Consider the following 57,236-nt stretch of genomic DNA (forward strand, 5'->3'; position numbering starts at 1 on the left):
GTTCGGGGCGAGGATTGCGGCGTGTAGGAGCCGTCGACGGACCAAGACGTCCGCCCAGGCACTGGCCTCGGCAGCGGTCGGAGGAGACGAGCGTGCTACGCGACGGTCGATGGTTGTGCCTCCTGGATGGGGACGGTGGCCCGGCGCTGGGTCGGGCCACCGACTGTTCAATGGGGCCCTGAGTTGCGGTTTTGTGAGCGTCAGCCGCACTCGGGGCAGTGCCCGACGTGTCGGCTGAGGGCCTTGGCCATCTGCTGCTTGGCCGATAGAGCGCGCTTCGCGCTGGTCTTCGCTGCCGGTCTGCCGGCGTGCCGCTCCGAGTGGGCGCTCAGAAAACCGATCTCCCGCTCGAAATCCCGGCGGATGCGGGCGAAGCGGCGACAGGTCTTCATCGGGCGGTGCTCCTTGTCGTCGTAGTGGTCGCCTCGCTCCGCAGCTGCTGCAGGACGAGGCTCAATCTGTCGTTCCGACCGCCCGTGAGGCCCTCGCGTCGGAGGATTTCCCGCAGCTGAACGCGAGTTATGGCCTCGTTGCCGTCCCGCTCCAGAAGGGCGGGGACGTGGGGAAGGACCTGTCGTACGAGGTTGTCCACGACCGCCTGCTGTTCCTGCGAGGGCCGCTGCGCCTGCTGGCCGTGTGACCTGCTGCCGAGCCTTCCCTTGCCCTTGGACTTCGTTGTCGGCTTCCGCCGGAGGGGGACCTTGTGTCCCCGGTCCCCGGTGGGGTCGGTCCCCGTGTCGGGGGTGGTCGGTCCCCGGTCCCCGGTGGGGTCGGTCCCCGTGTCGGGGGTGGTCGGTCCCCGGTCCCCGGTGGGGTCGGTCCCCGTGTCGGGGGTGGTCGGTCCCCGGTCCCCGGTGGGGTCGGTCCCCGTGTCGGGGGTGGTCGGTCCCCGGTCCCCGGTGGGGTCGGTCCCCGTGTCGGGGGTGGTCGGTCCCCGGTCCCCGGTGGGGTCGGTCCCCGTGTCGGGGGTGGTCGGTCCCCGGTCCCCGGTGGGGTCGGTCCCCGTGTCGGGGGTGGTCGGTCCCCGGTCCCCGGTGGGGTCGGTCCCCGTGTCGGGGGTGGTCGGTCCCCGGTCCCCGGTGGGGTCGGTCCCCGTGTCGGGGGTGGTCGGTCCCCGGTCCCCGGTGGGGTCGGTCCCCGACTCGGCGTCACTCGGTCCCCGGTGCGGTTTAGGGGCCTGAGCAGGCGCTTCGACCGCAGCGAGGTCGGTCCCCACGCGGAAGGCGGGCTCCTGCTTGGACTCCGGCCTGACCGCCTCGGTCCCCGCGTCACGGTCCCCGGTCCCCGCGTCACGGTCCCGGATTCCGGGGACCGGTCCCCTCTCCGCGTACGGTCCCCGGTCCCCGGTGGATTCGGAGGTGGTGCGGGGACCGTCGATGGGGACCGTGGTGCTCCAGGCTGTTGATGCGGGGACCGTGCCAGTCGTCGTGTTGTCGTGGTGCGGGGACCAGGGAGAGGGCAGGGGGACCGTGGCGAGCGCGAGTGCGTGCCGACGGGCGGCGAGCTGGTCGAGCAGCTCGGCGCGCTGGGCAGGGTCCGTTGCGACTGAGGCCCGGCCGATCGCCTTGGACAGCCGTCGCGTGAGTCGCCGGCCGCGCCAGCTCTGCTGCTGCTTGGGGGTGCGTTCGGCGAGGCGGGCGGCGAGCGCGACCGCGCGGGCGGTGGCGCGATCGCGGGTGATCTGCGCGGCGTCGCGGTCCCGTGCGGCGATGCCGAGGCGGGACAGCAGCCGCTCGCGTGTCTCACGCCCGAGGGTGGCGATCAGGCCGTGGGAGGCGGCGCCGGGGGTGCGCAGGCGCAGTTCGATGCCCATGGCGAGGTGCCACAGCATCGCCGCCATGACCGGTCCGACGAAGGCGCGGACGGTGCCGCCGACGGGGCCGCTCTCGGCGTAGGCGGGGATCACCTGCACTCCGGTGATGACCCATACCAGGGTGCCCGGCAGTCCGGGCGCTCCCTGGGTGGCCAGGTTCTGCCGGGCCATCAGTGCGGTGGCGAAGAGGGCGAGTTCGGCGGCGGCGAACATGCCGACGCGTTCGGCGGTGCCGGCCATGTCGAGGTAGTCGGCGGCGAACCGCCAGCTCGTGTCCGCGCTGTAGGCGGTGCAGCCGAGCGCGGCGAGCGCGGCTACTTTGACCGCTGGGTTGCCGAGACGTTTCTGTGGACGGGCGCCCCGGTGCCGGATCGCCCAGGCGGTCAGGGCCAGCGCCAGGGTGGTGACGGGGACGCCGATGGCGAGGAGGAGGGGCAGGTCCGGGACGGCACCGAGGGACAGAACGGTGGGGTGGGTCATGCGGCCTTTCCGTGAGAGGCGTGCGCCGAGGTGGGTTTCGCCGGCTGGCATACCGGCGGCTTCGTGCCGGGTTCGGCGGACGCGGGTCGGCTGGTCGTCGGGGCGGTCTGCGTCCCCTTCTTCTTGTTCTTGCGCCTCGGTACGCCGAGGGTCCGGTCGCGGTCGAAGACCTTGTTGGCGGCCTGCCGCAGCAGGTCACGGGCGTGCTTGTGGCTGATCTGCAGGGCGGCGGCGAGCCGGTCGGGGCGCCAGCCCCGGACGTAGGCGTGGTCGATGACGACCTGGCGCTCGGGCCCGGTCAGGTGCACATCGCGTCCGTTGAAGAAGGCGATCACGCGGCCGTAGTCGAGGCGCTGGGGCAGTCCGTCGTGCCAGGGGCGCCGCTCCGCCTCGGTCAGCCCGCCCCAGATGCCTTCCTTGAGGGCGTTCTCCAGGGCGTAGTTGAGGCAGTCGCGGCGGACCGGGCACAGGCCGCACAGTTCCTTCGCCTCGGCGATGGCCTCGTAGTCCCGGGGCAGCGGGAAGAAGGTGGCGTCGGCGTCCTCGGGGTCCATGCCGTGGCACACGCCGCGGGCGTGCCAACTGGTGTCGCCGATGCCGCGCAGGCCGGTGGCCGGCGCGTCGTGAGTGGTGATGTGGCGCAAGGTGGTCTCCGATGTGCTGCCGCGTCGGCCGGTCGGAGCCGGCGGTGGGCGGACGCGGCGTCGGGTGCCGGCTGCGGCGTGGGGCGGTGCCGCAGCCGGGGCGGGACGGTGGTGTTGCGCGGGTGCACCGGGCGGGGTGCACCACTAGGTGGGCCGGTCAGGCCATCACGGGCTGCTGGGTCTGCTGTGCGGCGAGGTCGATGCGGCAGTGGTGCGGGGTGGCACGTGCGGCGTTGCCGCGTGCGACGCCGTGGGGGTCGATGCGCCGGCGGCGGCAGGGCTCGCCGACCTGGGCCTGGCACCATTCGCAGTGGACCGAGAGCGCGTCGGGCTGGCCCTGGGCGATGGCCGCCTCGCGTGCCGCTCGGGCGGGTCGGTAGGGCGCGAGGGCGGCTCGGGCCTCCGGCGGGATGCAGGAGCCGACTTCCTTCAGCCGCGCCTCCAGCTGCGGGTCGATCCGGCGGCTGGTGATCTGCCGATACTGCGCGGGCTGCGCGCTGCCGGTGGCGACGGCGCGGCGGGTGCCGACCAGCTCGGCGGTCCAGGCCGCCTGGTCGTCGGGGTCGGCGGACGGGGTGGGGTCGGTGTGCCGCTGGAGGCGGTCGCGCCGGTAGCTCTCCCACGGCCGGGCGATGTCCGCGGGCAGGATCTGGTACGGCGAGAGGCGGATGTGCCGGCGGGCGGCGATGCAGGCGTCCCAGCCGTGTGGCGTGGTCATCGGCACGTCGGCGAGCAGCTCGTGCCACTGGGCGAGCTGGTCGCGGGCCTCGCCCTGGTCGGTGCGGATGGTGCGGGGGTCGAGTCGGCCGATGTAGGCCAGCAGGGCGGCGATTTCGCGGCGGTCCACGGCTACTCCGTTCCGGTCAGTTCGTCGAGGGCGGCGGCAAGGGCGGCGGTGTGGGCCTCCGCGCGGGTCATGCCGCCTGCCGGGGTGGGGCCGCTGCCGGGCAGGGCGTAGAGGCTCGGGCGGCCGGGGGCGTGCTCCCGGGCGATCCAGGAGCGCCAGTCGGCGGCCCAGGCGCTCGCCGAGCGGGGCTTCCAGTCGGCCCGGTGGGCACGCCACTTCGCGTCGGCGGCGCGCAGGCCGTCCTCGCCGAGGCGGGCGAGGTGCCCCTGCTGGTGGGCCCAGGCTTGGGTCGCTGGGTCGACCTGCCACTCGCCGGCCGAGGTGAGGGCAGCACCACTCCTGCTGCCTTTACGGTTCACCTTCGGTTCTCTACGGTTCTGGGGGTTGGATTCCGCACCTTGCGGGGTGCGGATTCCGGCACGTCGGGGGGTTGGATTCCGTCGCGAGGGGCCGGATTCCGCACCGGTCGGATTCCGGCGGGAGGGGTCGGATTCCGCGCCCTCCTTGGGCCAGATTCCGTGCCGCCGGAGCCGCTTCTCGTCCAGTTCGGGCACCGGGTCGGACTCGGTTGGCGGCTCGACGTACGCGTCCGGTTCCTCCCGCGTGGCTGCCGCGACCTTGGCCAGCCACGCGGCGGCGCGCGGCAGGCGGTAGACCGTGGCGCGCTGCGGGCCCTGCAGATGGTCCAGCACCTTCAGCTCGCCGCTCTGGGCGAGCGACGTGAGCGCGTCGCGTACCGCGGTCCGGCTCGCGTTCGTGCGCTCGATCAGGCTGGAGAGTGAGGCCCAGGCGGCGCACTGCTCGTCCGGTACGCGGTCGGCGATCGACAGCAGGACCAGGCGTGCGGTCCCGCGGCTGGAGCTGTGTTCCCACACCCATTCGCGGGCCTCGACGCTCATCGGCCGCTCCCGACCGTCGGGTGGAAGTGTCGCGCCGGCCCGGCGGCCGGGCCGTGTTCACGCCGTCGGCGGGTGGAGGCGGGGAAGTGGGCGGCTGCCGCGCAGGCCAGGCCGTTGGGCCTTTTGCGCAGGGCGGAGCGCATGCAAGAATCTCCTTCGGTGTTGCCACGCTGAGACGCCCGGTGGAAGGGATCAGCGTGGTGATGGTGGCGATCTCCGCCCTTGCCGGGGCGGTTAGTGCCGTTGAAGCGTTCGGCGTCCGGGAGTTGCCGCTCTCGGGCGCCGCCGCTGTTTGCGGGCCTACGTGGCCCGGAGTGTGCGCATGCCACTGCTCCTCACGTTCGTCGCGCCGGGCGGTCTGCTCGGGGACGACGAACATACGCACGGCCCTGCGTCAAGATCCAGACTTGGTTCTCAAACTCTGTAGAAGTCGTGGAAGGTGAGGCGCTCGAGCGGGGTGGGCCAAGGAGGGCATGCGGCGACTTTCGGTGTGGGGCGCAGAGACATTTCGCCTCGATGCGCGCAGTGGCTTGAACGGAGGTAAGCTGACAGCCCACCTCGATCGACGTAACGAAACTATCCTCGTTTGACTTATTGATCAAGTGGGTGGAGTGCCGCCGCACACCCCATCGGACCAGGAAGGACATGTTGGATGCCGGTCCGCCGGTTCGACGCCCAGCGCCTGCTACTTGCGCGCAGGGAAGAAAATCTCAAGCAGAGCGCTGTCGCGCAGGCTGTCGGTGTCAGTGCTGCCCGTGTCAGCGCTTGGGAAACGGGGCGGTCCGTGCCTGACCCGGAGAAGCTGCCACGGCTGGCCGGGGCGGTGAAGCGGGACTTGGACGCGTTGTTCCCGCGGGAGGGGCGCCCCGATCTTGCGGATCTGCGAGCCGATGCCGGCTACTCCCAAAGCGCAACCCGAGAGTTGACCAGGACCAGGACGCCGGGGCCGGTGGCTGCCGCGGAGAACGGGCAGCGGCGGTTGGCGAAGGAGTATGAGGAGCTCCTCGCGGGCGCTTATGGGGTGAGCGTGGCGGCGCTGCGGCGGGCACAGGAGCGTTCCTTCGGGCATGACGTGCCCGAGCCGGACGAGTTGGAGCCCGGGGAGGATGTTCCAGGTGGTGGCACGATGTTGCCGGCCACACTCGAAGGAAAGATTGCGTACCTACTGGAGCAGTTGCCCGAGCCGCTTTCGGATGCCGAGGTCGCGGATCGGGGGAACAGCAGTGCCGGGGCGCAGGTCCTGACGGAGGAACTGGTGCGAGGGCTGAGGATGGGCACGGTGGCGAAGGCATCCGATGAGGTCCTCGGCGCACTCGCGGAGGCCCTCGACACCACGCCTCTCTTCTTCAGATCCGGCGATGCCGGCGTTCAGCGGGTCATAGCGGAGACCCTGGTACTTAGGAACCAGGTTGCCGCGATCGCTGCCCGCGGCGGTGCGGAAGAAGGACTGTCGGGAGAGCTGTTGGCGTTCATCAACAAGGAAGTCGCCAAGGCTCGCGCGGAAGCCGTCGCGCACCGCGACCACCCCACCTCCGGATAGACCTGCCGACGCTTCAGCAATCGGTGCCGTGCGGCCGGCCGCCCCTTGGCGGCGTGGCTGGGCCAACTGCTGGTCATAGGCGCACGGGGACGTAAGCGGTCCGGTTCTCGGCGTGTGCGAGGAGCACCTGCTGCCACACCTCGGCCAGGTGCGGCGGGATCAGACCGTCCTCCATGCCGTGGGGTTGGCAGAACCGGTACTCGCTCAACTCGCTCTCCTGCAGTGTGATCGCCGCCTGGTCGTCAGAGGTAAGGATGCCGCCGTCGAAGATATACAGCGCTTGGGCTCCCTTGTCTGCGATCGTGATCCAGGCATGGACCAGCAGGCGGCCGATGGGAGGGGTGATGCCCAGCTCTTCGCGGACCTCGCGGACGGCCGCGTCGTGCGGGGTCTCGCCCTGGTCGATGTCGATGCCTCCACCGGGCAGGTTCCAGTAGTCCTTGTACGTCGGATTGACGATGAGGACCTCGCCGTCGTGGTTGAAGAACACGGCGGCAGCTGATGCGGTCAGAGCGTTCATAGTCATCCTTTTGCGGTGTGGGTTGCGGGGGAGGGAGTCAGGTCCTCCAGGATCGCTACGGTGTGGGGGCTGGCCTTGCGGTACGCGCGGGCGACCCGCAGAAGCCAGGACACCTCCGAGGCGAAGTCGTCACCGACGGTGTGGAAGGCGACCGGTGCTCCGGCAGGGGCGTCTACGGTGGTGAGTGCGGCCTTGAGCCAGTACGCCTCAGCGGCGGCATCAGCATCCTGGCCGGTATGACCCTCGGCGTCGGCGAGCCGGCGGGCGCGCTGGAAGAGATCGGACGGAGCACGGCGGCGCAGCTCGTGGGTGACGTCACGGATCTCGGTGACATAGCGGCCGAGGCGGATCTGCGGAGTGGCGTCGTGGGAGAAGATGTCCCGCATCGCGTTGATGAACGCGGCGGCGCGGTGGCCGCCCAACAGCAAGCTCGGCTGGTGCAGTGCGATGCCGTCGATGGCCAGGACCAAATCACGCCACAGCTGATGCAGGCCGATGATGGCCTTGATGGCGCGAATCCGGGTGGCGAGCGCATGAGCGGCGGGCGTGACGGAACCGAGCAGCCACAGTGCGAACCCTACGTACAGCACGATGTCGGTGACATGCTCCTGGACGGTGCCGGCCACGGCGGTCGCCGGGTGCAAGGTGATCGCTGCGAGGTAGACGGAGCGCAGCACGGCGTAGACGACGAACAGGGCCATGCCCACGGCCATCATCGTCAGCCCGGTCCGCAGGCTCCGGCGTCGGGCGAGGCGCGCGGCGCGACCCCACTGATAGGCGCACACGGCGGCGGCTGCGGCGGTGTAGGTGTTGAACAGACCCAGGTACAGGGCCAGGCCCGGTTCGCCGATGTGTCGGCCCATGAAGTGTGGGCTGTCGGCGCCGGTCTTCGAGCGGTCCAGGACCAGGAAGAACACGGCAGTCAGGCACAGGACGGTCGCCAGCGAGGCGCGGGCAGCAGCGCGGTGCACCACGGAGGTGATCTTGATGTGACGGGCGGTGGCGTCCTCGTCCTGGTAGACGTCGGTGACGTAGGTCAGCAGGACGCAGATCCCGGCGATGGCCAACACGTGCTTGAGCAGGGTAGGCAAGTCGTTGACGCCGAGCGGATCGATCACGGCGCGGCCGGTGTCGGTGCGTAACCACCAAGCGACGGCGAACGCGGCGAAAGCACCCCACAGGGAGCGCTCGCGTCGCCGACCGCGCAACGCTGCGGGCAGACGGACGGCGGCCTGCAGCAGCAGGAGCCCGATGATCAGGGAGACGAACGCATCAGCGATGGACACGGTTCTTCCGGGAAGTGTGGGGGCGGGTGCGGGGGAGGAAGGTCAGGCGGGACAGGTCCTCATCGAGGTGCCGGAGCGTGGCGTCCTCGATGTAGTCGGTGTCGTACGCCTCGTGGTGGAGCAGATCGGCCAGCATCTCGGCGCGTATCTCGGCGTGGGAGTCGTAGCGGTGCCGGGCCATGATCCGGCCTCGCTTGGTGAGGCGCTGCAGGGCGTGGGGCGGAAAGTCCGGCAGGAGCCGGATGAGTTGCTCAAAGCTGGCTTCAGTCGGGTCGTCGCACCACAGGTGGGCGAGCTCGTGGAGGATGATCCTTTGGCGGTGGAAGGCGGTGGTGCCTTCCACATACAGGATCAAGTCGACCGGAACGTCGTCCAGTTGGAGCCACAGACCGCACACGTCAGTGTTCGTCAGCAGGTGGTCGGGGATGGCCGCCAGTTTGATCCGCCGACCGCGCTCGGACTCGATGCCAGCGATTAAACCGTCCAGGGTGAAGGGTTGCGGCACTGGCATCTGAGCCAGCAGCTCCTGGCATTCCCGACGGATCGCACGCCGGTTGACCACCTGGCGGCCCGAACACGTCGACTCCCCGACGAACGGAGTCCTGCCCTGGCCGTCGCGCAGCTTCGACCACATCGCGCGTCACAGTCTCCTTGCCTTATCCCGCTGCCCAACTGCTATGGCGTGGGCCGGTACACCCACGATGACCAGTGCCCCCGTGTCGGTGAGGCTCGGCGTCACGATGTTGACCGTGGTGCCCCGTGAGTCGATCTCCTTGGCCAGCGACTTGCCGAAGCCGCTCGCACCGGCCTTCGAGGCCCCGTAGCTCGCCCGCCTGGCCTCGTCCGTGAGCGCGACTGCGGACGAAATGGGCACGACCCGACCGCGCTTGGCCCACAGCATGCTCTGCATCGCCCGCTTGACCACCCGGAAAGTGCCGGACTGGTTGGCTCCCAAGACCGCCGCCACCAGTGATCAGTACGAAGCGAGACATGACGAACCTTCACGCGAGTCAACTAGCCGAACTCGCCAGCACGGAAATGCGCTGGCGCGGTGATGTCGGTGACCTTAAACGGAAAAGCGGGGGACAGGGGAACACAAAGCCCGTGGTTATCCTGCCGGTGAGAACTGACAGTTCCCATTCTTCCGGCTAAGGATGCTCAATACCCGGAGGTCGCACGCATGTCAGCAACTACCTGGAAAAATGGGGCAGTTGATCCGCGCTGCGGGGGGTCCGGGCGGGGCGCGTGAACCGGGAATGTGACCTGCATCCCACTCTCGGCAGTTATCTGAATGTTATGAAAAGTAGGTGCGGAGGAAATCCCGATCGTCACCTATATTCTGCGGCAAGCCCGCCAACGCTGTAATGCATCAGACATTCCCGGCTTTACGGCTGTGTTCGAGGGCGGGTCCATTTCAGGGATCGCGCAGGAGGAGACGGCGCAGCTGGCCGACGTTAGCCGCCGGAGACACCGGCCTGGGCGAGGTTCTTCCGGGCGTCGTCGACGAGGTCCTGGTCGACGTCTACGGTCCACACGTGGCCGCCGGGGGCCACAAGCTGGCCCAGCAGGCTGCCGTTGTAGCCGGTGGCGGCCTCGGCCTCCAGGACCTTATGGCCGGGCTCGGCGCCCAGCTGCTCCAGCTGGGTGACGATGATCGAGGGCGCGGAGATGCAGGAGATCATCTCGCCCGTCTCGTCGTACTTGGTGGGCACCGCGTCCTCGGCGCACGCGGCCTGAAGGTCGACACCGGGGAGGAACCGGTGGCGCTCGGTTTTCAGTCCTGCCAGCGGTGCGCTCGTGTTTCCTGATCTTGCTTCCGTTTTCCCCGTCTGTGCAGGTCAGAGGCCGAGTGCCGTGCCGGGCCTTGTTGATCGTTCACTGCCTTTCTCCGTCCTTCCGTTCCCAGAGGACCCATCCCGCGGTGCCGGCGGCAGGGGGCCGGGCAGTTCCCGCAGGTCAGCCGAGCGTCGGATGAGGGGGGCGTCGGAGTGCCTTCCCAACGCAAAGAGGCCCTACCCCGCTTGGGGTAGGGCCTCTTGGTCGTCTGCGCGCGCCCTGTCCGGGCCGGTGAGAACAGGCTAGCGGCTCTGACGCGTGATCGCCTGGCAATGCGGGCACACGACCTGGGCGTTGGGACCGTAGCTCGCCGTGAGGCCCTGGCAGCGTGCCCCAGCACTATCGACCGGCCACCCCGCCGTCAACGCGACAACGCCTCACAGTGCCTTCACTCAGAAGCCGTATCTCTATCGATCATGAGGGCGGTTCTGATCGAACACGGTCCTTGGTCGGGTGATCTCGGCCGGGTGGATGCATGAGTACAGGGCCTCTTGGTAGCTCGGGTTTGCGACCACTCGAGTGCCAGGAGGCCCTGTTGTTCCAGTCTTGCGTGACGGTCCCCGTCTCGTCCAACTCCCGCGTGTCGTCGTGCGACTGCCTCGCGCACAGGTTCGGGAACGCGGCCGATCGCCCGGAGAGGGTGCCGGTGTATCCGTCGGACATGACGGACGCGGAGTGGGCAGTGGTGCGGGACGCGATGCCGGTGCCGGCCTGGCTGGAGGGCCGCGGCGGGCAGCCGGAGGGCTACTGCCACCGTGTGATGCTGGATGCGATCTTCTACGTCACCGACAACGGCATCAAGTGGCGCTCTATGCCGGCCGACTTCCCTGCCTGGGACCGGGTGTATGCCTTCTTCCGCAGGTGGCGGGAGCACAGCCTGGTCAAGGAGTTCCACGACCGGCTGCGCGGCCGGGTCCGCGAGGCCGAGGGCCGGGATCAGGAGCCGACCGCGGCGGTCATCGATTCGCAGTCGGTCAAGGGCGCCGCCTCGGTGCCCGCCGCCACGCGCGGCTATGACGGCGGCAAGAAGATCAACGGAAGGCGCCGGCACGTCATTACGGACTGCCTGGGCCTGCTGCTGATGGTGCTGGTGTGTGCCGCCGACGTCACCGACCGCCAGGCCGCCCGCGTCATGCTGCCCCGTCTGCGGGCACGGTTCCACAAGATCACGCTGGTGTGGGCCGACGGCGGCTACACCGGCCGCCTGGTCACCTGGGCGAAGGAGAAACTCCAGCTCACGCTGCAGGTCGTCAAACGCAGCGATGACATGAAGGGGTTCGTGGTACTCCCGAGAAGGTGGGTAGTAGAGCGCACGCTGGGGTGGCTGATGCGCTCGCGCCGCCTGGTGCGGGACTTCGAGACACTGCCCGCCAGCAGCGAGGCGTTCATCTACTTCTCGCAGGCCATGCTCATGAGCCGTCGCCTCGCCCGCACGGCTTCCCGGCGGCGGCAGGAATCGTCACGGTGGGCTGCCGCGGCGTGAACCGTCCGGACGGCGACACGGCCAGCCAGCCCCGTTCGGCCAGGCGCCTCGCCTTGGACCGCACCCCCTCGATCTTCGCCGGCACCAACTCCAGCCCCAGCCCGGACGCGATCTCCTTCGCCGGCATCCCCTCACCGCCCTCCGGACCGGACTCGACCAGCTCCACGATCCGCCGGTAATCCGGCGCGAGCGCCTGAACCGTCATCCCCTCCCCGAAGTGCGGCACGATCGACCCCGCGACCGGGACCCTCACCGCTTTGGCCGCCGGCACCGGCTCCGGCGCCTCCTGCACGGCCGCATCCGCCGCATCACCGGGGGCGGCCAGGGCCTCGGCCAGCTCCACCCGAGCGATCGCCCGGCGTTCCAACACCGCCTCAGCCGCGGCGAGTTCGGACAGAATCCGGTCCGCCTCCGCCTGAAGCTCCTCCACCCGCACCCGGGCAGCGGCCTCCCGCTCCTCCAGCAAACCCATCACCGACGCCACCGGCCACCTCCGCATCGTCGAGGACGAACTGATCGCCCGAACGCTCCCACGATGACGCCGGAACCATGCCTGAACAGCGAAAACTCAGTGACCACATCCGGTAAGACAACGGCTTCTCAGGCCACACATGTCGCGCATGATGTCCCTCAGCAGCAAAACCGCTCAGGGGGGATCATGCACACCCGCACCATCGCCGCGGCCGCCGCGCCCATGCTCACCGCCTGCGAGGGCACTGACACTGCTAGCAGCAAGCCCAGTAGCGTGCAGAGCGCCAACGACCAGCCGCCGGCCGCCGGCAACGCGCCCGCCACGGACGACAAGAAGACGGCCACCCTGCCGGACATGATCGGCAAGGGCCTGCAGTCCGGGCAGGACCAGGCTCAAGCCGCCGGCTTCTACAGCCTGACCTCGCACGACGCCCTCGGGCGCGGCCGCATGCAGGCCTTCGACCACAACTGGAAGGTCTGCTCGCAGACCCCGACGCCCGGCGAACACCCGACCGACACCAAGGTCGACTTCGCCACGGTCAAGCTCGAGGAAGCCTGCCCTGCCACGGACGAAGGCGCCGCGCCACAGACCGTCGGATCGACCATGCCCGACTTCACCAGCAAGTCCGTGAAGGTCGCCCGCCAGGCCCTGGACAGCTCGACGAGCATCACCGTCGCGCCGTGAGCGGTCTGCCGACGGAAAGTGATGACGAGTTGACGACAGAGGTGGTGTCGCTCGAGGAGGCCGTTCGATCGGCCGTCGAGCAGGGACACGAGGAACTGACGCGCCTGGATGACATCACGGACGACCTGGTCGGCGCATTTGCGCAAGGGCAGCGCGTCGCGTCGTCCTCGTCCGGCTTGATCATCCGACTGGATGACTTCACTCGTGGGTTTCCGGGGGAACTGCGACGTCACCTCGATCGTGAGCGCGAGTCGCTCGGGTCGTTCAACATCGCGTTCTTCGGACGCACCGGCGTCGGAAAGAGCACCCTGCTGTCGGCGTTCGGCCAGCTCGACGGGGAGTATGTCTCACCGGGTGTCAGTGATTGGACCACCGAGGTGCGTCCAATCGAGTGGCGGGATTGCCGGCTGTTCGACACACCCGGGATTAACGGCTGGGGACGGACCGAGAGCCGCGAGGATCTCGAGGCCAAGGCCCGCGAGGCCGTCGAGATCGCCGACATCGTGCTTCTGTGCTTCGACAGCCAGTCTCAGCAGGAGATGGAGTTCGAGAAGATCGCGGCCTGGATCCGCGACTACGGAAAGCCGGTGGTGGCTGTCCTCAACGTCCGCAACTCGCGCTGGCGCCACCCCGCGAAAGTTCCTGAGGCTCGCCGCAGGAATCTGTCCGAATCGGTTCGCCAGCACACCGACAACATTCGGACCCAGCTCGTACAGATTGGGTTGCCCAACACGCCGGTCGTCGCGATCCACAGCCGACGGGCCTTGTTCGCGCGTGCCACGCCCCCCTTCCACGGCCCAGCCCCGGAGAACTTCCACCACGAACGGGAGGAGTTCGGGACGGACTACCTCGATCGCTGGTCGAACTTCGGGACGCTAGAACGCCTGATAGCCACCTCAATCGCGGAAGGCGGCGCCGAGCTCCGGTTGACCGCGCTGCGCGAGGACATCCGATCACGGTGCCGCCGAGGGATCGGCGAACTCGAGGACCTGGCGGTCGAGATCCAGCAGGAAGCGGAATCCCTCGAACGCGAGGTCGAGTCACTGTTCGCCGTGTTGGGCTATCCGGAAGACGTCGAACGTGCCGTGTGGCTGCACGATGTCGCTCTCAGCGCGGATCTGCTCCAAGTGTCCGAGCAGGCACGGGGCCGCCCGTACACGTTGCCGGTCAAAGGGGCATTGGACCGCTTCGTCCGGCACCTCGCTGCTTCGCACCTTGCGGGATGCCGCCGACAGGCGAAGGCCAACGCGGATGATCTGATCCGGAGGGCATTCGACGAGCACACAGCGATCGACGAGTCGGAGTTCACGAAGGTTGTTTTCGATCAAGGTGCCATTTCCGCTGCGGCGGAAGCGGTTTGGGCGGATCGCCGGGCGTTCCTGCAGCGTGAGCTTGAAGCCGCGGTGGACCATAAGTCCCTCGACAACGGGGCGGCGATATCGCACGCCGCGATGATCCTCGGCGACGAGGGCGGCGGTGTGAAGGGTGATGTCGCCAGGGGGGCGGGTATCGCGGTCGCCCTTGCGGGACCTGCGCTGGCTCTCTTCTGGAACCCCGCGGGTTGGGTATTGGGCGTGGCTGCCGCGGGCGTCGGGATCGCAGGACAGCTCCAGCAGCATTTCGGCAAGAAGATGAGCCAGCAGGAGTCGGAACGAGCACGAGAAGCGAAGGCCCAGGCAATTGCAGACTGCCATCGCGCTGTGGATCAGACGTTCGTCGATTACGAGGATGCCCTCGTCCGCGAGAGCCGGGAAGCGGCGTGGTCGTTGTTGGCTCCTGCGGTCGGTGATTCGCTCCGCGCTGCGATCGAGCTTCGCATGGCGCGCAGCCGGATCGTGCGGTTGATCGACAGCCTGCAGACCTACGCCGGTTCGATCAAGACCGCACCCGCTGTGACCGACGTCCTGCTGCGGGCGCAGCGTCGGATGGGGGAATCCCCGGCCGAAGTGACCCGGGTCTTGTTGGGCGAGGACTGGCTCGAGTCTGGCGTGGACCACCAGTCGGCGCAGATCGACCATGCCGTCCACGAGGCGTACTCGAGTCGCCGGGAGGAGGACCGCAGCCGGCTGACGCGCGCAATAGCTGCGGCGTGGAGCGCACCGTCGACGGCAAACATCCACTCGTGGCGAGACGACCTCGAGGACGCGGCCCGACGCGACCCGGCACTGTTCGATATCGCACGAACCTTCTGGCGCGTCGCCGGGGCAAGACCAGCTCTTGCCGTTCTCGGTGACTACAACTCGGGAAAGTCGTCGTTGATCCGTCGGATCATGGCGGACAGCGGCCGGCAACCGCACGCAGCGTTCGACATCCGGGCGGTGCCCGCGACCGCAGCCGCGAACCGCTACCAGTTCACCCGGTTCGATCTCGTGGACACACCAGGCTTGCAGAGTGGACACGACGAGCACGACACCGCCGCATTCGAGGCGATCGCCGAGGCTGCTCTCGTGTTCGTCGTCGTCCACATCAATCTGCTGGTCGGCAACACCTCGATACTGGAAGAGCTCTCGCGCGGCTCGGAGATGATTGCCGCAAAAGGCGGGCGGATGGTGTTCCTCGTCAATCGGTGCGACGAACTGGGCGTGGATCCGCTGACTGCACCCGAGGCATTTCTCAACCTGCAGAACCGCAAACGCGAGGAACTGCGTGCAGCCTTCGCCGTTCGTTCCATCGAAGTCGAGATCGACAGGATCCACTGCTTGTCCGGCGATCCGTTCGGCCTGGTGGGAGGCGATGCAACGGCAGAACCCGGTGATTTCGACGAGAATCGGCTGTGGGACGGCGTGACCGCATTGACGGGCGCCATATCAGGTCTCTCCGACGAGCAGCTGTCCGCTGCGGCGTCGTCGGCCGCCTTCGATGCGGCGGTCACCGACCTCAAGCGTCACCAGCACACGCTTCACCAGGTGCAGGTCGACGGCACGAAAGAGCTGTGCCGCTCGGAACCGGTGATCGCTACCCTCCGGGCTGCAGTGAACGACGCCGTGGTCCTCGAAGGTTCGTTGCGAGAGGACGCCCGCCGTATGGTGGACCGCCACTTGGTAGCGGCGAAATCCGCAGTCGCGAAACTCGGTCGGAAGGACGGCCAGAAGCTGGAGAACCTCGTCGACTCCTGGTGGAAGGCTCCGCAGTTCGAAGCTGATCTCGAACGGTACCTTGCCGACGCGGCACGCCAACTGGATGAGTGGTACAGCGACCACATATCAGCAATCGGACGCGAGATGCGCGCTGCCGAGTTCCAGGTGACACCCGAGTTGGCGGCAGAATTCAAGGCTCAGGGAAACGCCTGGTACGAGGATCTGACCGAGGGTGCCGGCAACGTCGCAGGAGCCGCAGCGCCGCTTGCGAAAGCCCTTGGAACTCGGGACGCGGTCTACGCGATCGGCAAGCGGTTTGGCCACAAATTCAAGCCGTGGGGTGCGGTGAAGGGCGGCGCCAAGGTTGCCAAGGTCGGGTTCGTCCTCGGGGTCGTCGCTGCCGCCGTGGATGCCGCAGCGATGGCCAATGACATCCAAAAGGCTGGGAAACACAAGGACCAGCAGGAGTCGGCGTTGCAGGTGATTGACGAAGCGGCTGCGGGGATCGTCGAAAAGATCATGCACGGTGAGCAGGGGGAAGGGCCCGTCGGATACCTCGAACAGCGGACCAAGGAACTCGAAACATTGCTCGACGAGCACCTCGATTTCGAATCGTCGACCAGGGAACGGATGGACTCGGTGAAAGCGCAGACCGAGGTGGTCGGGGCCTTGATCGCGGCTGCGGACGAATTGATCGGCACCCCAGAGAGGAACGAGTAACAGTGGTCGACATCAATGCAGTACGGGACTGGCTGGGGCGACTTCCAGGCGGATCGCTGGTCGGGCAGTACGTCGACGACTGGGACGCGTTCGAGAAGCTGGACAGACCGGTCGTAACCCTCTTCGGGTCCTACGACACCGGCAAGAGTTCCCTGCTCCGCCGGTTGCTCGTCGATTCGGGCGGCAATGTTCCCGGCTGGCTCACGATCAGCGCACGCCACGAAACCTTCGAGGTCAACGACGCCGAGGTCGGTGGGTGCATCATCCGCGATACTCCCGGATTCGCGGTCGGTGCGTCCGACATTCGTGCACAGAACAATTCGCGCCGAGCGATGGCGGCGGTCGGACTCACGGACGTCGGCATCGCGGTACTGACTCCGCAGTTGGCGACCGCCGAACGCGACATGCTTCAGAAGCTGTTCACGCAGGGATGGCCGGTAGGGTCGATGTGGTTCGTCATCTCGCGGTTCGACGAGGCGGGTGTGGACCCAGAGTACGATCTCGCGGAGTACCGGGAACTGAGTGATCGCAAGGTTCACGAGTTGCGGGAATTGTTCGAATTGGACGACAGAATACCGGTATTCGTTGTCTCGCAGGACCCGTTCCAGACGGCAGGGCCGGACACAGATCTCAGTCGAGAGACCTGGGATGACTTCCGTGACTGGGACGGCATGAGAGATCTCGCGGGTGCTTTCGAGGCGGTGTCCCTTTCGGCGCTGCCCAGATGGCGGCACGCGGCCGGGCAACGGTACTGGACAGCGGTCCTGGACGAAACCGTGACCGAACTGCGGAGGCAACTGTCGGATTACACGGCGCGTGCCGAAGTAGCTGCCAGTGGCGTCGCTCGCCGCGACGTATGGGAGAGCGAACTCGACACTCTCGATCGGGCCGCCCAAGCCAGCCTCGACGGTCTCATCGAGGAGGTGATGCGGCGGTCGTGGGAGCCCGGTTCCGGCCCCGGTGAACTTCAGGCCGAGATTCAGCGCACGCTCGACGAGTGGTTCACCAAGCACGAGGTCCGCCTCCAACGGTTGCAGCAGTCGATCCGCAAGACCAAGGAGCGAGAGCGCGCCCGACCCTCCTGGGCCGGCTTTGCTTCGCTGGTCGCGACACTCGGGTCCGGGGAGGATGCCTCCACGACCCCGGCAGGGCCCGGCGGTGCCGCAGAACATGTCGAGACGGTCGGGACCATGTTGATCGGTATGTTGAAGGCCGCGAACAACGCACCCGGGCCGATCGCCGGCGGGAAGGCCAGTTCGGCGAAGGCGGCTGGGGGCCTGGGACGGCACATCGGCATCGCCGAAGCCGCGCTTCCCCTTGCCGTCTACATGGCGAAAGTCGTCGACGAGCAGAGAGCGGATCGCGCGCGCCTGAACCAGGACAAGGCGGCGGCCGAGAAGCGACAACAGGTCGTCACTGAGTGCACGCAGCGCGTTCGCGACACCTGGCAGCCGTTCGTCGACGACGTGCGTGAAGCGATCGTCGCGGAGACGAGAGACCAGGTCGACCTCGACGCGAGCCTGCGCCGACTCGTCGAGCAACTGCAAGAAGCTGTGGCGGAAGGCGAGGGTCTCTTTCGAGCGGGTACCGTGCCGCTGCTCGAGACAGAAGCGTAGCGAGTGGGCCACTGTGGCCCGGGGTGCGCAGGTGGCCGCTGTCGGTGAGGCGGTTCACGAGCACTTCGCGCAGCTCGGCGGGGTCAGCGACGGGAATCAAGGTGGTCTCCGCTTGGTGTCGTGGGCGTGCCGCGCGGTCATGTTTCTGCGTGCTGAGCCAGAAGAATGCTGGCCCGAGCGAGGTCCTCGGGTGTGTCGACTGCTACTCCGCTGTCCGTGACAGGGAGCATCCGTACGGCATAGCCATGTTCGATGAAGCGCAGCATCTCCACGCTCTCCGCGCGCTCCAGCGGCCCCTGTTGAAGCTGCCGGAAGCGTTTGAGAGCTGGGCCGGTGAATCCGTAGAGGCCCAGCTGGCGCAGGTACTTCGGGCGGTCCCCTCTCGGGTAGGGGATGGGCTGGCGCGAGAACATCAGGGCGTTGCCCTCGGTCGCGATGACGACCTTGACCACGTTGTGGTCCAGGACGGCGGTGACGTCTGCCAGTTCGGCGTATGCGTTCACGGCGAGTGTGCCTGCGGGCAGGTGCTCCAGAGCCTCGGAGACGGAGTCGATGGCCACGGGTGAGATGAACGGCTCGTCGCCCTGGACGTTGATGTACGCCTCGGCGGGCAGGCGCTCGGCGACCTCTGCGACGCGGTCGGTGCCGGTGAGGTGGTCTTCGGTTCGTATGCACTCGACGCCCAGCTGGTGGCACGCTGCTTCGATGCGTTCGTCGTCTGTCGCCACGACGGCCCCGTCGAGGCGTCGGGCCTCCAGGCAGCGCTGGTGGACGTGCCAGAGCAGTGGCTTGTCCCCAAGTCGGGCCAGGGGTTTGCCGGGGAAGCGCGAAGCACCCCAGCGGCAGGGGATGACGGCTATGTGCCGGCGCGGTGCGGTATTGGACGTTGCGGCTGTGGTGGCGGCCACGGCATTCTCCGGGAAGTCGGGTAGGCGCGTGCGGTCAGGTCAGGAGTGCGAGCTTGGAGCGGACGGTGGGCGAAGCGGCCTGTGCGAAGGGCCTCCATTCGTAGCCGTCGACCTCCTTCTCCTGGAGCGTCACTGCGTGCTCTGTGCAGAGCCGGAAGATCCAGCGGAAGTCCACGTGGTGGTGTGCCGGCTCGTTCTTGGAGGGGTTCGCGTCGATGGCGTGCACGTCGATGTCGAGGGGAACGTCCTCGAAGCCCGGAAGGGGAACCACGGCGCCGGCTGGGATGCCGGTCTCCTCGTGCAGTTCACGCAGCGCTGCCCCGAGCAGGTCCCGGTCGCCCGCTTCGTTGTGACCGCCGGGCGCGAGGAGTCTGCCCGAAGCCTTGTGCTGGATGTGCAGGACACGCCAGTCGCTGTCGATGACGATGGCACTGCAGGTCACATGGGCGGGGAACGTCTTGCGGCTCGTGGGATCGTCCGTGCCGGTGAGCGCGGCGAACAGCGGCGCGAGGGTGCTGCGTTCGCGTGGATGACGGGAGAGGTACGCCTCGGTGACGGAGCGGATGTGGTCGGTGGAGGGTGGCACGGGGGTCACCTTTCGAAGTGGTCGAGCCAGGTTCTGGCGATGGTGTCGCGGTCGGCCGCGGGCATGTCATGCAATCCGGGCTGGAAGCGGGTGTGGCTGAGTGCTGCCGTGGCGGCGAGTATCTCGGCCTGGACGAGGTGGATGTACGTGCCGACGGTGGCGCCGTGCACGAAGTTGACGGCGCCCCCGTCGGCGAGCACGTAGAAGTAGTGGCCGGTGATCTCGTATCGCGTCAGTTGCGCGCTGACGGGAGTGCGTTGGTAGAGGTCGTGAAGGCTCCCGAGTTCGAGTTCGTCCTCGGAAGAGGTCACCGATCCGAGGTACGCGCCGTTGCGCAGGGCGGCGAAGTCGCAGTGCCGCAGGGCGAGATTGCCCGTAGCGCACAGGACAAGTTCCGCGTCACGCACCGCCTCCGCGGTGGTGGCGCTCGTGCAGAAGCCCTGGGAGTGCGCCAGCACCCTCTTGACCGGATCGCTGTCATACACGGTGATGCGCAGGTCTTGGGCGCGCAGGGTCTGGGCGATGGCGCGGCCGACCTTGCCGAAGCCGATGACGCAGGCGTTGCGGCTGGTCAGGATGTCTCCCCGGGTGCGCACGAGGGCCTCGGTGGAGAACACGATCGACCGGCCCACGAGGTGGTCCTCGCAGTCCTTGAGTGGGGAGCGGGCCACGGAGATGACCGGGCACGGCAGGGTGTCGAGCGCCGCGTACCGCTGGTGTCCGTTCTCGGTGTCCTCGACGACGCCGAGGATGCGGCCGGAGAATTTCCCCACGAGGGTGTCGAGGCTCGCTGCGAAGTAGCCGCCGATGTCCACCAGGACGACGTCTCGGCCACCGGCTGTGTCCTCCAGGTAGTCCAGTGCCCGGGTGGTGTCGGCGAACAACTCCCTGGTCAGGTCGTGGACCGTGAAGGTGCGGCGGACCTCGTCGAGGGTGGGCTGATGGATCGACTTGGGTTTCGGCAGCACAGCGCCGATCGTGGACGTCGTGGCCATGGCGCGTAGGAACGCAGGCCGCTCGGCGAGCAGGTGCGTGATGACCAGCGTGGTGATCACGTCGCCGGCGGGGAACTGCGTCGTGATCTGTCGGAAGAATGCGTCCAGCCGCGCTCGTTCGGGACTCTCCATGGCTCCTCCTTTCGGGCTTGGGCTGGCTGGGTTATGCGGCTCGGCCGTACGTCGGAACCTGGGCGGCCAGAGCCTGCATGTGGGCGCGCAGCCCGTTGTGGAGGTCGACCCGGGACTGCCAGCCGAGGACCTCGCGGGCGCGGCCGGGGTCGGCCCGGGTGGTGAGGACGTCACCGCTGCGTGCGTGGTCATGGTGGAGTTGGATGTCGCGGCCGACGAGGCTGTTGGCGATGTTGATCACTTCCAGCAGGGAGGCGGTCGCTCCGCCTCCCACGTTGATCGGACCGTGTGCCGTCGGCGCGGCTGCTGCGGCGATGGTGGCGGTGACCGCGTCGTCGATGAACGTGAAGTCCCGGCGCTGGTGGCCGTCTCCGTACAGGCGCAGTGGCTGGCCGGTCAGGGCTGCCTGCAGGGCACGGTGGGTGAACATGTCGGAGCGCTGTCGGGGGCCGTAGACGGTGAAGTACCGCAGGGCGATGACGCTGGGACTGTTGGGGCGCGCGGCGTAGGCGAGGCAGAGCTGTTCCTCGGCCAGCTTGGTGACCGCGTACGGGGAGGCCGGCTGAGGGCGGTCGGTCTCGACGCTCGCTCCGCCGTCGGTGGGCCCGTAGATGCTGGAGGACGAGGCGACGATCACCCGCGGGACGCCGATGCGGGTGCAGGCTTCCAGGACCCGGTGGGTGGCCAGGACGTTGGAGGCGAGGTAGTCGCCGAACTGCGGTCCCCACGAGGGGCGTACGCCGGGGATGCCGGCGAGGTGGAAGATCGCGTCTGCGTCGATCAGGAGGGGGTCGATCGCGCAGCTGAGAAGGTCAGCGGTGACGTGCACGTACCCCGGCAGACCGAGCAGGGTGGCGAGGTTGGCGGCGGCCGTGGGGTCGGTGGCCGGGTCGCGGCGGTCGACGCCGACGACGGTGGTGCCGCCTTGCACGAGGGCATGGGCGAGGTGGGAGCCGATGAAGCCGGCGGATCCGGTCACCACTGCCCTTCGTGGGACGGCGGTGGTCGGGTGCGATGCGTGCTGTGGCACGGGATCTCCAGAGGGAGTGTGGGCGGAGGTCAGGTGAGCCGGGACAGGACGGTTCGGCCGTGCGTGCTCAGGGCGAGGTCGTTCTCTGTGTGGCCCTTGACCAGGGCGGTGGTCGCCTCGATGGCGCCGAAGGACTCCAGGAGACGCTGTTCGGTGCCGTTCAGGGGGCGTCCGTATCCGGCGAGGAAGGCGGTTCTGAGGTGGGGTGCGGCTTGCCAGCGCCGGAACTCGAGCCGAGCGAAGTCGCGGATGCGGGCGTCGCGTCGCATGTGCTCGAAGTCGCAGATGCCGAAGGTGTTGCCGATCAACCAGTTGCGCGGCTGGTAGTCGAGGTGGCAGATCGCGCTGTCCATGCGGCTGGTGTCCAGGATGTCCGCGTGATGGCTCAGAAGATTCCGCTCGGTCGCGGTGATCAGACCGACGTGAACGGCACGCTCGATCCAGCCCTGGAGGCGCTCGGCCAGCACTGCGCCGATCGCGCCGCCTCGGGGCATTGAGGTGGCACGGTGGAGCTTGCCGAGGACACGGCCGGCCTCGTGATGTGCTAGCTCCTCCTCGGGCGAGCCCGGCGCCATGGTGTCCGCCCGCTCGCCCGGCAGCGCGGTCAGCAGAAGGGTGCAGGTGGCATCGTGTCGGCCGACCAGCTGGGGAGCATGGCCGTCCAGGTGGGCGCCCCACGATCGGTAGGCGCGGAGTTCGCGCGCGTACCGGTCGCGTTCGTCGTGCTGCTTGGCGAAGAACTGGCGCCCGTCCACGTCGGCCACGCGTATGACCCGGGGTGGGAGCCGCGGGTCCCCCACGGTCTGGACTGCTCCGAGGACGTCGTGCGCCAGCTGGATCCGAGGGTCGTCCGACATCGTGATCACGTGGACGCCTCCGGTGCGAGGAGGGCGAGGTGCTCGGTGTCGTTGTGTCGGTCCAGCATCCAGCGGGTCTGGTTCAGCCGGTTGCGTTGGTGCTGCCAGCGGGTGATGGAGGCATGGTTGACCGTGAAGCCCGAGGGGGAGCCGATGGGGATGCCCAGGAGCAGGGTGTGGGCGGTGATCACGGTCTCGCCGTGGGAGGCGAACACGACGCGTTGCCCCTTGTGCTGGTCGATGAGTTCGCGCAGGAGGCGGCCGGCGCGTTCGAGGTAGCCGTTCCATGTTTCGGAGCCGGCGGCCCACGGGGTGTTTGGGTGTGCGTGCGGGCCGCCGTCGGCGGCGGTCTTCACCGTGGACCAGGGCTTTCCGTCGGCATTGCCGTGGACGGGGCCGTCGAGGCGGTCATCGGTGTACATGGGTATGTGGAGGGTCTGACTGATGATCTCGCCGGTCTGGATCAGGCGGATACGCGGGCCGGTGTAGACGACGTCGAAGGGCTGCTTCTGGTGCTCGGCAGCCAGGCGGCGTGCCGCCTGCTCGACCTGGGCGTACCCGAGGTCGGTCAGCCCGGTGCAGGTGCGGGGGCCTCCGACGAGGCCGTCGGCATTGCACTGGGCCTGGCCGTGCCGCACGAAGACGAGTTCAGTTGTGATCACGAGGTTCCTCGGGAACGGAGGTGGGCGGGCCAGCTGTAGCGGTAGCCGTTCCGGCCGATGTAGGGGGCGGTGAGGACGGCGTGCAGGGCCAGGAAGTCGTCGAGGCGTTCGCGGTCCGTGGTGCCGAGCCGGGTGTCGTGGCTCTGGGCGGCCTCGTTGTAGGCCGCCAGGGCGGTGTCGATCGCATCGCGGGGCAGGGCCCCGTGCGTCAGCAGGAGAGCCGCGATCAGTTTCGCGAGGTCGTACCCCATCGGCGCGAGCGTGAGATCGTCGGTGTCGACCGTGGCGATGTCGTCGGCCTCGGTGACGATGAAGTTCCTCGGGTTGCTGTCCTTGTAGAAGGAGGAGGGCCCCTCGGCGCTCTTTTCCAGCAACTCCAACATCGCCCGCAGGCCGGCCTTGCTGGGCAGGTGCCCTTGCTCCAGCCGTCGTCGAAGAGCCACTTGGCGGGGACGGAGGTAGTCCTCGAACACCGTGCCGTCCTGGAAACGGTGAGGGGTGCGCAACACGGCGAGGGCCAGGTCGCTGGTCCAGGCAGCTCCGTGTGCGTCGCCCAGCAGTGCGGCCACGCGGGGCAGGTCCTCCGGACCGGCCGGGCGGCCCTCGACCCGCTCGAACGTCAGGCTGAGGGGACCTATGACGCTGAGGCCCGGCTGCCGTAGCGGCTTCGCGTGTTGGGCGATCCACCTGTAGTGGCGGACGGCCGCAGCGGTGCGTTCCGGCGTCTCGTAGTGCTTGGTGAACGGAAGGCGGGTCATGCCGGACCTCCCTTCGGCCGGGCAACGACGAAGGTGATGAGGGACCGCGTGGTGAGCGGCTGGTCCGGGAGGAACTCGTGCAGGGTCGCGGCCAGTGCTCCGGGATTGCCGTACAGGCCGGGCGTCAGGTCATATTTCGGGTTGGTGGCCAGGTACTGCGCCAGGTGGTCGTGGCCGTCGAAGGTGAAGGTGTGTTCCTCGTCCTGTACGGCGACCACGTCGAGTGAGGAGGTGGCCAGGTCGGTGAGGTTGCCGCTGTGCGCGGCGGCGTAGAGGCTCTCGTGCCTGTCGGCCCGCGCATCGAGGCCGGAGGAAGCGACCAGCTGGTCCATCTCGCGGTAGCTGTCGAGTCCCTTCGTGACGAGTACGGCCAGACCACCGGGAGCGATAACCCGGGCGATCTGCGCGATGACCTCCTGTGGCCGCGGCGAGTGATACAGGCAGAACGCGGCGACAGCGACGTCGCACGACTTGGCGAGCAGGGGGATTTCGTGGAAGTCCCCCTCGATGAAGTGCACCGGGGTGCGGGGCAGCTTCTGGGTGCGTTCGCGGGCCTGCGCGAGCAGGGAGAGGGAGGCATCCAGGCCGACGACGCGCCGCGGCCGGAGCTGTCTGCTGATGACCAGGCTGCTCGTGCCGCGACCGCAGCCGATGTCGAGTGCCAGGTTCAGGCGATCCGGCTGCGCATGGTGGGCCTGCACCAGGCTGACGATCGTTTCGGGCACGGGGCGGCCGGATGTCTTCGCCCGCATCAGGGCACTGGTCCGCCCGGCCAGCCGCGAGGCGTGCCCGTATAGCTCCTGCTGTCGGGCGGGATCCAGGAACGGGTTGAGGTCGTTCATGCCGCGCCCTCCTTCCGGGGGCGCGGGGCGCTCAGGACTGCTCGGCGGTGACCTTCCGCAGCCAGCGGCGCATCTGCCGCCGGTTGGCCAGCAGTACCACGTCGGCTCGGCCCGCGGCGAATTCCTCGATCTTGGCCATCACGCGGGGGCGCATCTTGCGGCGGTACGTCGCGACGTACTTGATCACGCCCCAGTGGATGCGGTTGTGCACCCCGTTGCCCTTGTGCCCGGCCCCGTGCCGGATCTGCCGGGAGAAGATCCCGTAGAGCGCGGCCATGGTCGACACGTCCATCAGGACCACCGTGTCGCAGGCTTCGAGCCGGATCTGCAGCGTCGAGTTGTAATTGCCGTCGATCACCCACCGCGGCTGCGAGACAAGCTCGCGCTGCAGGTCGGCGAACTTGTCCATGGGCAGCGTGTTCCACTCGTCGTCGTAGAACGCGGCGTCCAGGTGCGTCACCGGGGCGTCGAGGATCCTGCCCAGTTCGCGGGCCAGGTGCGATTTGCCGCTGCCTCCGCAGCCGACGATGGCGACCTTCTTCATGGTGCTCCAGCGTAGGGACGTTCGGGTGTCCGGCGGGACCGGTGGCCGGGACACGTTCGGATGATCCAGGCGTCACAGCCTGTGGAGTCGTCTGCATCAGGCGGCTCCCTGCTCGGCGGCGGTCGGCTGGACGAGCCCGTGCAGCATGGCCTCCAGGGTGTCGACCTGCTTGCTCAGACGGAACAGGTCCAAGCGGTCCACGCAGGCGGCGATCAGGTCCGCGTGCTGCTGGGTGCCGGCGATTCCGCGGAGGTGGGAGAGCCGTTCGACCACGTCCCGGCCGGAGCGCACGATCAGCTCGTTGGGCACGAACCGGTCGACGTAGCGGATGTCCGCCGGGGCCAGGGGCACGCACCCGGCGAGTACCGCCTCGAAGATGCGCTGCGTCATCTGTCCGACGACGGCGTACCGCTCGGGCAGCATGAGAACGGTGGCCAGGGACCGGCCGTAGATGCCGGAGGCGGCTTCGAACGGGATCCGGCCGAGGAAGCGGACGTGCGGCCAGCGGTCGGTCTTCGTCCACTTGCCGGCGACCAGGTGCTCGAAGCGGGCGGCGGCCGGGGCGAAGAAGCGTTCGAAGGGCTCGTCGCGGTCGTACTGGTTGCCGACATAGCCGAGCACGACATCCCGGGGCTGTGCGGCGAGCGAGAGGGGGGCCGTCTGGGCGAGGAGGCGGTCGGCGACGGGGAAGAGCAGGCGGTGGGCGCCCGGTGTCGGTTCGAGAGCGGCCTCGCACACGGCGGTGTGTGCCGTGCGGCGCCACACGCTCTCGGCGCGCAGGGTGCGGTCCTTGTCCCAGATCACGGTGGGCGTCTGGCGCCGCGCGGTGTACTGGTTGAGGAGCTGGGCCTGGCGGTGCAGGTCGCAGGTGTGCCCTTCGGTCCCGCACACGGTCGTGTTGCGGCCGGTGATCGCCCAGCGCCACTCCAGGAACAGGACGTCGATCTCCGGACAGCCACTGTCGAAGGTGTAGGCGCCGCCGAGGTCGTCCCCGGCTTCGCGCCGGTCGCGGTCGGCCTGCAGGAAGACGATGTCGTGCCCGCGGTCGAGGAGTGCGTCGATGAAGGGGCGGCGGTGGCTGCGGCCCCCGTCCGGGGTGTCGGTGATCCCGTTGCCGAGGAAGCCCCAGAAGCTGTATCCGATCTTCACTTGGTGATCCACCGCTCTTCGAGGAGCAGGGCGTCGAGCCCGGAGTTGGCCAGGCAGTCCAGGGCCATCTCCGGTGTCCCGCAGATCGGCTTGCCCTTGACGTTGAGGGAGGTGTTGATCAGCACGGGCACGCCGGTGCGGCGAGCGAAGGCGGTCAGCACCGCGTGCATGAACGGGTTCTGCGCCTTGGTGACGGTCTGGAGCCGGGAGGTGCCATTGGCGTGCACGACGGCCGGGATGTGCTCGCGCGCCTTGTCCGTCACGCCGGAGGCCATGGACATGTACGGCGCCTGCTGGCCGAGGGTGAAGAACTCCGAGGCTCGCTCGGCCAGGACCATGGGCGCGAAGGGGCGGAACGGCTCGCGGTACTTCACGGTGGCGTTCAGCCGCTCGACGACGCCGGGCTCCAGGAGGGAGGCGAGGATCGAGCGGTTGCCCAGCGCGCGCGGGCCGGCCTCGACGGGGCCCTGGAAGAGGCCGACGACCATGCCATGGGCCAGCTGGTCGGCGAGGAACTCTGCGGTCTCGATGCCCAGGCTCTTCTGGCGAAGGCCGGGCCAGGGCGTGAGGTCGAGGGGCTGGTCCTCGTAGGACGGGCCGAGGTAGCAGGAGCGGGCGACGCCGGCCACGGGTCGGCCGCGGCTGTCGGTGTGCACGGCGAGGGCGGCGCCGATCGCGGTGCCGGCGTCGCCGGGAGCGGGCGGTACGAAGACCTCGTCGAAGATGCCGGCCTCGATGATCCGGCCGATGCTCACGCAGTTCGTGGCGACACCGCCCCCTACGCACAGGCGACGGGAACCGGTGAGTATCCGAGCCCGGCGGGCCAGGTGCACCATCACCAGCTCGGTGCGTTCTTGAAGGGCAGCCGCCAAGTCCCGGTGGACATCCGTCAGCGGCTCGCTCGGGTCCCGTTCGGAGCAGGTCTCGGCGACGAAGCGAAGGGATGTTCGCGGGTAACCCGAGGTCAGCGCACGCGGAGGGAAATAGACGGGGTCGATGACGAAGCCCATCGCCGTCGTGCGGACGGCCCGGGCGAACAGGCGGCGGAACCGGGCGGGGTCGCCGAGGGCGGCCAGCGCCATCACGGTGCCCTCCTCGTCGCCCCGACGCCAGCCCAGGTGCTCCGTGACAGCACCGTACACGTACCCCAGGGAGGCGGGATCGTTGATCGCCTCCAGGGTGTGGGTGCGGGGGCGGCGTGGGTTGTGGCCGCGGGCGATGGTGGTGGTCTGCCGCTCGCCGAGGCTGTCGACCACGAGCACGGCGGCCTCGCTCCAGCCCGAGGCGGCGAAGGCTGTCAGCTGGTGGGCACGGTGATGCAGGATGGGCACGACACGGGCGGCAGGGAACTGCCGGCCGATGAGATGGGTGCGCCGCTGGGTGCGCACGGCAACCTTGGCAAACCCGCAGGCTCTCGCGAGGGCCCGGTCGCGGGTCGCCGTGGAGAGCGTCAGACGCAGGGCAGCGGGCGACTCCGCGAGGTAGCGGGCGGGCTGGAAGTTGTAGGCGACGGCATCCACGTCGGCGGCGGTGAGCTTGGCCCGGCCGAGCAGCCACTCGACCGCGCGGGTCGGGTAGTCCTTCGTGTGCTTCTGCCCGGAGAGACGTTCCTCCTCGACAAAGCCGATCAACTCACCCCTCACCAGCAGGGCTGCCGACGAGTCGTGGGTGTAGGAGCACAGGCCGAGGACGACCGAGGGGGCGCGCTTCATGGCGGCCGTCACCTTGCCCCGGCCGTCGCGGACGCGGCAGAGCTGACGGCGCGTCGGTGCAGCTCGCCGTACCAGGCAGTGAGTGCCTGGCCGAGGGGCCCGTCGATCCCGTCCGCCACGCGCCACGCTTGCTCTCGCAGGCCGTCCTTCCACAGCCGATAGCTGCGCAGTGTCCTGGCCATCGTGTCCCAGCCGGGGTGGCCGGTCACGTCGCGGGCTGCGACCTGGTCGAGCAGGCCGTCGAAGCCCCTCCACGGTGTGGTCAGGTCGGGCATGACCTGACTCGCCGCGAGCGAGGTCAGCTGGTCGGCCTGGACGAGGTGGTTCTCGTACATGTGCAGCGACCCCACGTGCAGGTGGAACTCGCCCAGCTCCGCGTCGAGCCATCCAGCGACCAGCTCGTGCAGGACGGTGTAGAAGAACACGTCGTACGGCATGCCGATCCACACGTCCTGACCGCGCATCGTGGTCGCCATGTGCAGGCGGCCGGCGCGCAGGTGGAAGCGGAAGCCGAGGGTGCAAGGCACGTCCTTGTGCCCGGCGGCGTCCTGGGCCGGGTCGTAGAGCTGGATCAGAGCACGCCGGGAGTCGGGGTCCTCCTTCAGGATCTCCACGACACGGCCCAGCTGGTCCACCTTGCCGGCCCAGTTCCGCATCCTCGGCCCGTACGCCCCGCGCAGTACGCCGTCGTCGGCGTACTGCCACAGCCGCGCGTTGTAGTCGAAGATCCACGCAGCGTCCGAGCCGGACAGGTGCCAGACAGTCTCAGCCACGGCGAAGGCCGGGTTCAGGATCCTGGCGGGGGGTGCGTAGAGCAGGCGGGCCCGTGGCTGGGTGAGCAGCATGTGGACGTCTCGGACTTCCCGGGTGGCCATGCCACGAGGGCTGACTTTCTCGCCGGACTTGGCCAGCGTGACGGCGCCGGAGAACAGCTCGGCCATGCTGCCAGCGGTCAGGTGCGTCATCGTGTAGGAGCTCCTCCGCCCTGCGCCGGCACGGAGTCCGTGCCGCGGGCATCGTGGTGGTTGTGGTCGAAGGGCGCGTCATGGTTCTCGGCCCGATGGGAGATGAGGCGGGCGACCTGGGCGGCGCTGTCGCCGCGCCACCGGCACACCGCGTCCGCCGCCTGCGTCGAAGGTCGGGGCCGGTCGTGCAGCGTGGCGAGGGCTGTGGCGACCTCGTGTGCACTGCTGCACCGCTGCGCGAGGCCGTGGCTGGCGAGGTCGAGCGTGCGCTCGCCCGGCGAGCCGACTTCGATGACCGGCACGCCCAGCAGCGCCGCTTCGATGCCGCACGTCGAATAGGCGCTCACCACCGCATCGGCGCCGGCCAGGCAGCCGCGTGCACCGACCCGCGGATCAGCCACCACCACGGGCAGACTCCCCGCGCCCTGGAGAAGGGGAGCGAAGACGCCGTTGCTCTGCGCGGGATGTGGAACGATGACCAACCCCCAGTTGCCGCCGGCCATGCGCAGACCGTCCATGAGGAGGTCGGCCTGCTCGTTGAGCCGATCGGGCCGGAACGGCTGGCACGCCCAGACGGCGATGCGCGCGGGACTGTGCCGCGTGCCACGAGCCAGGAGCTTCTCCAAATACCGCCGCTGGACCTCATGGCCGAGGCTGGCCAGGGCGTCGAAGCGGGGCTGGCCCAGGACGTGGACCTCGGCCTTCGGGTGACGCGCCCAGGCTCGTGCGAGCGGGACGTCACGTTCGCCCATGACGACGATGTCGCGGCTGTGGAGCGCGGGCCACGCGGCCGACTCCTTGGTCCACGCTCCGTGCTGGACGTGCACCGTGTTCATGCCGTGTCGCTCCGCCGCGTGAACGGCCAGCGCTCCGAGAGGACTTGTGTCGTTGCTGACCAGAACGGTGTGCGGCCGGACTGCGGCAAGGACTCCATCGAGCCACGTCTCGGCCCGGACCACGGAGCGCCAGGACGGCTGGGTGCACCCGGCGCTGGTCTCCAGCAGTACGGACAACAGCCGGACAAGACGAGCCAACCGAACGGTGTGCTCCCCGATCCCGACGACGTGCCCGTCATCAGGCAGTTGCAGCTCGCCCACCGTGCCCGAGAGGTGGAGAAGCCCAGGCGGAGCCGGGCACAGGCGTATGCGCTCGTTCCTCTCAGGCAGGCACCGCTGCTCCGGATCGGTCGCAAGGTCGACGAGCACGCTGGTGTGCCCCTCGCACGCCAACTCCGTGAGAACCGGCAGCAGGGTCGCGGCGTGGCGGGAGGACCACGACAGCGCCACGACGTCGCTCCGCGGCAACTCCGGGGGGAGCAGGCTCGGCTCCGTGGTCGCCACGTTGGCCGACAGCAGGGTGCGCAACTGGGCTGTGTGCGACGGGTTGTGCGGCGCGGCGGCTCCGAGTAGGTAGGCGATGCCCGACCAGGTGACCGTGTAGGCCCGGTACTCCCGTGAACTGCTCGAACGTATTCCTACGAGCCCTTCGTGCGGCGCCACGCCGACGGGGCCGGGTGCCGCCGCGAACGGCTCCCATGCGCTCAGGGCCAACAGCTTGCGCAGGACCTGCGAAACGAAGCGGCGGACAGGCACATGCTGCACGTGGAGCCAGTCGGCACCCCCGGGCGTGCGTGGGCGAGCGCTGTACTTCTCCAGCGCGGACATGATGTCTCCGATGGGAGTGACGAGTTCCTGATCGTTGACCGACAGGGCCTCCAGCTCCACCGTTCTGATCCGCGTGGTCTGCGTGCGATCGAAGCGGCTGGAGCCTACGAGCGCCCACATCGGCTGGCCCTCGTCGTCGATGCAAGCCAGGCTCAGGGCGTCGCTTGGGGAGGTGTTCACACCAAGCTCCCTTGGACGTAGGGCTCGGACGAGCGCGCGTGGTGAAGAAGCTGGAGCAGGGCCTGCGGTGACTCGGCGACCTTTGGCGCGGGTGCGGTGGGCTGCCCGTACCCCCAGCAGGCGTGCACGTACGAGACACCAGCACGTGCTGCCGCTTCCTGGTCGACCGCCATGTCCCCGACATACACTGCTGCTGCTGGATCGACCCCGAGGTCGACCAGCGCCAGGAGTATCGGATCCGGTGCCGGCTTCGCCCGGCCCACTCCGGCCGGGGTACGAATAGTGACAAAGGGGCATCCGAGCCGTGCGAGGAGTGGAGCGGCGCGGTCAAGGTGCTTGGATGTCACGACCCCCAGCAGCCAGTCGGCGGCCACGAAAGCGTGGAGCACTTCCACGACGCCGGGGAACTCGTGTGCCAGGTGCGCTGCGGCAATGGACGCGGTCTCATACGTCTGGCGGGCTGCGTCGATGTCGATGACCCCGAGCCGTTGCATGATGTCGCTGAACTCACGTCCCAACTGGCGTTCGTACGCGGCGAACGGGATATCGAGACTGTGAGCCTTCTGGACCTCTTTCCACGCCTCCTTCATGACGGGACGGGTGTCGAGCAGCACACCGTCGAGGTCGAGAAGCAGAGCGCGTGGGGTCGCGCGGGGCTGGGGCGAGACTGGTCGGATTCTGTCCGATGACACGGCGGAATCTCCTGCGAGTGGTCATTTTTTGGGGGCCTGCGAGGCGACGGACGGCCTACAGCACGGGCGACCTTCGTCCGTGGACACAGATGTGGTAGGGGAGGGCGAACAGTTGAATGGGCCGCCCGCAACTCCGGCATGGAGCGCGCACCACACCGTCTCCTCCGGACTGGGGCTCGGACCTTCCCATGCACGGGCACGGAGGTCCTCACGGCTAGAAGGAGGAGGCTCCAGTCCTAGGCGGCGATGGACTCCGTGTCATCGGCAGCAGCGGTGTACTCGTTGTCGAACACCGCGTTGAACGACCGGTCGACGCGGTCCGCCGCCTCCTCCTCGCGGAAGATGCCGAAGCGGGCCCAGTACGCCCGGCACCCGGCGCGCTGCATCACCGCGCGGGCCTGCACGCGCAGGGCGACCTTGTCGAGCAGCCCCACGCGGTACTTCGCCGACAGGAAGCTGATCACGCGGTTGAAGTGGACCAGCCGTGCGTATTCTTCGGCGGACATGTCACCGGGCGCCCAGAGAGCCTGCTGCTCCGGGTTCGTCGCGATATCGGAGAGCAAGCGCTGATGGATCTCCACCGCGTCCATCGCGAGCCGCTGTCGGTGTCGGCGTTCGGCGAACCAGATCCCTGCGGCCCCCACTGCGGAGACGACGAGGATGGCATGGGACGTCTTCATCGGTTTCCTTTCGTTCCAGGTGCTGCCGTGGCCGACGCGGGACGCGCGCCCGTCCCCCGCCGGTTCGTCCGTCAGCACGGAGCAGCTTCTGGACGAGGTGTCAGGACCCAGGCCGCGGGCCGGTTCCGGCAGAGCGGTGTGGTCGGGATGGTGGTCACGACGGTCTTCCAGGCCGAAGTGGTGATCAGTGGACGTTCGGCCGCAGGTGTACGGGCAGGGTCAGGTGTCCGTTGCTGATCAGGGTGGGGAGCGGGCGCAGTGCGCCGGCGGGGACGGCGAGGCGGATCTCGGGGAAGCGTGCGAAGAGCAGGCGCAGGGCGGTGGCGACTTCGAGGCGGGCGAGTGGGGCGCCGAGGCAGAAGTGCACGCCGTGGCCGAAGGCCAGGTGGTCCTTGGTGGGGCGGGTGGCGTCGAAGCGGTCGGCGGACGCGCCGTGCCAGTCGGGGTGGCGGTTGGCGGCGGCGTAGGAGGCGAGGATCGCCTCGCCCGCGGCGATGGTCTGCCCGTCGGGCAGGGGGAGGTCGGTGAGGGCGTAGCGCAGGGGCAGGTACTTGACGGCGGGTTCGTGCCGCAGGGTCTCCTCGACGACGTCGCCCCAGTCGGCGCGGCCGGCGCGGAGGTGGCCGAGCTGCTCGGGGTCGGTCAGCAGGGCGGTGATCGCCTGGTCGATGACGTTGACGGTGGTCTCGTATCCGGCGCTGATCATCAACAGGAGCGTGTCGCGCAGTTCTTCGTCCGTGAAGCCGCCGCCGTCGCCTTCGTCGTCGCGGGCCGCGATGAGCAGGGAGGTCAGGTCGTCGCCGGGGGTGCTGCGCTTGGTGTCGATGAGTTGGTTCAGCTGCTCGTACAGGGTGGCGGTGTTGGCCTCGGCTTCGGCGGGGGTGAGGGTCGTGTCGAAGACGCCGTCGACGACCTGACGGAAGGCGTCGCGCTGGCTCTCGGGTACGCCCATCAGGTGGCCGATCACCGCGATGGGCAGCGGGTAGGCCAGGTGCTCGCGTAAGTCCACCGGTTTGTGCGGGGGCAGCGTGGCCAGGCGGTCGATGAGGGTGGTCGCCATGCGGTCGATGGCGTCCTTCATGGTGGCGATTCGCCGGGCGCTGAAGGCTGGGGCGATCATGCGGCGCAACCGACGGTGGTCGGGGCCGTAGGCGGTGAACATGTTCTCCACCGCGATCCACAGGGCGAGGGGCCAGGTGGGGACGGTGTCGGCGAAGGCGGGCCAGTGGGCGCGGCCGTCTTTGGAGACCTGCGGGCTGGTCAGGAGCTGCTTGAGAAGGGCCGGATCGGTGACGGCCCATGCCTGGACGCCGAGGATGTCGACCCGTGCCGCCGAGCCTTGGGCGCGCAGGGCCCGGTGCTCGCCGTGGCGGTCGGATCCGGTGGGGTCGAGGATGAGTATCGGCTGCTCGGACATGAGTGTGAGCTCCTCAGTGTGCGGCGGGGAAGAGGACCGGAAGGGCTTCCAAGGCACGGTGGAAGGGGCCGGGCCGCCAACGCAGGTCAGCGGCGGGGACAGCAAGGTCTATCTCCGGGAAGGCGTCGAGGAGGTAGCTGATCGCGGTTTCGGCGATGAGGTAGGCGTGAGAGCGCGCAGGGCAGGTGTGGGGGCCGATGCTCCAGGCCAGGTGAGCGCGGTTACCGGCGACATTGGTCGAGCCGCGGGTAAGTTCCGGATCGTTATTGCAGGCCGCCATGCTGATGACGACCGGCTGGTGGGCCGGGAGCAGGAAGCCGTCGATGTCCGTGGGATAAGGCGGATAGGTGATGCAGTAGTTCGCCAATGGGGGGTCGGTGTACAGGACGGTGTCGAGCGCGTCTCGCACCGCGGACCAACCTGCGTGCAGGCTGGCGGAAAAGTCCTCGTCGGTGAGGATCTTCAGACAGGTGTTGCTGATGAGGTTGGTCAGGGGTTCGATGCCGGCGCCATAGAAGGTAACGAGCTGGTGGGCCATCTCCTCGTCGCTCAGATGCGCGGAGTGGGCGAGGAGCCGCGAGGTGATGTCGTCGGCGGGACGGCCTTGGCGCAGGGCGACGAGTTCGGCGACGGCCTGGCCGAGGATCTGGTTGCCGCGAACGGCGTCGGTGACGTCAAAGACCTTCGCCATTCCGTCGGCGATGCGCGCTCCGATCTCGTCGGGACAGCCCAGCAGCGCGCTCAGCACCCGGAATGCGATGGGCCAGGCGTACTGGGTGAGCAGGTCTGCCCGGCCGACGGTGCGGAACTCCGCGGCAGCCCCAGCGGTGATCTTCTCCACGAGGGCACGCAGCTCGTGTTGGTCGACGGCATCGATGCTGGCGGTGTTGGCAGCCCGGTAGCGGGCGTGCTCAGCTCCACTGCTGCGCAGGGCGTTGGGTCGCCACTCCATCATCGGCCGGACCGGGCAGGAAACCGGCACCTGCTGTTGCCAGATGCGTGGGTCGGCGGGAAAGCGCATCGGGTCATTGAGAATGCGACGGGCCTGGAGGTAGCCGATCACCAGCGTGGCCGGAATGCCAGGGGAGAGTTCAACGGGTACCAGGGCGCCGTGCATCTTCCGCATCCGCTCATAAGCGGCGTGCGGGTCGGCGGCGAAGCCTGGTTCATACAGGGCGATCCGGCCCGGCGGGGCCGGAGGCACGGGGCTGTTGGGGATCATCGCGTGGGCTCCAGAGGGATGGCTGCGCGGTGGGCCGTGAGGTATTCCGTGAGCGTGATCAGGGCGTACAGCGAGGAGGTACGGTCTCGTGCGTCGCACGTGGTCAGCGGCGTGAGCGGGTCCAGTGCGAGGGCTTGGCGAAGTTCTGCGGCCTTGTAGGCGGGAGCGTCGGGGAAAGCGTTGATCGCGACCGCGTATGGGATGCCTTGGGCTTCCAGCAGGCTCAGTGCGCCGTGACTGGCGTCGAGGTTGCGGGTATCGGCCAGGACGAGGCAGCCGAGCGCGCCTTCGGCGAGGTCCTCCCACATGGGCTGGAAGCGGATCTGGCCGGGAAGGCCGAACAGGTAGAGGGCGAGGGCGCCGCCGGCCATGTGGATGCGGCCGAAGTCCATGCCCACGGTCGTCGTGGTCTTCTCCGGTGTGCCGCGCAGGTCATCGACTCCGGCGCTGTCTTCAGTGATGGGTTCTTCCATCCGCAGCGGCTGGACCTCCGACACGCTGCCGATGAAGGTCGTTTTTCCGACTCCGAAGCCGCCCGCGACCACGATCTTGGCCGACTGCGTGACCGAGACCGGCACATAAGTGACGGCGAGCGGGTCAGACCAGTTCTCGCAGTCCATCAAGCACCTTCTGCAGGAGGTCGGTTTCGGGCTGGTCGGAGTCGGCGGCGGCTGGGCTGGCCAGGTGGCCGCTGTCCATGAGGGAGGAGACGAGGATCCGGACGGTGGAGGGCGGCAGTTGAAGAGCGGCGGCGATATCTGCAACGGCCAACCCGCCGCGGCCGGGGGAGAACAGGCTCATCACTCGCCGGGTGTCAGGGCCCAGATCGGTGGTGGGGCCGGTCGCGGCGATGACCACACTTTCCAGGCGCACAGCCCTGCCCGGGCGGATTTGCCCGCCCGTGCGGACGTAGGGCCTGATCATGTCTGGGTCATGCCGCGGTCCGGTCATGCCGCGGTGCCTCCGTCCGGCTGTGGGGCGGGCTTGCGGTTCTCGGTGCCGAGCTGCTCGCCAAGGCGCACCACGAGCTGCGCCATGTGGTGGCTGATCAGGCCGACGTCGACGTGGGGTCCCGTTGTGACGACCGACAGCATCGTGTTCTGCCCGGCCGCGGTCGTCAGGCCGATGTTCGTGACACTTTCGATCAGGTGCTGACGCACGCCCTGACCGCCGGTGAAATCGTCCCAAGCCCGCCCCGATGCCCGCAATGAGGCGGTCAGGGCGGCCAGCTTCTCACCATCGTCCTGGCTGATGGTCTCCGTGCGGGCCTTGAGCAGGCCGTCGCCGCTCATCAGCACGGCGTACCTGACGCCCTCCACGGAACCGAGCTGCTCGTCCAGCAGCCAGCCCAAGGCGTTCGAGCGCGTGTCCGACATGATTAACGTCCTTCGTCAGTGCTGGGAGTGTTGTGGTTGTCCCAGGCGCGGCGGGCGCCGTCCATCCAGGCGGCGGCAACCCCGGGGCTGCCCGGTCCCACCTCGAGGCCGGGATGCGCGGGGGAGGCGGTGACGGGGCGCGGAGTGCGCTGGCGGACGGTGAGCCCACTCGCCGTCGTGGAAGGTGCCGGCACCAGCGGCACGGCTTCCGGGGCAGGCGCCAGGCGTGCTGACGGCGTCGTCTGCGCGGGGGCCGGCTGAGGCGGCTTGGGCGTCGTCAACAGGGCCTGCGGCAGCACGATGACCGCACGGGTCCCGCCATACAGATTGGGTGCTGCCAATTCGATGCGGAAGCCGTACTGGTTGGCGAGGACGGACGCCACGCGCAGCCCCGTTTGGGGGTAAGCGCCCAGTTGGGTGATGTCGTCGCGCTGCTTGCCCGACATCACCTCGCGCGCCCAGGTCAGACGCTCGTCCTCCATCCGCAGCCCGGCGTCGTCCACGACCAGGAACGCCGCGTTCGCACCGTGCTCAAGGGAAACGTGCACCCGAGCGTTCGGCGGTGAGTACCGCAGCGCGTTGTCCAGCAACACCGCCAGGCTGTGGACAACCGCTTCCACGGCCCGACTTTCCACCGCGAGGAACTCCATGTCGGTGTGCTGGACGCGCTGATAGCCCTCGACCCGGCCCATGGCCGTACGCACGATGTCGGTCAGCGTGGTCACCGGCCAGCGACGGGAAAGCCTGTCGCCGCCCAGGACGGCGTACCCGGAGGCGGCGAGCAGCATCTGCTGGGCCAGGTGATCGATCTCGACCAGCGTCGCGTACGCCTCGTCCGACACATGGCGGCGCACGCCGGCACTGATCGTGCTGCTCAGCTTCGAGGCCCGCTGCACCGTGCTGGAAGCGAATCCCCGCACAGCTGCTCGGGCGACATCCACCGCCTCCTGCCGTACATGGGCAATCTGACGCTCGGCTTCCAGCCGGACCTGCGTGACCTGCTGCATGCTGACGGCTTGGGCCTGCTGCCCCACCTGAACGATGACGGACTGGAGGTGATCAGCCATGGTGCCGAGTGCGCCTGCGAGCGGGGTGCCCACGAGCTGAGGTGGGAGGACGAAGTCGACACGGTGCTCCTGCCCGCTGTGCGCCGCAGTCGCGGCGGCCGGCAACACCGTGCTCGTCACGTATCCGACGCACTGCTCGGCCGCCCGCAGCTCCTGCGAGAGCCGTTCGGCACGCTCATGAAGACCGTCCGCACGACGCTGCTCGCGGCGGGCTTTGGGCCCGAAGTGCACCGCCGCAGCGAGGCCGGCGATCAAAGCAATAAGGATCAGTATCAGTTCGGTCATCAGGCCCTCGCGAGGATTGAGGAGACGGTTCCACCCACGACAGCGCTGATCCCGGCGGAGCCGATCGAGAAGCGCGAGCCCGCAGTGGCGGCAGGGGTCGGGAGTGGCGACGCACCCAGCCGGTGAGCAGCAGGGCGCTCTCGATCAACCCCATAGGAGAAGGAGGCGGTGGCCATCAGCTCACCTCCAGGGCCAGGTCGCACCAGGTGGTCGCTCCCTTGTCGCTGATCCCCCAGGAGCCGTGCCACTGGCTGGCGATGGACTCGACGAGCCACAGCCCGCGGCCGTTCTCCGCGTGAGCGTCCGGCTTGGAAGCGATGGGTAGGCGGCTGGGCACCCCGTCGTGCACGCGAATGTCCAGGTGGCCATCCCGGAGGGCGAGAGTCAGAGTGATCTTGCGACCGTGGCTGTGCTGGACCGCATTGGTGACCAGCTCGGAGACAACAAGCGCGGCGTCGTCCGCCAAGCGGGACAGGCCGCTTTGGTGCAGGCGAGTCTGAGTCAGGCTTCGCATCTTGCGGACCTGCAACGTGTCAACCTGTGCGAGGGGTTGACCTGGCCTGCGCTCAGTGATCTGAAAGGTACGACTCAATAGGGCAACGTCGGTCATGGGAGAACGAAGAGGTCGTTCGGCAGTCGTTGTCATCACGTCCTCTTGGGGGCACGGAGGACCGATCGGGCGACGGATGTCGCCCTACGAAGGGTGGTCCGCTCGCTGCCGTGGCGAAGACGGGACGGGCATGGGCCAAACCGCGTCGTCGTGGTGCCGCGCACGTCCTTCCCCTCTCCGCAGCGACAACGTGATCACCGCATCCGACCGAGTGGTCGGCGCAGTGGGCATGAGTGTGGGACCAGGACGTACCCGTACTGATCCCTGCGGCGATATCTCTGTAGAGATACGGGATCCCGCATATCGTGTGGACCGTCGGGAAGTTCGACCCAGGGGGCCGCGCCATGAGACCGCCGAGCCGCGTATGCGAGAGATGTGCAACCGAGCTGAGTCAGTACAACCCCGACACCCTGTGTGCCCTGTGCGCAAAGGCAGGAACGGCGCCGGGAGTGCCCGATCGCGCCTGGCGCGACGAAGCCGTTTACCGGGCCCTGGCCGCTTGGGATTTCGGCGAGCTGCTGCGCCTGGTACGCAAGCGATCCGGCTTATCTCAGATGGCCGTGCGCGAACTGACGGCGCTACCTCAGTCGTTCATTTCCGGCCTCGAACGCGGTCAGAAGCAGATCGGCAGCCCCACCACCCTTCTCGACCTTCTCAACGGCCTCGGCCTGCCTTCCGACCTGCAGCCTTTGCTGCTGACCCCCCTACGCGGCGATGCGCCGAAACCTGGTCATAGCCTCTCCGCAGAGGCCGTACTGCCTTGGACGGCGGATCGTATGGTGACGTCACTTGAAGTGGCCATCGGAGGTACCATCATGAAGCGCCGCCGCGTGCTGACCGCCCTGAGCGGAGCCGCACTCACCCAGTACGTCTTGCAGTCCGCCATCGCTCCCGCAGAGGCCGTGGCCGCTTCTTCCGGTACCACGACTGTCACCGACGCCCTGATCGATTCGCTTCAAGGCACCACCGACGCACTCCGCCAGATGGACGCCACCAGCGGTAGCGGAAACCTCGCCCACACGGCGAAGACTCACCTGCGGATGCTCTTGCACCTGCTCAAGCAGGGCTCCTACAGCGAGAGTTACGGACGTCGCCTGGCTGCCGTCACCGCCGACACGGCGGCCCAGACTGGCTGGTACACCTTCGACAGCGGTGACCACGACGCCGCCCAGCACCTCTTCCTCGGCGCTCTGCGCGCAGCCCACGCTTCAGGCGACTCCCGCCTGCGCGCCGGTGCCCTCGGTTTCCTCGCCATCCATGGTTACTCCGCCGGCGACCCGCGCGACGCCATCACCGCCGCCCGTACAGCGCGCCAGGCAATCACCGATCACGACGCCCCCGCCCTGAACGCCATGCTCCTCACCCGCCAGGCTCGCGGCCACGCCCGGCTCCGTGAAGAGCGCCACGCCTTGGCCGCGCTTGCCGAAGCCGAAGAACTCTGTGCCCGCGGCCGGGGCGAGGACGATCCCCACTGGCTGTACTGGATCAGCCCGGGGGAGATCCTCGGACAGACCGGAAGCTGCTACCTCGACCTGGGACAGCCGGCTCGGGCCGCCCAATCCTTCGCCGCGGCCCGCGACGTGCTCAGCCGGGACGAGACCCGAACCACCGCTCAGTTCCTCTCCCGAGCCGCGACCGCGCAGATGCGTGACGGCGACGCCGACGCCGGCTGCGCCACCGCCCATGACGTCCTGACCCTCGCCGAAGGCATTCAATCCGCCCGCCTCGACGACCACCTGCGCACCATGCTCCATGAGGCGCGTTCCTACGGTGCCTCCTCAGCCGCCCGGGACCTGCTGGATCGTGGGGAAAGCGTTATGCGTCAGCGAGCCGCCGCATGATTCTGGTTCTCTGGGACATCGACCGCACCCTCCTGTACACCGGCGACACTGACCGGCTGGTCTATCGGGAGCTCTTCGAGGAGGTAGTGGGCCGGCCTGCCGAGAGTTTGCCCGCTCGGGGAACCGGGGTGACGATGCCCCTCGCTGTCCGGGAGCTGCTGCGCGCGAATGCAGTGCAACCCGAGCGGATCGAGGAACTCGCGCAGCGCATCGTGCAGCGTATGCCTGCACAACTGGAGCGTCACCGTGGCGATCTTTCTCGCACCGGGCAGGTCATGCCCGGTGCATCCGCCGCCCTTGCCGCCGTGCACCAAGAGCCCGGGCTGGTTCCCACTGTCGTCACCGGCAATCTGCGGGGCAGCGCTGAGATCAAGCTCAAGGCTCTTGGCCTGGACGAGTATCTCGACCTCGGCATCGGCGGATACTCCTCCGATGACTCCCACCGCCCTGCCCTCGTACGCGTGGCACAGCAGCGAGCCGGCGCACGCCACGGGCATCCCTTCACACGGGAGACGACCGTAGTCATCGGCGACTCTCTCGAGGACGTCCGCACTGGACGGGAAGGAGGCGCCCACGTGATCGGCGTCGCTTCCGGTACCACATCAGTCGAGCGACTCGCTGCCGCCGGGGCCTGCCATGTCGTCCCTGACCTAACCGACGTACATCGCATAATCCGCCTGATCAACCAATGCGCCGCGTCGGACGTCGACCACGGCTGTCTTGAGCCACGGCAGGACGCGATGCCGGAAGAGTTCAGGTGATCGAGGTGCGGCCCGGCGAGCAGATGTGCAACCTCTCCCGCCGAGGCACTGAGCATCCAGACCGTGCACCACATGACCGACCCGGCAGCCACGGTGGCGCTTCTGGACTTTTTGTTTCTCGGCTCGGCCCCGGCCTGGGGCTGGGAACGCACAGCGCAGGACGAGGACCGTGATGACGTACACACCGCCCCGTTGGCCCGTTTCCGTGAAGGGCGTTGCCCTGGACGCACAGCGCCAAGTGCTGCTTCTGAAGAACGAGCGCGACGAGTGGGAACTGCCCGGTGGGCGCCTGGAGACCGGTAGTTCGGGCGGGGCCGTACCAGCCGATGACAGCCCCGAGTCGGCTCTTGAACGGGAGATCCAGGAGGAAACCGGCTGGGAGGTGAAGGCCGGGCCACTGATCGACGGCGGCGTGTGGATCTACGAGCCCATCCCAGGACGCAGGGTCCTGATCGTCACCTACGGCTGCACGGTCCTCACCCCCGAACGAGCACCCGTCGTCAGCCACGAACATAAACAGCTTGGGATGTTCACCGCGGACCAAGTGCCAGCACTCAACATGCCCGAGGGCTACAAGCGGGCCGTGGCCGCCTGGTACCTCCGCGACGTCGCGGGCCTGGACGGCTACGAGCGGAGGTAGCAGGTTGGGTGTCGGCCGCTCGCGGCGCTGTCAGGTGAGGTAGTCGGCGACGAGGGCGGCGAACTTGTCCGGTGTGGCGAGGCGGATGCCGAGGTCTTCGGCCTTGGCGCGCTTGGACCCGGCGTTGTCGCCGGCGACCACCAGGGTGGTCTTCTTCGACACGCTGGAGGAGGAGCGGCCGCCGGCCCGTTCGATGAGTTCGTTCATCTGGTTACGGCTGAGCTGCTCGAGCGGCCCGGTCATCGTGCCCGTTACCACGACCGTCATCCCCGTGAGCGGGCCGGCGGCCGGGGCACCGACGGTCCCGTTGTCCGCGTCGGCAAGCGACGGGGGAGTGGTGCCGGGCTCGGTCATGTTCATCCCGACCGCGGCGAGTTTGTCGATCAGAGGGGCGAGCTCGGTGAGTTCGGCGACGATGGACGCTGCCTTCTCGGCACCGATGCCTTCGACCTCCTGCAGCGCATCGGCGTCGGCAGTGCGTATGTTGTCCATGGTGGCAAAGTGCCGGGCGATCCGCCGGGACATGGAGCGGCCCGTCCCACGGACGCCGAGGGCGCACAAAACCCGTGACAGCGGTTGCGTCTTGGCCGCGGCCAGGGCGGCGAGCAGGTTGTCGCTACTGGTTTCGCCCATCCGCTCCAGCGACAGGAGCTGGTCGCGGGTGAGGGTGAACAGGTCGGCGAGATCGGTGACCAGACCGGCGTCGACGAGTTGCACGACGCGTGTGGCGCCCAGGCCTTCGACGTCGAGCTGGTCGCGGCCCGCTGCGTAGGAGAGGGACGCGACCAGGTGGCAGTTGCGGCCCTGCTCGCAGCGCCAGCGTTCCTCGCTGGTATCGATATCGGACCCGCACCGGGGACACACCTCGGGGAACACGATCGGCTGCTCGGCGCCGGTACGCAGGTGGGCGACCGGGGCCTCGATGCGAGGGATGACATCGCCGGCACGGTGGACCATGACGCGGTCGCCCAGGCGCAGATCGCGGCGGGTGATGTCGGCCGGGTTGTGCAGCGTGGCGTAGGTGATGGTGGACCCGTCGATCTCGACCGGCTCCAGGACCCCGCGGGGGGCGATGATGCCCGTGCGGCCCACGTTCCACTCCACCTCGAGCAGCCGGGTGATCTTCTCGACAGCGGGCAGTTTGTAGGCGATCGCCCAGCGCGGGGCCCGCGATCCGGATCCGGCGGCCTGCTGGTCGGCGGCCAGATCGGCCTTGATGACGATGCCGTCGATACCGAACGGCAGCTGGGCGCGCAGCGCGGCGACCTCCTGCACACGGGCCAGGACCTGCTCGACCGTGTCGGCGGTGACGCCGGGCACGGCAGTGGTAGCGGTGGTGTTCACACCGAGTTCGGCGGCCCGCGCCATGAGCTCACTGTGCGCGAGGGAGCCAAGCCGTGTGGCCACGTCGGTGTCGGGCGTCGGCAGCAGGCCGTAGCCGAAGAACGTCATCGGTACGGTGTAGGCGCGGTCCTTGGCACGCAGGGTGCCCGCCGCGGCGTTGCGCGGATTCGCGAACGGCTGCCCGCCATGTGCGGTGCGCACCTCGTTGGCGTGCTCGAACTGGGCGGTGGTCATCAGCGCTTCGCCGCGTATCTCCACCGTGACCGGCTCGGTCAGTTCGTCGGGGAGGCCCTCGATGGTGCCGATCGCGTGCGAGACGTCCTCCCCGGCGATCCCGTCGCCCCGGGTGATCAGCCGGGTCAGCCGGCCCTGGGTGTAGCGGGCGGCGACGGCCAGTCCGTCGAGCTTCGGCTCCACGCTGAAGCGTTCCGCCTCATGACCGATCCGGCGGGTCAGCGAGGCCGCCCAGGCAGCGAACTGCTCCGGCGAGAACACGTTGTCCAGACTCAGCATCGCCACTGTGTGGGGAACATCGCCCTCGGCCGCACCGCCGGCGACCTTCCCGGTCGGCGAGGCGGGCAGCATCTGGTCGGGGTGATCGGCCAGCCGGCAACTAGTACTCCAGCAGGACTTCGACGTTTTGCCTGCTCAGAGGCTGTGCGTGGTGAGTGTAGTGGGCCGGTGGCCCGTCAGGGGCGGTCTTCCCGGGGCCGCCCCTCGATCGTGTGCAACCGGTGCTGGTAGTGACAGCGGCGGGCGACGGCTTGGCGCTCCCGGCGCCAGATGGACCAGTTCAAGGCGTGAGCGCGGGCCGAGCACCATGGCGGACGCGGGTGGGGGCGGCCAGTTGCCAGAAGCCGTCGGATCTCTGCCACGGTGAGGTCGACCAAGGTGCGGGAACCGTTTCTGCAGCCCCCTTTGAAGCGGCGGCGGCCGCCATCGCGGCCAGGAAGGCGTGGGCGAGCATGGCCAGGGTGATATGCCGCATCCAGCCGGTGTAGCGGCGAACCTCGTACTGGTCCAGGCCGCACTCGTTCTTCGCCGCCTGGAAACACTCCTCGATCGCCCAGCACATCCCGGCGATCCGCACCAACTGCTCTATAGCCGTGTCGAGTTGGGTGTAGGCGAGGTAGTAGGCGATCTCGTCGGGCCGGGCGATGCTGCGGCGGGCCAGTGCCCACCGTCGGTGGACCTGGTTCTCGTCCTGGTAGTCGTACTCCGCGACGGCGGGCAGTCGGATGGCCGCCCAGTCGTAGACGCGCGGTCCCTTGGCGCCGTCCCCGCACGAGATCCGTTCCCAGGCGTCTGCGGGGGCCTGGGCAAACAGCCGGTCGATGCGTGGACAGCCCACGCTGAACTGGGACTTGGGCACCGCCAGGACGTAGCCGAGGCCGGACTGTTCCAGCAGGCGCCGGAAGCGCCCTTCCTGTCCGTAGGCCGAGTCCGCGGTGACCCAGGCGAAGGGCAGGTCGGAGGCAAGGGCCCGCAGCACCAAGGCCTTGGCGAGGTCGCCCTTGGTGTGGAAGTCCCGCTCGTCGGGGATCTTCGCCGCGCGGCAGCGGTCCCGGTCCTCGGTCCAGGACTTGGGCAGGTAGAGCTCACGGTCGACCAGAGCGCGGCCTCGGGTGGAGGCGTAGGCGGCGAAGACCCCGATCCGGCTGGGGGCACCCCCTCTGGGGGATCTCGGTGCGGCCGGCGGTGCCGGAGTACTGGCGTTGCACGCCCGCGGAGGTGGTGCCCTTCTTGACGAAGCCGGTGTCGTCGATGATCAGGACTCCGTCGTCCTCGCCGAGGTGTTCGGCGACGTGGTGCTGGAGCTCGTCACGGATCTCGTCCGCGTCCCAGCGGGCACCGGCGAGCAGGTGCTGGAGTCCGTCGGGGGTGGCGTGGCCAGCGTATTCGGCCAGCTGCCAGCCATTCTTTCGGCCGACCGGGCCGAGCAGACCGCGAACGTAGTCGCGCATCCGACGGCGTGGCTCCACGCGGCCAAAACGATGGCCGACACGGAGGAAGAGGTCTTCGAGTTCGTTGTCCCAGGTCTCGGCTGCAGGCTCGTTGATCACGACGGGAGGCTGCCCCGGCCACTGCCATTATCAGCGCCGGTTGCACACGATCGAGGGGCGGCCCCGTGAAGACCGCCCCTGACGGGCCACCGGCCCACTACACTCACCACGCGCAGCCTCTGAGCAGGCAAAACGTCGAAGTCCTGCTGGAGTACTAGTACTCCAGCCGTAGATCGTGATCATGAGTGCCTCGATCGGTGCCGGTAGCGGCTTGGCTGATCGCGGTCTGCGGCCTGACGGCCGGGACGTGCCCCTGCCGGCGCGGGTGCGGCAGACCATCGAGTGGTACGCCGACAAGCACGGCACCGTCGACGGCTACCTGCTGCGCCACCCCGGCGACCCCTCCCGGACGTTCCCGCACTATCACATCGCCAACCAGTGGCAGCGGATCAAGAAGGCCGGCCAGATCGACATCCCCGACGGGATGGTCGTCTACAGTCTGCGGCACTTCTTCGCCTCCAACTGCCTCACCCACGGCATCCCCATCACCGACGTCGCCGAGTGGATGGGCCACAAGACCATCGAGGTCACCTTCAAGATCTACCGCCACCTCATGCCCGGCTCGATCAGCAAGGCCGCCAAGATCCTCAACTCAGACCTCGCTTCCTAACCTCGAACTTGCATGAGGGTCCGTCAGCTTGCTGACGGACCCTTTCTGCTCGTTCAGAGTGGAGATTTCTGCTTGCGGACAGGTTGAGGGCTCGGCTGTCGCGTCGGGTGGGCGCCGGGTTTCACGGCTCTGAGGTGGTGCTGTCGTCGGGACGGGAAGTCTGATGGTCAGTCCGGGTTGGGCAGGAGCGCGAGTCGTTCGAGGGCGTCTGTGATGACGCTGGTCCAGGGCCAGTGGGCCGCGAGGCGGAGGATGCGGCGGCAGCCGGTGGTGACGAGTTGGGCAGGGGCGGAGAACAGCCGCAGCCGTAGAAGGCGGGGCTCCCAGAGCCGCGCGCCGCCGGTGAGAGCGAGCATCGGCATCCAGGCCAGCAGGTCCAGGGCGATCTCCAGCCAGACGCGGTTCTGGGCGGTGTGTTTCAGGGGAAGGTTGCGCAAGCCAGTGGCGCGGGCGGCCCGGATGCGGTCCTCCGCCCGGGCCCGCAGCCGGTGCCGGAGTTCGAGTTCGGCGATCGGCCGGCCGGCGCGTTGGCGTACTGCTGGCCGAACTTCACACACCGGCGCCGCACCGTCTCATGCGAGACGATCACGCCGCGCTCAAGCATCAGCTCCTCGACCTCGCGGAAACTGAGCGGGAAGCGGAAATACAGCCACACGCAGTGAGAGATGATCTCCATCGGGTACCGGCGCCCCTGGTACGACGGCGTCGCGGACGACACGAGCGAATCCTCCCCGGCACGATCAACTACAAGATCATCCCACACCGGTCAGCCAACGTGACAACGCCCCGCGGTGTTCTCTGTCGACTGCCCAGCAGCGGCAGCAGGTGGATGCTCAGCAACGACTCCAAGTGCACCACCGAGGCCGGCCCCAGGTCCCGTTGCCCGGCCTTCCACTGGGCGGCGTACTCCTCGAACCGCATCGCCCCGTACCTCGCGATTCGGTCCGCCCTCGCCTGGCCCCGTGGCGCCGCCTTCTTCACGTTGTAGACCTCCGTCAAACGCGCGATGGCCTTGTCCTGGGTCGCGAACCCGGACTCCTTCACCTGTTTCCCGGCTGCAGACCGATACCGGATCTTGTACGGGTGAGGGCACTTCGACCACCGCGACCGCGGATGCTCACACTCCTTGAAGAACGACCCCATCCCACGGACCAGGGCAGTGGAACTCACGGTTGCTGACTACTCCAGGACCGATGCTGACGGTTTGCTAACCGTCGGCGGTTCGGAACGCCGCTGACCTGCACTAATGTGCGCATGGTTCGCTATGTTCTGGAAATGGATCCCACAGCTCCGGGCCTACTGCGGCTCGAAGGGCTGTTCCGGCTGGATCTGGCCGGATTTCTGCCCGGCGCCCCCGATTAGCTGGTTTCCAGCAGGAAGCCAGTTCCGAAGTGCTTGCGTCCCGTGTGGTAGACGCTGGCCGGGGGCGCCCTGCGCCATACCAGCTGGGGTGACGGGCACAGCAGGCCGGCCCCGAAACCCTCGCCGATGCAGCCGTGGGCGAGCTCACTGCCTGCCGTCGACGGCGGACGTGGGAGGGAGTTCCGGCGCGGTGACCTGCGGGTCTCCCGGGAAAGCCAGAGACCATGATCCGCCGCCGATCTCCGCGACGGGCCTGCCGTTCCCGGGCACGGCCGGCACGACCCGAGCGCTGACGAACTCTCCTTCCTCAGGAACGGGTAGGCCGAGCTGAAAGGCGATGTCCCGGTGAGAACGGTAGTCACCCATGATGATGATTCCTTCGTGTCGGAGTACAGAGCGGGCCCCGTCGTTTCCGCGGATGCGTTTCATGTAGTCCTTCTGTTGGGCCACACTGCGGACCGCGTTGCGTCCGATCCGGCGGTGCTGGACACGCCGGAACAGTTCGATGATCCGACCCTGACCCGATCTGTTTTCGAAGATCGCCTCGCGGTCGGCCTCGGGCATATGCAGCAGGATGTTCTCCGGGAGTTCCTCGTCGCGCCAGAGCCAGACGATCTTGTCGCGGTGCCCGGCCTTGAGGGTACGCTTCAGGTCGCGGTTCTTGCTTGAGTTGAGCCACTCCGGGTCCGTGCGCAGCAGGCCGACGCCCCACTTGCTCTGGTCGTCGTTCGCCCAGGCCAGCAGACAGATGTGGCCCATCGCCTCAGGAGGGAACATCCATTGCCCGAATGCGAGGCTGAACCGGCAGTCGACCTCCACGTCCGCGATGCGGAAGTCCATAACGTCACCGTCCGCGAATCGGAACTCACGCTGGATCGTGCTCTCCACAAGAGTCCCGAGGTGCGCCTTCTCCGTCTTGAATAGGTCCTTCAGGTCGTAGCGGCCGGTCTGTTCGCCGTCGAGCACCGTGTCGATGGCGTCCCGCAGGACACGCCTCATGCGGTTGCCGTCCGGGTCGGTGGCCCGTACCGCTCGATAGACCGCGGCGATCTCCTCGTCTTCCATCCGTGTGCCTATGAGCCTGTCCAGCACCTCATTCGCGTCGGCTGGCCGATCCTTGGGGTAGGTGGCCAGGAGATCCCTGAGGAGCGCGGCGAACTCGGGGGGGAGAGCGGAGGGGAGTTCGGGGTGGGGGTGCGGAGCTCCGTGCACCCACGCATTGCGCACGGCGCGGGCGCCCGGAGCGGGTGGGGCACCGGTGACCATCGCGTAGAGCAGACAGCCGAGTGAGTACAGGTCGCTTCGGTGGTCGGCCATGACCTCGAAGAGTTCCTCGGGCGGCAGGAAGGGCGGCAGTGCGCCGGACGGCTCGAGAGTGTTTCGCCGGTATTCACCGCTGTCGATGCCTGCCAGACTGTGGGCACCGAGCCCGGGATCGATGATGAGTACCCGCCCGTCAGGGCGCATGACCAGGGCCGAGGGGCTGAGGTCGAGGTGGAGCAGGCCGTTCAGGTGGAGCTCGGCGATGGTCCGGGCCAGCTGTCCGCCGACCGCTCTGATCACCTCCATAGGTGGAGTCCCGGGCGTGGGGTTCAACAGTCGTCCGAAGTCCTCCCCGTCGACCGCATCCGTCACCAGGTACGGTCGATCGTCGTGGAACCCGAAGTCGCCGACCCGCACCAGTCCGTGGATGTTGAGCGAGGCCAGCCGTTCTGCGTCGGCCAGGAACCTACTCTTTGCTTCCTTGCTCCTTTTCGGTACGCGGAAGAGTTTGAGGGTCACCTCTCGACCCAGCCGTTCGTCCGTCCCCCGCCAGAGGGCGGCCCGCGCCCGGGCGTGCTGTTGCCGGTGCAGCCGGTAGCGTCCGGCAACGAGCGTGCCCGAGTCAGCAGGCTCGGTGGGACCGCGGCCCAGCCTCTGTACGGTCTCCTCGGGCACCACCGCCAGGGGCTCCCCGCGTGGGCGGCTTCGCACCCCCTCGGTACCTCCGGCGCCTCCCGTCAGCACGTCGACGAGGAACTCTCCAGGCCGGGAGCCGGCGTAGCGCTGGATGACGGCGCCGATGCGCGCGGCCGCCGAGCGGGGCAGGGTGCGCAGCAGTACGTCACGTACGCCGGGGCGGAACATGTAGTGGCCCTCGGCTGCCGGCTTCCCGGGAGCTGTCGTGAGTAGACCGCTGAGGACGACTTCGGCCAAATGCTGTGGCTCCGGGCGCACTTCCGTGGCCGCCTGGACCAGGCGCATCAAGGGGACGCTCGGTTCAGCCACTGCCAGGTGGGCGGCGAGTCGGAGGGCTTGTGGGGAGGCGAAGGCACGGAAGTTGAGAACTGCGTCCTCCGGGGAGAGGACGCGGGGGACGGACCGTCCGGCTTCCGGAGGGACGACCGACGGGTCGGTGGGTAGCGTGGCGACTACTCCCGGCACCTCGGCGCCGGGTGGTCCCGCCACAAGTTCAGCCCAGTGCGCGAACCAGCGGGCGGAGGGCTCCAGAACCGGCAACGACAGCCCGGCGGTGCCTTCCCCAGCCGGGTCGAATGGCGTGAACCGCAGGGCCGAATTGGGAGCGACCGGTCCGCGTGCCGTCAGCAGACCCGCGGTGCCGGGGAGAGCGCTGCGCCGCCAGAGCCGTTCCGGGAGAGGCTGGACGATGGCCACCGGCATCGTGCGCGCCCAGCGGTCCAGCGTCCGGTACCAGTTCGAAGCCGCCTCGGCGCCGGCGTACCACTGGGGGCCGCTGCAGTCGCTGAGGATGAGTGCTACGGCACGGCCGTCGCGCGGGGGCAGGGTGGCTGGCCGCCCACCGGGCGACTGGCGCAGCTGCCCGTCATGAGTCAGTTCCAGGAGCTGGATCCGCCGGAACGCACCCGTCTGGCCGATGATGTGGTGCAGCTCCCGGAGGAGTGGACGCCAGATGGGCATTGTCGGCCCCGCGTCGTACACGAGGTGGAGGGTGAGCCAGCGCTCGGGCTTCGCCCGGAGTACGGGCAGCCAGGTACCGGGCAACGCGCCTTGGCGGGCGATCCGGTACGCCGTGCGCCGCTCGTCCAGCTCCATGTCCCGGCGGGAGGGCACTCGGCGCCCCAGCGGGCGCAGGGCCCGCTGGAGGGAAAGCGGGTGCGGCAGCATGGGCGGCAGCGGGGTCAGCAGCGATGCGTACGGGGCACTGTCCGACGGCTCGGTCTCGGACCGCAGCGACAACAGGAGGCCAGGACGGCCCGGCGGCATAGGCTCCGGGACACCGGCGGGAGCCTCAGGCTCCGCGGTGTCAGTGGGCGCGGAGTCGGACGTGTCTCGCGCCGGCTCTCCGGAGCCGGCCTCCGCGGGGAGAGCGGGCACGCCGCTGTGGCTCGCCAGCCAGATCAGCTCGGCGATTTCGGTCGCGGTCGCGCCGTGTCCGCCTGCCCGGTCGAGGACGTCGAGGAGACGCTTCAGCTCGGATGGGGACGACGGGTGAGCCGGATCAGAAGTCATGGAACTCCGCTGCCGGGCCGAGATGGGCCATGAGGCTGGCGGCCAGAGCCTCGCGGGAATCCGCCTCCAGACCGGGAACCCTGGAGAGGTAGATGGCGTTGAGCAGCTGGTCGGTGGCCAGTTCACCCGTGCTGCTGCGCTCCAGGAACGTTGCGACCATCCGCTTCGTCTCCTCGTCGAGCTCTCCGAGATGGGCCCGCACGATCGCTTCTAGGTGGTCCCGGTCGGGCCGGCGGAGGTGCAGAGGGACGCACCGGCGTAGGAACGCGGGAGGAAACTCCCGCTCGCCGTTGCTGGTCAGCACGATGAACGGGAAGGCGCGGCAGCGCACGTGCCCCCGGTCGACGTCGACACGGTCCTCGCTGCCCGAGACCATCAGTCGCGCCTTGGGTGTGTGCCGGGCGGCACGCACCAGCTCCGGGATCTCGTACTGGCCTTCCTCCAGTACGTTGAGTAAGTCGTTCGGCAGGTCGAGATCGCTCTTGTCGATCTCGTCGATGAGGAGCACGCGGGGCTTCTCGTAGGGGAGCAGGGCCGTTCCCAGGGGTCCGAGCCGCAGATGGTCCTCGATGGCGTCGCCCGCGGGGCTCCCGTCGCTGGCCTCTTCCGGCCGCTTGCGCCCCGCTTCCTTGCTGGCGGCGTAGAGGCGAGCCATCGGATCGTACTGGTACAGGCCGTCCTGGAGGGTGGTGCGGCTACTGATGTTCCAGCGCAGCACGGGGCCCAGCTTCAGCTCCCTGGCCACGGCATAGGGTAGGGACGACTTGCCGCTGCCGGGCGGGCCGGTGATCAGCAGCGGCCTGCGCAGGACCAGAGCGGCGTTGACCAGTTCGACGCTCTCCTGCGTTGCCTGGTAAGTGCTCGCCCGGTGTTTTCGGTCGGGGGACGCGGAGTCGTCCTGCTGCGACGGAAAGGGCAGTGTGGGTCCGCCGTCGAAGGCCCGCCAGGGCGGGGGACTGGGCAGTCGCGACATGCCGTCATGTGGCTTTTCCGTACCGGTGTACACGGGCCACAGGGACATGGGGGTTCTCCAGATCGCTCGACTGTCGCTCAACTGATGGGGGACTGAGGGTAGATGTGTGCTTCGGGGAACCACCGTGGATCTTCCCAGACCAGGGTCAGGTCGGCGGCCCAGTGCGGTTCAGGGTCCTCAGCCATGAATGCCTCGCTGCGTAGAGCGCGGATGTGGTGAGGGAGGTCCGAGGGCGGCAGCGATGCCAGCTGCTCCTCCAGGGCGTCGAGGAAGCGCGTACCGGCGCAGGAGTGCGCAGGCGAGGCATCCGGGTCCTGTCCGCAGGAATACCCGGACCGAGGCCAGGCGATGACGGGCACGGCTGCGTTCAGTCCCGCGTGCAACAGCCCGCGCGCCTGATCGGTGTCGGGTGGCGCCCCGTATCCCACAGCGCTCTCCCGGCCACCGAGCCGGACAGTCAGCTTGGCGGGGTCCTGACGGCTACCGCACTCGACCCGGTGCCAGGTGGTGCCTGGTCGGAGATCAAGGGTCTGCCAGACCTTCTCGATCTTGAACTGGAGCCTGGGTTGCCGCCGTCGGCTGAGATCTATCACCACGACCGGCGATGAACAGCCCAGGGGGGTCGGGTCGTCCGCGCTCGTCGGCCATTGGTCGACGGGCTCGCCGAGCCAGTCCCTGGGCAGCGCGAAGGCGATCAGCTCGTCCCCGTCGCGGTCGATCTGCCGGAAGGCGGTGTCGAGGCGTTCCCTCACGTACTCCTGCACGTTCCGCCCTGCGAGGGTGTCGCTGACCACGAGCTGCGCGCGCCCGTCACGGATCACGTAGATCGAGACGACGTACGCGTCACGGTCGGCGCCACTGCGTTCGACTTCTACGAGGATGGGAGACCAAGTCGGTCCGCCGCCCGGCACCGGCTGCGCGGTCCGCCCTGGCGACGCCGTCGCGGGCAGGTTGTCCCTCGCCCAGGCGTGCAGCGCGCGTCGGACGGCCGGGTCCTGCGTGCGGTCCGCGACGTAGGCAGCGAAGGCCGACCAAGGCGCGGTGCCCGGAGGGGGTGTGACCTCGGTCAGCAGGAACCAAGCCACGTCCCACAGCGACAGGAAGCCCCCGGCGGGCGGGGGCGGTGCCAACGATCCCATGACGCTCTGGTACCCGGCTTCCGGGGCGCAATCGGCCGCGCACCGCTGGAGCAGGTCACGCAGATGGGCCACTGCCTGACGACTGTGTCCGGGGAGGGGTACGAGTTTCGCCGCGCCTGGCCAGTACCGAACGAGCGCCTGGGAGGGGAGCATCCTTCCGCCCCCTCCTTCCGGGTGCCTGGCGGTGACCATGCCCACCACCTCGCCGGTTTCCTCCCGCACGACCGCTGCGCCGCTGAACCCTTCCTCCAACGGTCGGCTGTGGCCCGTCCAAGCCTCCAACTGAAGCCACTCTCCCGCGATCAGTTGGCCGCTGGTGATCCGGAACTCGCCGAGGATCCCCTCGTCGTAGCCGCGGGGAAAGCCGTACGCGGTCAGCCTGGCCGCCGGATGGGCGTACGCCGTGCCGACGGCGCCGAATCTGGCCGGTGGCACGACGACCGGCCGGTCGAGTTCCAACACGGCGACATCGCCCCGGGCCTGATCCGCTCCCTGCCAGCCAGCTCCGGCGATCACGGAGGCTTCGAGTGTGCCCAAATCCGGGTTCTGGGCGAAGGTGACCTGGGCACGCTCCACCCCGGCCACGACGTGGGCACAGGTCATCACATGACGATCAGTCACCAGGAATCCGGAGCCGACGCTTCTTCCCGCGCAGACCCGTGCCTGCCAGGACTGTGAACCCATCAGCCGACCGGGGCTCCCCCGTCGGCGCCCGGCGTCCAGCTGAGCTTCACAACGAGGTGCCCCTCCATGGAGGTCTTGGCAATGACGGCGCCAGCCTCAGCGGTGAGCTTCACGCCGAACTCGATCTCGACCGCGTCGGGCTTGAGCTGCCCGTCACGGAACACGCGCAGCGCCGACTCGGCTGCAGTGTGGATACTCTCGAGCGCCCCGTTGAACGTTTGCCCCGCCTGCCGCAGCACACCGTCGCCACGGGACACTGGCCGGGCGCCGCGGCTCTCGTCGCCGACGGCAACCACGACGGAAGCGCCACTGTCGGTCTTGAACTCGACCAATTCGTCCATATGTCCCCCCATGCCCAGTCTCAGAACGGCAACATCATTCTAAGACCCTCTACGACTTCCGCGCGGCCCAGCACTTCACACTGAAGCAGACACAGCTCACCCAGTCTCACCTCGAAGACTTCGTGGTGGACTCAATCGATCAACGCAACACCCCAGGTAGAACAGGTGCCGGAGGTGTTGGATGGCGCGGTTGAGGCGTCAGGGCATGTCGGATGCGCAGAAGCAGGAGCTGTGGGACCGCTGGAAGGCGGGCGAGTCGATCAGCGAGATATCCCGGGCACTGGGCCGCCCTCCAGGGTCGATCTTCACGGTCCTCAAGTCCAACGGCGGGTATGTTCCGCCGATTCGGCGTCTGCGGTCCTGCCATCTAACGCTGGCGGAGCGCGAGCAGATCTCGCGCGGTCCGGCCCGGAGCGACTCGATGCGGGAGATCGCCCGAACCCTGGGCCGAGCCCCGTCGACCATCAGCAGGGAGATCGCACGGAACAAGGGACCCAGGCACTACCGAGCCGTGGATGCCGAGGACCAGGCCTGGGACCGGGCGCGATGCCCCAAACCATGCCTGCTGGCCGCGAATCAGCAGTTGCGGGAACTGGTGGCAGAGAAGCTGGCAGAGGACTGGGCGCCAGAGCAGATCGCCGGCCACCTGGCCAAGACCTACCCGCCCGGCTCGGGGATGCGGATCAGCCACGAAACGATCTACAAGTCCCTGTTCATGCAGGCCTGCGGGGTACTGGCCAAGGCCCTGCAAAAACATCTGGGGTCCGGTCGCCCGACCCGGCGCAACATCCACAACACCGTCTCAGGCCAGTGGTGTTCTCGGATCAAGAATGCGGTCTCCATACGCGAGCGGCCTGTTGAAGCCAACAGCCACACGGTGCCGGGCCACTGGGAGGGTGACCTGCTCCTGGGCCGCGGCCTGACTCAGCTTGACTCTGACGCGTAAATAACTGCAGGTACGTGCCCTTTTGGGCAGAGTGCCGGCCCGGTCGGAGTCGTCTCCGCCGGGGCGTCGGCCGCGCCGGTTCATCCAGCGGCCTCCATCGGGTCGAGGGTGACGCGGTAGCCGAGTTCGTTCAACCGGGACACGGCCCGGCGTGCGGCCCGCTCGGGATCCCGTTGGGTGAAGTAGTCGCCGCCGAGCTCGTGGTAGGGCACGTTGTCGTTGAGCATGTGCCAGATCGCGGTGATGATCGAGTGCTCGACAGCGACCAGCGCCTTGATCGGGCCGCGGCGGGCGGTCAACCGCTTGTAGCGTGCCTGAAGGAAGGAGTCCTTGGTCCGCGCCGCTCCGAACGCGGCCATCCCCAACGCACCTTTCAGATAGGGGTTGCCGGGCCGGACCCGGGTGCTGCGGACCCGGCCCGCCGATTCGTGGTGCCCCGGACACAGCCCGGCCCAGGAGGCCAGGTGCTTGGCCGAGGGGAACCGGGCCATGTCACCCCCGGTCTCGGCCACGATCACCTCCGCCACCGCCCGGTTCACCCCCGGGATCGTGTCCAGCAGGTCCAGCGCCAGGCGAAAAGGGGTCATCGCCTCCTCGATGCGGGCCGTCAGCTGGTTGACGGCACCGGACAACTGGTCGTACTGGTCGAGGTAGAGGCGGGTCAGGAAGGCGTGGTGTTCCCGGAAGCGGCCGGTCAGCGCCTGGCTCAGCTCGGGAATCTTGCTCCGCATGCGGCGCTTGGCGAGGTCGGCGAGGACCTGCGGATCGCGCTGTCCGTCGATCAGGGCCTGGAGCATGGCGCGGCCGGAGACGCCCATCAGGTCGGATACGACGGCGGAGAGCTTGATGCCGGCGTCTTCCAGCAGCTTCTCCAGGCGCTGCACGACCTGGGCGCGTTCGCGGGTGAGCTGGGTGCGGGCCCGGGTCAGGTCCCTCAGCTCGCGTACCGGCTGCGGAGGCACGAAGGAGGCCCGCACCAGGCCGTGGGAGCCGAGCTGGGCCAGCCAGGCGGCGTCGGAGACGTCGGTCTTGCGGCCGGGCAGGTTCTTCACCTGACGGGCGTTGACCAGGATGACGTTCAGTTCCTCGATCAGCAGGTGGTAGAAGGGTTTCCAGTAGTCGCCGGTTGCCTCCATCACCACCAGGGTGACGCCCGCGCCGAGGAGGTGTTCACGCAGGTCGAGGATGGCGTTGGTGGTGGCGCCGAAGGTCGTGGTCTGCTGGGTGAACGTCCCTTTGCGCCTGGGGCTGGGGGTGCGCACGCATACCTTGGCGTCCCGCTTGCTGATGTCGATGCCGGCACAGCGTTCGTGAAGGACATCCATGGCCACGGCTCCGCTTCTGTTTCTGTTCTCACCTCGCGTGCCGTTCCGGGAGGGCCAAGGCAGTACGCGGAATCTGACGCGCGTGCTCATGGCAACACTCCACGGTTCCCGTGGACGGCCCTCAGTACCATGCTGTCGTGCGAGCTCGGAGGCATCACAGAGCCATCGGTCTCGCCCGGAACGGACCATTCCACTGTTCCGACACACCTGGCCCTGAGCTTGCTCCGCTCTGACAGACACCATCGGTGTGGTGGTCAGGCCGCGAGGACGGTCTCGTACTCGGCGGGGCTGCGGTAGCCGAGGCTGCTGTGCAGCCTGCGTATGTTGTACCAGCCCTCGATCCACTCGAAGACCGCGGGGTGGGCTTCGGCGCGGCTCGGCCAGGGCCGGTCTGCGATCAACTCCCGTTTCAGGGTGGCGAAGAAGGACTCGGCGAGCGCATTGTCCCAGCACTGGCCGGTCCGCCCGACCGACAACCGGATGCTGAACTCGCCTGCCAGCTGGGCGAATTCTCGGCTGGTGTACTGGCAGCCGCGGTCGGAGTGGAAGATCACGGGGCCACTCGGGCGGCGCTGCCGACAGGCGGCCCGCAGGGCATCGGCGACCAGCTCGGTGCGCAGGTGGTCCGCGGTGGCCCATCCGACGACGCGGCGGGAGGCGATGTCGATGACGGTGGCCAGGTAGAGCCAGCCCTCCTCGGTCGCCAGGTAGGTGATGTCGCCGCACCAGCGGGCATCCACGGCCGCCGGGTCGGGCTGGAAGTTGCGAAGGACCAGGTCAGGGCGGGTGGCCGCGTGTGGGTCGGGGACGGTGGTGCGCTGACGCCGTCGGCGGTACCGCCCCTGGAGGCCCGCCTCGCGCATCAGCCGGGCTACCCGGCGCCGCCCGCACTGCTCGCCCTCGCGCTTGAGGGCGGCGTGGACGCGCGGGGCGCCGTAGCTGCCCCGCGAGGCCGTGTGGACCTCGGTGATCCTCTCGGTCAGTTCCGCGTCGCGGACAGCTCGGGGACCCGGGGTGCCGGTCCGGCGCGCATAGTAGGCGGCACGGGAGACCTTCAGCAGTTCACACGCCCGCTTGACGCTGTGCCCTGCCTGCTTCTCCGCCTCGATGAACGGGTGGACGCTCACCGGGTCTCCGTCGCGAAGAAAGCCGTGGCCCGCTTGAGGATCTCCACGTCCTCGCGCAGGCGGCGGTTCTCCCGCCGCAACCGGGCGAGCTCCTCGCGCTCGTCGCTGGTCAGGCCGTCGCGCTCGCCGGCGTCGACCTCGGCCTGGCGCACCCAGTCGCGGACCGCGGTCTCGGTCAGGTCGAAGTCCTTGGCGACCTGGCCGATCGACCGGTCACCCCGCCGACACAGCTCGACGATCTCGGCCTTGAAGTCCGGCGTGAACGAGCGGCGAGGACGAGGCTTCTTCTTCCCCATGCTCTCCATGATGGACATCCTTCCGGGGACAGAGCCCCTGATCAGCGATGTCCGTCACAGCGG

47 protein-coding genes and 7 pseudogenes are annotated in these 57,236 nt (G+C 68.5%); 10 read left to right on the forward strand and 44 right to left on the reverse strand.

Annotated elements, in window-relative coordinates; genetic code table 11:
- Positions 1-200: 200 nt before the first annotated feature.
- From ACX25U_RS32370 to ACX25U_RS32390, 5 genes are all read right to left on the reverse strand, one after another.
- The gene (locus ACX25U_RS32370) at positions 201-392 is read right to left on the reverse strand and encodes a hypothetical protein (protein ID WP_454385287.1); all 192 of its coding nucleotides are present in this window, start codon (positions 390-392) and stop codon (positions 201-203) included.
- Positions 389-2,293 carry a hypothetical protein gene (locus tag ACX25U_RS32375; RefSeq protein ID WP_454385289.1) on the reverse strand — a complete coding sequence of 635 codons (1,905 nt, stop codon included), beginning with the start codon at positions 2,291-2,293 and terminating at the stop codon, positions 389-391. Before ACX25U_RS32375 ends, ACX25U_RS32370 begins: the two co-directional genes overlap by 4 nt.
- Positions 2,290-2,937 carry a WhiB family transcriptional regulator gene (locus ACX25U_RS32380; protein WP_454385291.1) on the reverse strand — a complete coding sequence of 216 codons (648 nt, stop codon included), beginning with the start codon at positions 2,935-2,937 and terminating at the stop codon, positions 2,290-2,292. Before ACX25U_RS32380 ends, ACX25U_RS32375 begins: the two co-directional genes overlap by 4 nt.
- A 157-nt stretch (positions 2,938-3,094) precedes the next feature.
- Positions 3,095-3,784 (reverse strand): zinc finger domain-containing protein, encoded by a 690-nt coding sequence (locus tag ACX25U_RS32385; RefSeq protein WP_454385293.1) that lies wholly within the window; start codon positions 3,782-3,784, stop codon positions 3,095-3,097.
- A gap of 2 nt (positions 3,785-3,786) precedes the next feature.
- Positions 3,787-4,683, reverse strand: coding sequence for a helix-turn-helix domain-containing protein (locus tag ACX25U_RS32390; protein ID WP_454385295.1), 897 nt, complete (start codon positions 4,681-4,683; stop codon positions 3,787-3,789).
- Positions 4,684-5,335: 652 nt separating this feature from the next.
- On the opposite strand from ACX25U_RS32390, the gene ACX25U_RS32395 reads away from it, so the two are divergent.
- On the forward strand, positions 5,336-6,223 hold the full coding sequence (locus tag ACX25U_RS32395) for a helix-turn-helix transcriptional regulator (RefSeq protein ID WP_454385297.1): 888 nt from the start codon (positions 5,336-5,338) through the stop codon (positions 6,221-6,223).
- A 73-nt stretch (positions 6,224-6,296) separates the two neighbouring features.
- Here ACX25U_RS32395 and ACX25U_RS32400 read toward each other — a convergent pair whose 3' ends face one another.
- From ACX25U_RS32400 to ACX25U_RS32420, 5 genes are all read right to left on the reverse strand, one after another.
- On the reverse strand, positions 6,297-6,743 hold the full coding sequence (locus tag ACX25U_RS32400; protein ID WP_073947177.1) for an NUDIX domain-containing protein: 447 nt from the start codon (positions 6,741-6,743) through the stop codon (positions 6,297-6,299).
- Between the two features lie 2 nt (positions 6,744-6,745).
- Positions 6,746-8,029, reverse strand: coding sequence for an MAB_1171c family putative transporter (locus ACX25U_RS32405; RefSeq protein WP_454385299.1), 1,284 nt, complete (start codon positions 8,027-8,029; stop codon positions 6,746-6,748).
- Positions 8,016-8,663: a hypothetical protein gene (locus ACX25U_RS32410; protein WP_458633786.1), complete on the reverse strand. Its 648-nt coding sequence runs from the start codon at positions 8,661-8,663 to the stop codon at positions 8,016-8,018. Before ACX25U_RS32410 ends, ACX25U_RS32405 begins: the two co-directional genes overlap by 14 nt.
- Before the next feature lie 6 nt (positions 8,664-8,669).
- On the reverse strand, positions 8,670-8,996 hold the full coding sequence (locus tag ACX25U_RS32415) for an SDR family NAD(P)-dependent oxidoreductase (protein WP_454385303.1): 327 nt from the start codon (positions 8,994-8,996) through the stop codon (positions 8,670-8,672).
- Between the two features lie 487 nt (positions 8,997-9,483).
- Positions 9,484-9,816, reverse strand: a complete 333-nt coding sequence (locus ACX25U_RS32420) for a hypothetical protein (protein ID WP_454394612.1) — start codon at positions 9,814-9,816, stop codon at positions 9,484-9,486.
- 710 nt (positions 9,817-10,526) lie between these two features.
- Here ACX25U_RS32420 and ACX25U_RS32425 point away from each other — a divergent pair.
- Entirely contained in the window at positions 10,527-11,348 is an 822-nt protein-coding gene (locus ACX25U_RS32425) for an IS5 family transposase (RefSeq protein WP_454385305.1), read from the forward strand.
- Here the strand turns inward: ACX25U_RS32425 and ACX25U_RS32430 are convergent.
- Positions 11,275-11,832, reverse strand: a complete 558-nt coding sequence (locus ACX25U_RS32430; protein ID WP_454385307.1) for a hypothetical protein — start codon at positions 11,830-11,832, stop codon at positions 11,275-11,277. The two genes, ACX25U_RS32425 and ACX25U_RS32430, sit on opposite strands and share 74 nt — an antisense overlap.
- Before the next feature lie 174 nt (positions 11,833-12,006).
- On the opposite strand from ACX25U_RS32430, the gene ACX25U_RS32435 reads away from it, so the two are divergent.
- Genes ACX25U_RS32435 through ACX25U_RS32445 form a run of 3 tightly spaced genes read left to right on the forward strand, consistent with a single transcriptional unit; the run spans position 12,007 to position 17,917 of the window.
- Complete coding sequence (locus tag ACX25U_RS32435) at positions 12,007-12,504, forward strand: hypothetical protein (protein ID WP_454385309.1); 498 nt, start codon at positions 12,007-12,009, stop codon at positions 12,502-12,504.
- Positions 12,501-16,301: a GTPase gene (locus ACX25U_RS32440; RefSeq protein WP_454385311.1), complete on the forward strand. Its 3,801-nt coding sequence runs from the start codon at positions 12,501-12,503 to the stop codon at positions 16,299-16,301. Before ACX25U_RS32435 ends, ACX25U_RS32440 begins: the two co-directional genes overlap by 4 nt.
- A gap of 2 nt (positions 16,302-16,303) precedes the next feature.
- Entirely contained in the window at positions 16,304-17,917 is a 1,614-nt protein-coding gene (locus tag ACX25U_RS32445) for a GTPase domain-containing protein (RefSeq protein ID WP_454385313.1), read from the forward strand.
- 137 nt (positions 17,918-18,054) lie between these two features.
- On the opposite strand, the gene ACX25U_RS32450 is transcribed toward ACX25U_RS32445, so the two are convergent.
- From ACX25U_RS32450 to ACX25U_RS32555, 22 genes are all read right to left on the reverse strand, one after another.
- Entirely contained in the window at positions 18,055-18,825 is a 771-nt protein-coding gene (locus ACX25U_RS32450; RefSeq protein WP_454385315.1) for a 3-deoxy-manno-octulosonate cytidylyltransferase, read from the reverse strand.
- 34 nt (positions 18,826-18,859) lie between these two features.
- Positions 18,860-19,411: an NUDIX hydrolase gene (locus ACX25U_RS32455; RefSeq protein WP_454385317.1), complete on the reverse strand. Its 552-nt coding sequence runs from the start codon at positions 19,409-19,411 to the stop codon at positions 18,860-18,862.
- Between the two features lie 5 nt (positions 19,412-19,416).
- Positions 19,417-20,538 carry an adenosylhomocysteinase gene (locus ACX25U_RS32460; RefSeq protein ID WP_454385319.1) on the reverse strand — a complete coding sequence of 374 codons (1,122 nt, stop codon included), beginning with the start codon at positions 20,536-20,538 and terminating at the stop codon, positions 19,417-19,419.
- Positions 20,539-20,569: 31 nt separating this feature from the next.
- On the reverse strand, positions 20,570-21,520 hold the full coding sequence (locus tag ACX25U_RS32465) for an NAD-dependent epimerase/dehydratase family protein (protein ID WP_454394614.1): 951 nt from the start codon (positions 21,518-21,520) through the stop codon (positions 20,570-20,572).
- 77 nt (positions 21,521-21,597) lie between these two features.
- Positions 21,598-22,425 carry a phosphotransferase gene (locus ACX25U_RS32470; protein ID WP_454394616.1) on the reverse strand — a complete coding sequence of 276 codons (828 nt, stop codon included), beginning with the start codon at positions 22,423-22,425 and terminating at the stop codon, positions 21,598-21,600.
- A 5-nt stretch (positions 22,426-22,430) separates the two neighbouring features.
- Positions 22,431-23,087, reverse strand: coding sequence for a histidine phosphatase family protein (locus ACX25U_RS32475; RefSeq protein WP_390876862.1), 657 nt, complete (start codon positions 23,085-23,087; stop codon positions 22,431-22,433).
- Complete coding sequence (locus ACX25U_RS32480) at positions 23,084-23,845, reverse strand: phosphotransferase (RefSeq protein ID WP_454385321.1); 762 nt, start codon at positions 23,843-23,845, stop codon at positions 23,084-23,086. The genes ACX25U_RS32475 and ACX25U_RS32480 overlap by 4 nt, the downstream gene beginning before the upstream one ends.
- Positions 23,842-24,687 (reverse strand): class I SAM-dependent methyltransferase, encoded by an 846-nt coding sequence (locus ACX25U_RS32485; protein WP_454385323.1) that lies wholly within the window; start codon positions 24,685-24,687, stop codon positions 23,842-23,844. Before ACX25U_RS32485 ends, ACX25U_RS32480 begins: the two co-directional genes overlap by 4 nt.
- A gap of 31 nt (positions 24,688-24,718) precedes the next feature.
- On the reverse strand, positions 24,719-25,231 hold the full coding sequence (locus ACX25U_RS32490; protein WP_390876865.1) for a P-loop NTPase family protein: 513 nt from the start codon (positions 25,229-25,231) through the stop codon (positions 24,719-24,721).
- A 96-nt stretch (positions 25,232-25,327) separates the two neighbouring features.
- Positions 25,328-26,380, reverse strand: coding sequence for a glycosyltransferase family protein (locus ACX25U_RS32495; RefSeq protein ID WP_454385325.1), 1,053 nt, complete (start codon positions 26,378-26,380; stop codon positions 25,328-25,330).
- Positions 26,377-28,092 carry a carbamoyltransferase family protein gene (locus ACX25U_RS32500; RefSeq protein ID WP_454385327.1) on the reverse strand — a complete coding sequence of 572 codons (1,716 nt, stop codon included), beginning with the start codon at positions 28,090-28,092 and terminating at the stop codon, positions 26,377-26,379. Before ACX25U_RS32500 ends, ACX25U_RS32495 begins: the two co-directional genes overlap by 4 nt.
- 8 nt (positions 28,093-28,100) lie before the next feature.
- The gene (locus tag ACX25U_RS32505; RefSeq protein ID WP_384439379.1) at positions 28,101-29,057 is read right to left on the reverse strand and encodes a thymidylate synthase; all 957 of its coding nucleotides are present in this window, start codon (positions 29,055-29,057) and stop codon (positions 28,101-28,103) included.
- The gene (locus tag ACX25U_RS32510) at positions 29,054-30,901 is read right to left on the reverse strand and encodes a hypothetical protein (protein WP_454385329.1); all 1,848 of its coding nucleotides are present in this window, start codon (positions 30,899-30,901) and stop codon (positions 29,054-29,056) included. Before ACX25U_RS32510 ends, ACX25U_RS32505 begins: the two co-directional genes overlap by 4 nt.
- Positions 30,898-31,593 (reverse strand): HAD family hydrolase, encoded by a 696-nt coding sequence (locus ACX25U_RS32515; RefSeq protein ID WP_454385331.1) that lies wholly within the window; start codon positions 31,591-31,593, stop codon positions 30,898-30,900. Before ACX25U_RS32515 ends, ACX25U_RS32510 begins: the two co-directional genes overlap by 4 nt.
- A gap of 236 nt (positions 31,594-31,829) precedes the next feature.
- Complete coding sequence (locus tag ACX25U_RS32520) at positions 31,830-32,273, reverse strand: DUF6082 family protein (protein WP_454385333.1); 444 nt, start codon at positions 32,271-32,273, stop codon at positions 31,830-31,832.
- Between the two features lie 184 nt (positions 32,274-32,457).
- Positions 32,458-33,690, reverse strand: a complete 1,233-nt coding sequence (locus tag ACX25U_RS32525) for a cytochrome P450 family protein (protein WP_454385334.1) — start codon at positions 33,688-33,690, stop codon at positions 32,458-32,460.
- Positions 33,691-33,703: 13 nt separating this feature from the next.
- Entirely contained in the window at positions 33,704-34,912 is a 1,209-nt protein-coding gene (locus tag ACX25U_RS32530; protein WP_454385336.1) for a cytochrome P450, read from the reverse strand.
- Complete coding sequence (locus ACX25U_RS32535) at positions 34,909-35,532, reverse strand: GTP-binding protein (protein ID WP_454385338.1); 624 nt, start codon at positions 35,530-35,532, stop codon at positions 34,909-34,911. The genes ACX25U_RS32530 and ACX25U_RS32535 overlap by 4 nt, the downstream gene beginning before the upstream one ends.
- Positions 35,510-35,863 carry a DUF742 domain-containing protein gene (locus ACX25U_RS32540; RefSeq protein ID WP_112467948.1) on the reverse strand — a complete coding sequence of 118 codons (354 nt, stop codon included), beginning with the start codon at positions 35,861-35,863 and terminating at the stop codon, positions 35,510-35,512. The genes ACX25U_RS32535 and ACX25U_RS32540 overlap by 23 nt, the downstream gene beginning before the upstream one ends.
- Positions 35,860-36,288 (reverse strand): roadblock/LC7 domain-containing protein, encoded by a 429-nt coding sequence (locus ACX25U_RS32545; protein ID WP_454385340.1) that lies wholly within the window; start codon positions 36,286-36,288, stop codon positions 35,860-35,862. The genes ACX25U_RS32540 and ACX25U_RS32545 overlap by 4 nt, the downstream gene beginning before the upstream one ends.
- A gap of 2 nt (positions 36,289-36,290) precedes the next feature.
- Positions 36,291-37,640, reverse strand: coding sequence for a hypothetical protein (locus ACX25U_RS32550; protein ID WP_454385342.1), 1,350 nt, complete (start codon positions 37,638-37,640; stop codon positions 36,291-36,293).
- 175 nt (positions 37,641-37,815) lie between these two features.
- On the reverse strand, positions 37,816-38,154 hold the full coding sequence (locus ACX25U_RS32555; protein ID WP_390876876.1) for an ATP-binding protein: 339 nt from the start codon (positions 38,152-38,154) through the stop codon (positions 37,816-37,818).
- A gap of 440 nt (positions 38,155-38,594) precedes the next feature.
- On the opposite strand from ACX25U_RS32555, the gene ACX25U_RS32560 reads away from it, so the two are divergent.
- From ACX25U_RS32560 to ACX25U_RS32570, 3 genes are all read left to right on the forward strand, one after another.
- A complete protein-coding gene (locus ACX25U_RS32560; RefSeq protein WP_454385344.1) occupies positions 38,595-40,091 on the forward strand; it encodes a helix-turn-helix domain-containing protein in 1,497 nt (498 codons plus the stop codon).
- Complete coding sequence (locus tag ACX25U_RS32565) at positions 40,088-40,852, forward strand: HAD family hydrolase (protein ID WP_454385346.1); 765 nt, start codon at positions 40,088-40,090, stop codon at positions 40,850-40,852. Before ACX25U_RS32560 ends, ACX25U_RS32565 begins: the two co-directional genes overlap by 4 nt.
- Before the next feature lie 172 nt (positions 40,853-41,024).
- Positions 41,025-41,492: an NUDIX hydrolase gene (locus tag ACX25U_RS32570; RefSeq protein ID WP_454385347.1), complete on the forward strand. Its 468-nt coding sequence runs from the start codon at positions 41,025-41,027 to the stop codon at positions 41,490-41,492.
- A 30-nt stretch (positions 41,493-41,522) separates the two neighbouring features.
- Here ACX25U_RS32570 and ligA read toward each other — a convergent pair.
- Positions 41,523-43,439 (reverse strand): annotated as a pseudogene (gene ligA, locus ACX25U_RS32575) (NAD-dependent DNA ligase LigA); the annotation flags it as partial.
- A gap of 190 nt (positions 43,440-43,629) precedes the next feature.
- Positions 43,630-44,899, reverse strand: a pseudogene (locus ACX25U_RS32580) (IS701 family transposase).
- Positions 44,900-45,140: 241 nt separating this feature from the next.
- Between ACX25U_RS32580 and ACX25U_RS32585 the strand changes: the two are divergent.
- A pseudogene (locus tag ACX25U_RS32585) lies at positions 45,141-45,509 on the forward strand (tyrosine-type recombinase/integrase); the annotation flags it as partial.
- A gap of 167 nt (positions 45,510-45,676) precedes the next feature.
- On the opposite strand, the pseudogene ACX25U_RS32590 reads toward ACX25U_RS32585, so the two are convergent.
- From ACX25U_RS32590 to ACX25U_RS32620, 7 genes and pseudogenes are all read right to left on the reverse strand, one after another.
- Positions 45,677-46,030 (reverse strand): annotated as a pseudogene (locus tag ACX25U_RS32590) (transposase); the annotation flags it as partial.
- A pseudogene (locus ACX25U_RS32595) lies at positions 46,015-46,227 on the reverse strand (IS6 family transposase); the annotation flags it as partial. The pseudogenes ACX25U_RS32590 and ACX25U_RS32595, both read right to left, overlap by 16 nt.
- Before the next feature lie 26 nt (positions 46,228-46,253).
- The gene (locus ACX25U_RS32600) at positions 46,254-46,679 is read right to left on the reverse strand and encodes a hypothetical protein (protein ID WP_454385349.1); all 426 of its coding nucleotides are present in this window, start codon (positions 46,677-46,679) and stop codon (positions 46,254-46,256) included.
- Between the two features lie 336 nt (positions 46,680-47,015).
- Complete coding sequence (locus ACX25U_RS32605) at positions 47,016-50,342, reverse strand: NaeI family type II restriction endonuclease (RefSeq protein WP_454385350.1); 3,327 nt, start codon at positions 50,340-50,342, stop codon at positions 47,016-47,018.
- Entirely contained in the window at positions 50,332-51,363 is a 1,032-nt protein-coding gene (locus ACX25U_RS32610; RefSeq protein ID WP_454385352.1) for an AAA family ATPase, read from the reverse strand. The genes ACX25U_RS32605 and ACX25U_RS32610 overlap by 11 nt, the downstream gene beginning before the upstream one ends.
- Before the next feature lie 29 nt (positions 51,364-51,392).
- A complete protein-coding gene (locus ACX25U_RS32615) occupies positions 51,393-53,138 on the reverse strand; it encodes a VMAP-C domain-containing protein (protein WP_454385354.1) in 1,746 nt (581 codons plus the stop codon).
- The gene (locus tag ACX25U_RS32620; RefSeq protein ID WP_454385356.1) at positions 53,138-53,479 is read right to left on the reverse strand and encodes a CU044_2847 family protein; all 342 of its coding nucleotides are present in this window, start codon (positions 53,477-53,479) and stop codon (positions 53,138-53,140) included. The genes ACX25U_RS32615 and ACX25U_RS32620 overlap by 1 nt, the downstream gene beginning before the upstream one ends.
- 181 nt (positions 53,480-53,660) lie before the next feature.
- On the opposite strand from ACX25U_RS32620, the pseudogene ACX25U_RS32625 reads away from it, so the two are divergent.
- Positions 53,661-54,410 (forward strand): annotated as a pseudogene (locus ACX25U_RS32625) (IS30 family transposase); the annotation flags it as partial.
- Between the two features lie 95 nt (positions 54,411-54,505).
- Here the strand turns inward: ACX25U_RS32625 and ACX25U_RS32630 are convergent.
- Positions 54,506-55,750, reverse strand: a complete 1,245-nt coding sequence (locus ACX25U_RS32630) for an IS110 family RNA-guided transposase (RefSeq protein WP_454385358.1) — start codon at positions 55,748-55,750, stop codon at positions 54,506-54,508.
- Between the two features lie 254 nt (positions 55,751-56,004).
- Positions 56,005-57,173: pseudogene (locus tag ACX25U_RS32635) on the reverse strand (IS3 family transposase).
- Between the last annotated feature and the right edge of the window lie 63 nt (positions 57,174-57,236).

It is taken from the genome of Streptomyces sp. JNUCC 63 (assembly GCF_054366325.1).

What these genes read in the sequence shown, in the direction of transcription:
- ACX25U_RS32540 (WP_112467948.1), bottom strand. Translation starts at nt 35,863, where the DNA reads ATGACCGGACCGCGGCATGACCCAGACATGATCAGGCCCTACGTCCGC.
- ACX25U_RS32530 (WP_454385336.1), bottom strand. Translation starts at nt 34,912, where the DNA reads ATGATCCCCAACAGCCCCGTGCCTCCGGCCCCGCCGGGCCGGATCGCC.
- ACX25U_RS32570 (WP_454385347.1), top strand. Translation starts at nt 41,025, where the DNA reads ATGACGTACACACCGCCCCGTTGGCCCGTTTCCGTGAAGGGCGTTGCC.
- ACX25U_RS32555 (WP_390876876.1), bottom strand. Translation starts at nt 38,154, where the DNA reads ATGCGAAGCCTGACTCAGACTCGCCTGCACCAAAGCGGCCTGTCCCGC.
- ACX25U_RS32615 (WP_454385354.1), bottom strand. Translation starts at nt 53,138, where the DNA reads ATGGGTTCACAGTCCTGGCAGGCACGGGTCTGCGCGGGAAGAAGCGTC.
- ACX25U_RS32425 (WP_454385305.1), top strand. Translation starts at nt 10,527, where the DNA reads ATGACGGACGCGGAGTGGGCAGTGGTGCGGGACGCGATGCCGGTGCCG.
- ACX25U_RS32375 (WP_454385289.1), bottom strand. Translation starts at nt 2,293, where the DNA reads ATGACCCACCCCACCGTTCTGTCCCTCGGTGCCGTCCCGGACCTGCCC.
- ACX25U_RS32630 (WP_454385358.1), bottom strand. Translation starts at nt 55,750, where the DNA reads ATGGATGTCCTTCACGAACGCTGTGCCGGCATCGACATCAGCAAGCGG.
- ACX25U_RS32395 (WP_454385297.1), top strand. Translation starts at nt 5,336, where the DNA reads ATGCCGGTCCGCCGGTTCGACGCCCAGCGCCTGCTACTTGCGCGCAGG.
- ACX25U_RS32610 (WP_454385352.1), bottom strand. Translation starts at nt 51,363, where the DNA reads ATGTCCCTGTGGCCCGTGTACACCGGTACGGAAAAGCCACATGACGGC.
- ACX25U_RS32460 (WP_454385319.1), bottom strand. Translation starts at nt 20,538, where the DNA reads ATGGAGAGTCCCGAACGAGCGCGGCTGGACGCATTCTTCCGACAGATC.
- ACX25U_RS32400 (WP_073947177.1), bottom strand. Translation starts at nt 6,743, where the DNA reads ATGAACGCTCTGACCGCATCAGCTGCCGCCGTGTTCTTCAACCACGAC.
- ACX25U_RS32435 (WP_454385309.1), top strand. Translation starts at nt 12,007, where the DNA reads ATGCACACCCGCACCATCGCCGCGGCCGCCGCGCCCATGCTCACCGCC.
- ACX25U_RS32545 (WP_454385340.1), bottom strand. Translation starts at nt 36,288, where the DNA reads ATGTCGGACACGCGCTCGAACGCCTTGGGCTGGCTGCTGGACGAGCAG.
- ACX25U_RS32525 (WP_454385334.1), bottom strand. Translation starts at nt 33,690, where the DNA reads ATGTCCGAGCAGCCGATACTCATCCTCGACCCCACCGGATCCGACCGC.
- ACX25U_RS32490 (WP_390876865.1), bottom strand. Translation starts at nt 25,231, where the DNA reads ATGAAGAAGGTCGCCATCGTCGGCTGCGGAGGCAGCGGCAAATCGCAC.
- ACX25U_RS32390 (WP_454385295.1), bottom strand. Translation starts at nt 4,683, where the DNA reads ATGAGCGTCGAGGCCCGCGAATGGGTGTGGGAACACAGCTCCAGCCGC.
- ACX25U_RS32370 (WP_454385287.1), bottom strand. Translation starts at nt 392, where the DNA reads ATGAAGACCTGTCGCCGCTTCGCCCGCATCCGCCGGGATTTCGAGCGG.
- ACX25U_RS32520 (WP_454385333.1), bottom strand. Translation starts at nt 32,273, where the DNA reads ATGAAGACGTCCCATGCCATCCTCGTCGTCTCCGCAGTGGGGGCCGCA.
- ACX25U_RS32410 (WP_458633786.1), bottom strand. Translation starts at nt 8,663, where the DNA reads ATGTGGTCGAAGCTGCGCGACGGCCAGGGCAGGACTCCGTTCGTCGGG.
- ACX25U_RS32620 (WP_454385356.1), bottom strand. Translation starts at nt 53,479, where the DNA reads ATGGACGAATTGGTCGAGTTCAAGACCGACAGTGGCGCTTCCGTCGTG.
- ACX25U_RS32565 (WP_454385346.1), top strand. Translation starts at nt 40,088, where the DNA reads ATGATTCTGGTTCTCTGGGACATCGACCGCACCCTCCTGTACACCGGC.
- ACX25U_RS32470 (WP_454394616.1), bottom strand. Translation starts at nt 22,425, where the DNA reads ATGTCGGACGACCCTCGGATCCAGCTGGCGCACGACGTCCTCGGAGCA.
- ACX25U_RS32535 (WP_454385338.1), bottom strand. Translation starts at nt 35,532, where the DNA reads ATGGACTGCGAGAACTGGTCTGACCCGCTCGCCGTCACTTATGTGCCG.
- ACX25U_RS32505 (WP_384439379.1), bottom strand. Translation starts at nt 29,057, where the DNA reads ATGACGCACCTGACCGCTGGCAGCATGGCCGAGCTGTTCTCCGGCGCC.
- ACX25U_RS32605 (WP_454385350.1), bottom strand. Translation starts at nt 50,342, where the DNA reads ATGACTTCTGATCCGGCTCACCCGTCGTCCCCATCCGAGCTGAAGCGT.
- ACX25U_RS32485 (WP_454385323.1), bottom strand. Translation starts at nt 24,687, where the DNA reads ATGAACGACCTCAACCCGTTCCTGGATCCCGCCCGACAGCAGGAGCTA.
- ACX25U_RS32500 (WP_454385327.1), bottom strand. Translation starts at nt 28,092, where the DNA reads ATGAAGCGCGCCCCCTCGGTCGTCCTCGGCCTGTGCTCCTACACCCAC.
- ACX25U_RS32550 (WP_454385342.1), bottom strand. Translation starts at nt 37,640, where the DNA reads ATGACCGAACTGATACTGATCCTTATTGCTTTGATCGCCGGCCTCGCT.
- ACX25U_RS32560 (WP_454385344.1), top strand. Translation starts at nt 38,595, where the DNA reads ATGAGACCGCCGAGCCGCGTATGCGAGAGATGTGCAACCGAGCTGAGT.
- ACX25U_RS32480 (WP_454385321.1), bottom strand. Translation starts at nt 23,845, where the DNA reads ATGACCCGCCTTCCGTTCACCAAGCACTACGAGACGCCGGAACGCACC.